Raw genomic sequence first — 56,942 nt, forward strand, 5'->3', positions numbered from 1 at the left:
CCGGTGGCACGCAAGCCGCGCCGACGGTCGACACCAAGAAGGCCGACACGGCTGACGAGGTCGTCAGCGCCCATGGATCGGCCGACTCGATCGACCGCACCGACGCACTGTTCGCCGGCGGACCGGCCGAGACCGAGCTCACCGCCACCACCGACGACGGCGGACTCGACCTGACGTGGCTGCTCCTCGGTGGTGGCGTCGTCACCGCCTCGGGCATCGCGTTCGCCGCCCGCAAGCGCGCCAACGCCTGACCCACTCGCAGCGCCTCGCACCCCACCAGGTGCGGGGCGCTTCGCTGTGTTCGAAGGGTTCGCCGGTATGCGACACGCTGAATGTCACATCATCATTGACACATACCCACGGTATGGCGCATGCTGACGGTACGACCTCTGCTGAGGAGCAGCGATGACCCAGACACTCGACAACCCCACCGAGCTCTCGACGCTCAGCCGGGAGCAGTACGCCGACGTCCTGCACGGACTCTCCGTCGCATCCACTGAGCACCATTTCGACGCCTTCGTCGACATCCCGTGGGAGCACCCTGACTTCCAGATCGACCGCACAGACCCGCGCTGGATCCTGCCCGCCAACGTCGATCCGCTGGGCGCGCACCCGTGGTACCAAGCGCAGTCAGTCGAGCGGCAGATCGAGATCGGCCTGTGGCGTCAGGCCAACATCCTGCGCGTCGGCGTGCAGTTCGAGAACATCCTGATCCGCGGCATCATGCAGTACTGCTTCGAGCTCAAGAACCAGTCGCCCGAGTTCCGTTACCTGATGCACGAGGCCACGGAGGAGTGCCACCACAACCAGATGTTCCAGGAGGCGATCAACCGCATCGGCGTCGACGCCCCCGGCATGCCGTGGCTGATGCGTCGCATCTCGTGGGCCATCCCGGGTGCCGCATCGACGTTCCCGGTGAGCTTCTTCATCGGCGTTCTCGCCGGCGAGGAGCCGATCGACCACACCCAGAAGGGCATCCTGCGCGGCGGAAAGGACCTGCCGCCGCTGATGTCACGAATCATGGAGATCCACGTCGCCGAGGAGGCACGTCACATCTCGTTCGCGCACGAGTTCATCAAGCGCCATGGTCCCAACCTCGGCCGCTTCAACAAGTTCATCGTGTCGATGCTGTTCCCGATCATCATGCGCGTCGGCGCGGACCTGATCATGATTCCGCCGCGGGCGTTCCGGAAGGAGTTCGGCATCCCGCGCAAGGTCATCAAGGAGATCTACTGGAAGGCACCGGAGTCGCGGGCGCGCCTGAGGGAGATGTTCGCCGACGCCCGGATGCTGGCTGAGCAGTCTGGCCTCATGACCCGCAGCTCCAAGCGCATGTGGCGCCTCTGCAAGATCGACGGCCGCCCGTCACGCTTCCGCAGCGAACCCCCCGTCGCGTTCATCGGGGGCTGACGTGTCCCACGTCGTCACCCAGGCGTGCTGTGCGGACGCATCCTGCGTCTTCGCCTGCCCGGTGAACGCGATCCACCCCACGCCGGACGAACCCGACTTCGGCCTCGCCGAGATGCTCTACATCGACCCGAAGTCGTGTGTCGACTGCGGTGCGTGCGTCGGTGCGTGCCCGGTCGGGGCGATCGTTCCCGACACCAAGATCAGCGCCCGGCAGCAGCCGTTCGTCGACATCAACGCCCTCTTCCACGCCGAGCCGCGTACGTACCCGATCCAGGCACCGGTCACCCCGATCATCCGCAAGGCACCCGGGCCGCTGCACGTGGCGATCGTGGGTTCGGGACCTGCCGCGTTGTATGCCGCTGACGAGCTGCTCAAGCAGTCCGACGTCGACGTGACGGTGCTCGACCGCCTGCCGACGCCGCACGGCCTCGTACGAAGCGGAGTCGCTCCCGACCACACCGAGACCAAGTCGATCGACAGGCTGTTCCGCCAGATCGAGGACCAACCGGGATTCCACTACCTGCTCAACGTCGACGTCGGTCACGACATCACCCACGACGAGCTGCTGGAGCACTGCGATGCCGTGGTCTATGCCACGGGTGCGTCGCAGGATCGCCGCCTCGGCATCCCGGGCGAAGACCTGCCGGGCAGCGAGACCGCGACCGAGTTCGTCGCCTGGTACAACGGGCATCCCGACCACGCGCAGCATGCGTTCGACCTGAGCGGACAACGTGCCGTGATCATCGGCAACGGCAATGTCGCCCTCGACGCCGCACGCATCCTGTCGGTCGATCCGGAGCTGCTGGCGGGCACCGACATCGCCGATCACGCCCTCGCGGCGCTCCGGACGAGCGCGGTTCGCGAGGTCGTGGTCGTGGGCCGGCGGGGTGTCGCACAGGCGGCGTTCACGCTTCCGGAGCTGGTCGGCTTGTTGTCGCACACAGACATCGACTTCGTCGTCGAGGGGGCCGACCTCGACGTGCAGGTCACTGATCGGATGACCGCACGCAAGATCGAGGCGTTGCGGGAGGCGGTGGCGCGGCCGCCGACGGGCGGGCGCCGGGTCGTCTTCCGCTTCGGCACGTCACCGGTCGAGATGCTGGGCGAGACCCGGGTCTCCGGTGTTCGAGTGGTGCGCAACGAGCTCGAGACGGTCAACGACGTCGTACGCGCCCGACCGACCGACGAAGGTGCCACGATCGACACCGCACTCGTGCTCCGCTCGATCGGCTACCGGGGAGCCGCGGTTCCGGGCGTGCCGTTCGACGAGCACGCACGGATCATCCCCAACGTCGAAGGGCGGGTCGGACCGCGAACGTACGCGGTGGGCTGGATCAAGCGCGGGCCGACCGGCTTCATCGGCACCAACAAGTCGTGCTCGCAGGAGACGATCGACCACCTGATCGCCGACTTCAACGCCGGCCTCTTGCGTGGATGGGCGCGCCGTGGGTCGTTGCGATCGGCGATCGAGGGTGGCGGTGTCGAGGTGGTCGACCTGCGTGGTTGGCGTGCCATCGACCGCGCCGAGCGGCAGGCCGGGGGAGCGCGTCCGCGACGCAAGATCACCGACGTCGACGAGCTGCTGGGAGTCGCCCGGCCGAAGCGTGCGCCGCGACGTGGACTCCGGAAACTGGTGCGCGTCTGACGAGTAGACTGGGTCGTGACTTTCCCGGTACTTCCCTAAGGACAACGCAGTGAGCAACGAAGCAACGGTCGGCACCTCCAGGGTCAAGCGCGGCATGGCCGAGATGCTCAAGGGCGGCGTCATCATGGACGTCGTCAACGCCGAGCAGGCCAAGATCGCCGAGGACGCCGGAGCCGTCGCGGTGATGGCGCTGGAGCGCGTACCCGCTGACATCCGCGCGCAGGGTGGCGTTGCCCGTATGAGCGACCCCGATCTGATCGACGGCATCATCGAGGCCGTCTCGATCCCGGTCATGGCCAAGGCGCGCATCGGTCACTTCGCCGAGGCGCAGATCCTTCAGTCGCTCGGCGTCGACTACATCGACGAGTCCGAGGTCCTCACGCCGTCCGACTACGCCAACCACATCGACAAGTGGCAGTTCACCGTGCCGTTCGTGTGCGGTGCGACCAACCTCGGTGAGGCACTCCGCCGTCTGACCGAGGGCGCCGCGTTCATCCGCTCGAAGGGTGAGGCCGGCACTGGTGACGTCTCCAACGCCGTCACCCACATTCGCGCCATCACCGGCGAGATCCGCAAGCTCCAGACCCTCCGCGACGACGAGCTCTTCGTTGCCGCCAAGGAGCTGCAGGCCCCGTACGAGCTCGTCAAGGAAGTCGCCGAGGCAGGCAAGCTCCCGGTCGTGCTCTTCACCGCCGGCGGCATCGCGACTCCTGCCGACGCCGCGCTCGTGATGCAGCTGGGCTCCGAGGGCGTGTTCGTCGGCTCGGGCATCTTCAAGTCGGGCAACCCGGCCGAGCGCGCCGCCGCGATCGTGAAGGCCACCACGTTCTATGACGACCCCGACGTCGTCGCCAAGGTCTCGCGCGGGCTCGGTGAAGCCATGGTCGGCATCAACGTCGACGACATCCCCGAACCTCACCGCCTGGCCGAACGCGGCTGGTAGGGCGTACGCCCTCCGCGGTGCGTGAGCCCATTCGGACCGGTCCGCGCACGATCCGACACACTGGGTCCGTGCATCTCCCAGTGCACGCCGGGTTCGTCGGAACAGGGGACTGACGTGTTGCATCGATGGATCGACCTCGGTCGCCTGCGCGACTGGCGGCCGTCTCGATCGACCCCGGTCTCGGTCGCGGCGTTCCTGGGCCTGGTCTGCACCCTCGCGATCATGGTGATCGCGATCTTCGACGTGACTCCGATCGTCGTGCGCTCCGACTCCATGTCACCGCAGATCAATCGCGGCGATCTGGTGATCGCACGCGCCTCGTCTGCCGGTGACGTCGCCGTGGGCGATGTCGTCAGCGTCAAGAATCGCGCCGGCGTACGGGTCACCCACCGGGTCGAGACCGTCGATCCGTTCGGCAGCAGCATCCAGTTCACCCTCAAGGGCGACGCCAACGACGTACCCGACTCCCAGGTCTACAACGAGACGTCCGTCGACAGGGTCGTGTCGACGATCCCGAAGCTCGGCTACCTGTTTGCGGTCGCCGTCAGCCCGATCGGGATCCTCGTCGGCGGGCTGCTCGTCGCGGCCCTCGCCTGGGTCATCACGGCCCCGTGGCGCCGGGCAAATCACGGTCTCGAGGCTTACTAGAGCGATTCCTGTGGGTTTGAACCACCAGGGGCGTATCATTGCGACGTTGCTGCTCGAGGTATGGGAGTGCCTCGCAGGGCAGCAAAGCAAGAGGGAGCACGAACCGCTGAGCCTGTGGGCTCGCGATCGGTCTCGCCTCCGCTGAACCCGATCGGGAGGGATATCCGAGAGGGAGCGGCGGTGGTGGCGTATCCCCTGGAGATTCGTCTCCCACGCCGCCACCGCCGTCAGCGGCCTGCCCTCAGGCCGGGCACGAATCATTTGTGACGATAACGTCTAGTCCCTTCGGGTCATCTTTGGGCCTCGCCAGTGTCCTTCGGGTGCACGCGTCGTTTGTCGGTCAAAGCACGCGTGACCTGTCCTGGTCGCGCTCATCCGATCGGACTCCCACATGAACAGATCCACCAAGGGCGCCGTCGCGGCTGCGGCAGCAGGCATCCTCCTGCTGGGCGGCGCGGGCTCGCTCGCCTTCTGGAACGACAGCGTCAACCTCCCCGGCGGCACATTCACCGCAGGTGAGCTCAAGCTCACCGGCCTCGAGTGCTCGGACTGGAGCCTGGACACGGCCGAAGACGATCCGGGGATCGTCGTCGACGCTGACACGCTCTTCGTCCCGGGCGACGTCATCACCCAGACGTGCACGGCGGACATCACTGCCACCGGCGACCACCTTCGCGCCACAGTCGGCGTGACCGGCGCCGAGATCGACCCCGACGCCGCACCGTACGTCACGGTCACGGCGAACGCCACGATCGATGGCGACCCCGCGCCCGCCGAAATCACCGAGGCGAACGACGGCGACGTGCTCGAGATGACCGTGACCGCCACCTTCAACGCCTCCTCGGGCAACGAGACCCAGGGTGAGTCGGTCGACCTGAGCGACTACGTCGTCGCTCTGGAGCAGATCCACGACTGAGATCAGCACCTCATCCCTGTCAGGGGTGGCCGGCTCACGTCGGCACCCCTGACAAGGACCTCGAACACATCCCAAGCAAGGACAGAAACGCATGAAGAGCACAGCCGGGTGGATCGGCCAGGTCATCTCCTGGTTCGTCATCTTCGCGATGCTTGCCGTCCTGGCGATCTGTGTGCTGATCCCGAAGCTCGGCGGCGCAACGCCGTACACGATCCTCACCGGGTCGATGAGGTCGTCCCTCCCGCCGGGGACGCTGGTCGTCGTCAAGCCCACCCCAGTGGATCAGATCGACATCGGTGACGTGATCACGTTCCAGATCAGGACCGGTGACCCAACGGTCGCGACGCACCGGGTGATTGCCAAGACCGTCGGTGACGACGGAACACCGCGTCTCCTGACCAAGGGTGACGACAACACCGCCGCTGACGCAGCACCGGTGAGGGCCGAGCAGGTGCGCGGCAAGCTGTGGTACTCCGTGCCGGTGCTCGGCCGTGCGAACGTGTTGCTCGACCGAACACAGCACCAGACCCTGGTCGTCGGAGCTGGAGCAGGACTGTTGATCTATGCGGCCTTCATGCTCGTGACGGCTGCCACCGAGACGCGCCCCCGGCGACCGTCCCGGCGAGAGTCGGAGGTGTCCGTATGATCACGCGCTTCCTGCGTGCTGCGTTGACGATCGGGATCGTCCTCGTGGCGGCGGTCCCGGCGGCAGCGGCCGACGAGATCGGCCTCAGCCGCAACGGCGTGACGTTCTCGTCCTCCCTCGGGGGTCCGCTGTTCGACAATCCCATCATCTGGGTGCCGGGTGACCTGGAGAGCGAGACCTTCTACGTACGCAACCAGGGCGACACGGCGGCAAAGCTCACCGTCGACATCCTGGGCGATCAGGCGGGCGACCTGATCGACTCCGGCGACCTCCACGTCACGGCCCTGAGCGGCGCCCAGTCGACCACCGCCTCGGACGGAGCAGAGCACCGCCTGCTGACGGTCGGCGGCGTCGAGGCCGACGAAATTGTGCCGGTGACCATCACCGTCGAGCTCGACGAGAGCTCCACCAACGAGACGCAGCTGCGCGCAAGCGAGCTGAACTTCCGCATCAACCTCCAGCAGTCCTCGGCCGTCCTCGGCGAGGACGACGAAGCACTGCCCGACACCGGTACGCAGACACCTGCGTGGCTCCTGGTTCTCGCGACGGCCTGTCTTGCCGCAGGTCTCGCTCTCATCTCACGACGACGAACTCACACAGAGAGAAGCTCTCATGTCTAAACGCCGTTCCTCGCGTACCGCCTCCGGCCTGAAGCGCATCAAGTCGACGCGTGTACGCGCGCTGCTGAGCATCGGCATGGTCTTCGGCCTCGGCGCGGTCGGGACGCTTGCGTACTGGACGGACTCCGCCACACTCGCGGGCGGCACGTTCTCGGCTGGGACGTTGGACATCAAGCTCGGCTCGCCGGCTCCGGGTGTCGACAACAACCCCACGCAGTTCGCGACGGACTTCGCCATGACCAACATGCAGCCGGGTGATTCCAGGGCAGCACTGGTCGCGGTGCGCAACTCCAGCTCGCTCGGGTTCACCTACACGGCAACGGGCGTGACCAGCGGTGGAACCCTTGCATCCCTGCTGACCTTCAAGGTCGTGCCGGGTGGATCGTTGAGCGGCTCCACGGACTGCACGGGTACCGCCACCTTCACCGGCACGATGGCGACCACCCAGAACGTCATCTCCGCCGACCGCCCGCTGGCGGGTGGCGGCGGTACGGAGTCGTTCTGCGTCGTGGCGACCCTGCCGACCGGCACGACCACGGGTCAGAACACGAGCGCGACAGCGACCTTCACGTTCAACGCCAAGCAGGTCGGGGCTCCGTAATGTCACGTCGCAAGCTGGCGAAAGCCAAGGGCAAGCGGGTGTCGGCAGCCCGTGCGGCTCAGGCCGCAAAACGCGAAGCGCTCGACGCGAAGGAGCTGCTGGCGTCGGGTGAGCCCAGGGGCCGCCTTCGCCGCGTGTTCTCGTTTCGGACGCTCCGCGAAGGTCTCCTGACCTTCGGAGCAGTGGCCGGGGTGTTCTGCATGCTGCTCGCGATCGTGTCGTTCGCGTTCGACATCAAGCCGGTCATCTTCCGCTCCGGATCGATGTCGCCCGCCATCGACACCGGTGCGTTGGCGATCTCGCACACCGTGAAGGCCAAGGACATCGCGATCGGCGATGTCGTGACGGTCAAGACCGACGCCGGCATACGAGTGACCCACCGGGTCAAGGATCTGTCGTTTGCCGACGGCAAGGCCTCATTGGTGCTCAAGGGTGACGCGAACAAGACGCCCGATGCCACGGTGTACGTCGTTGCCTCGGCCGACCGTGTGCTGTTCGACGTCCCCAAGGCGGGCTATGTCGCCAGCTGGCTCTCGGGTCCGACAGGGATCTTCGTCGGCGGCCTGCTGGCGGGCCTGCTCGTGGTGACGGCATTCGCGCCGAGCACACGTCGCCCGAAGAGGCCGGGCACCCGCAAGCTTTTCGGCATCTCGATCGCCATGGTGACGGTCGGCCTCGTCGCCGGAGGCATCGACACCCCGGCGAGCACCCAGGCGTTCTACTCCGACACGGCCGCGGGCACGAGCGGCACGTTCACGGCTGGCAACTATCAAGGTCCTCTGGTCGTCCCGCCAGCGCCGGTGATCACGAGCTGCACCCCGCAGAACGGGCAGACGGGTGACAACTTCGTGTGGACGTGGGCCAACACGACTCCTGCGACCCTCCCGGCGAACACCCAGTTCAAGATCGTCTACTCGAACTTCTCGCCGGCCCTGACCCTGCCGTCTCCCGCGACGCAGAATCTCGCGGACAACACGGCGCCGTACGCGGGCACGACGATCCCGCACAACGAAAACACCGAGACCGGTGACTTCGTGCTCGTGGTGACGACTCCGGGCGGGACGTCGGCCCAGTCGAACAAGTACCGCTTCACCGGCAAGAACAATGGCAAGACCTGCGTGCCCGTCCCGTGACCGTCGGTCGACGGACGCCGCCGCGATCGTCGCCAGACGCTCACTAGGCTGGTCCGGTGCCAGCTCCTCCATCGATCGGCGTGTTCGCCCTGCAGGGTGACGTACGCGAGCACGTACGCGTCCTGACCGAGCTCGGGATCGAGGCGTTCACGGTCCGCCGGCCCGAGGAGCTCGACCGCTGCGATGCGCTGGTGCTGCCCGGCGGCGAGTCGACCACGATGTACAAGCTGGCTCGTACGTTCGACCTGTTCGAGCCCCTGGCCGAGCGGATCCGAGGCGGTATGCCGACGTTTGGTACGTGCGCCGGCATGATCATGCTCGCCGACCGCATCACCGGCGGCATCGACGGCCAGGAGACCCTTGGCGGGCTCGACATCACGGTGCGGCGCAACGCGTTCGGACGCCAGGTCGACTCGTTCGAAGGTGACATCGAGTTCGACGGTCTTGCCGATCCGGTGCACGCGGTGTTCATCCGTGCGCCATGGGTCGAGGAGACCGGTCCGGACGTCGAGGTCCTTGCGACCGTGGCGTCGGGGGAGGCCGCCGGTAGAATCGTGGCCGTTCGGCAGGGCAACCTGATGGCGACGTCGTTCCACCCCGAAGTCGGAGGCGACGACCGCATACATCGCTACTTCGTCGAGCTCGTCAAGCAGTCTTAACCACCGTGTTGTAGAAGAAGGGCGCGTCATGTCAGGCCACTCCAAATGGGCGACCACCAAGCACAAGAAGGCGATCGTCGACGCCAAGCGCGGCAAGATGTTCGCCAAGCTGGTCAAGAACATCGAGGTCGCTGCCCGCATCGGTGGCGCCGACCCCGAGGGCAACCCGACGCTCTATGACGCGATCCAGAAGGCCAAGAAGTCATCCGTGCCCAAGGACCACATCGATCGCGCGGTCAAGCGCGGTGGCGGCATCGGCGCCGACGCGGTCGACTACACCACCATCATGTACGAGGGATATGCGCCCGGTGGCGTCGCGCTGCTCGTCGAGTGCCTGACCGACAACAAGAACCGCGCCGCGATGGAAGTCCGTACGGCGATGACTCGCAACAACGGCACGATGGCCGATCCGGGCTCGGTGTCCTACATGTTCAACCGCAAGGGCGTCATCATCGTCTCCGCGGAGCAGGAGGGTGGCGAGACTGACGAGGACACCGTGCTGATGGCGGTGCTCGATGCCGGCGCAGAGGAGGTCAATGACCTCGACGGCTCGTTCGAGGTCATCTGCGAAGCCACCGACCTGGTTGCCGTACGCACGGCACTGCAGGAGGCCGGCCTCGACTACGAATCGGCTGACGCATCGTTCGTGCCGACCATGACGGTCGACGTCGATGTCGACGCAGCCACCAAGATCCTCAGGCTCATCGACGCACTCGAGGACTGCGACGACGTGCAGAACGTGTTCTCCAACTTCGACGCGACCGACGAGGTCATGGCACAGGTCCAGTAGGTGGAGGTCGTCGATCCGGCAGGGGAGACCTGGCGGGTGAAGCGTCGCTGGCTGCCCTGGCGCCTGAAGCGCCGCAATCCCGATGACGTCGTGGACGTCAGTGATGCTGCAGGGGCGGTCGACGAACCGATTGGGCTGGTCATCGTCGTGGTCGTTCTGGCCGTGGCCGTCCTGGCCCCGGTCATCTTCGTCCTGGCGTTCTTCGTCGCCGAGTTCCTGCTGCTCCTGCTCTTGCTCCCGTTGTTCGTCGTGATACGCGGATCGTTGCTCGGGAGGTGGCCGATCGAGGCATTCAAGGGCAAGCAGCTGGTGGCGAGCGAGTCCGTACGGGGTTGGCGCGCTTCGGGGGATCGCATGCTGGAGATCGCGGACGGCATTCGTATGGGGCAGCCGCCACTACCGGCGCGTCGTCATCGGCGTGAGGGCGATGCCGACTAGGCTGTCGAACATGCGTTCGGTTGAGGGTCGCGTCTGATGAGGGTCCTGGGGATCGATCCGGGTCTGACCCGTTGCGGCTTCGGCGTCGTCGACGGTGCGGTCGGCCGCGCGCTGACGATGGTCGACGTCGGGGTCTATCGCACCTCGCCTGACCTCGACACCGCCCGGCGCCTCCATCTGCTGGAGCAGGGCATCGAGGCGAGCGTGCTGCAGCACCGTCCCGACGTGGTCGCGATCGAGCGCGTCTTCAGCCAGCACAACGTCCGCACCGTGATGGGCACCGCGCAGGCCAGTGGCATCGCGATGCTGGTCGCCGCGCGCCACGGCATCCCCGTGCAGCTCCACACGCCGAGCGAGGTCAAGGCCTCCGTCACCGGCAGCGGTCGTGCCGACAAGCCCCAGGTCGCGCAGATGGTGACCCGGCTTCTCAAGCTGACCGAGGCGCCCAAGCCCGCCGACGCCGCCGACGCCCTTGCCCTGGCGATCTGCCAGGTCTGGCGCGGGGGAGCGCAAAACAGACTCCAGGACGCCATCGACAAGGCGGCAGCTCGATGATCGCCCACGTACGCGGTCCCGTTGCCGCCGTCACGCTGACCTCCGCCGTGATCGACGTCGGGGGAGTCGGCATGCAGATCATGTGCTCGCCGGGCACGATCGCCACCCTGCGCATCGGCCAGGAGGCGCAGCTGTCGACCTCGATGGTGGTCCGCGAGGACTCCATGACGCTCTACGGCTTCGCCGACACCGATGAGCGCGACATGTTCGAGCTGGTGCAGACCGCCAGCGGAGTCGGCCCCAAGGTGGCCCAGGCGATGCTCGCGGTGCTCGATCCCGACCGGCTTCGACGTGCGATCGGCCAGGGAGACCTGGCGACATTGACGATGGTCCCGGGCATCGGCCGCAAGGGTGCCGAGCGGATCGTCGTCGAGCTAAAGGACCGCGTGGGCGTCTCCAGCAAGGCCGTCGCCGGGCAACCCCAGTGGCGTGACCAGGTCAACGAGGCGCTGCTGGGTCTCGGCTGGTCCGCACGCGATGCCGACGCCGCGCTCGAGCAGGTGGCGGCCGATCATGCCGGCGAACCGTCGCCCGACGTCTCCGTCGTCCTGCGCGAAGCCCTCCGCACCCTGGCCAAAGACCGATGAACGACACCGAGTTCGACGACGACGGGTTCGAGGCGATCGTCGCCGAAGCCGGACCCGAGGAGCGCGCCTTCGAGGCGGCGCTGCGGCCACGCACCCTCGACGAGCTGATCGGCCAGAAGCGCGTACGCGAGCAGCTCTCGCTGATGCTCGAAGCAGCCGTGGCACGCGGCCGCACTCCCGACCACGTGCTCCTCTCGGGTCCTCCGGGCCTCGGCAAGACGACGATCGCGATGATCATCGCCCACCAGCTCAGTGCGCCGTTGCGCATCACCAGCGGGCCAGCGATCCAGCACGCCGGCGACCTGGCCGCGATCCTGTCGGGCGTCAACGAGGGCGACGTCCTGTTCATCGACGAGATCCACCGCATGTCCCGACCGGCCGAAGAGCTGCTCTACATGGCGATGGAGGACTTCCGTGTCGACGTCATCGTCGGCAAGGGCCCGGGTGCGACCGCCATCCCGCTCGAGATCCCACCGTTCACGGTCGTCGGAGCCACCACGCGTGCGGGCCTGCTCCCGAGTCCGCTCCGTGACCGGTTCGGGTTCACGGCACAGCTCGACTACTACGACGCGCCCGAGCTGCACCGCATCGTCGATCGCTCCGCCGGACTGCTCGACCTCGAGGTCAACGAGGAGGGCGGGCGGGAGATCGCGTCGCGCTCCCGGGGCACACCGCGCATCGCCAATCGTTTGCTCAGGAGAGTCCGCGACTTCGCCGAGGTGCGCGCCGGTGGCGTGATCGACCACGACGTCGCGCGTGACGCGCTGTCGCTGTACGAGGTCGACGAGCTCGGCCTCGACCGGCTCGACCGGGCCGTGCTGGGCGCGCTCTGCAAGAGCTTCAACGGAGGACCGGTCGGCGTGCAGACGTTGGCGGTTGCCGTGGGCGAGGAGCGCGAGACCGTCGAAGAGCTCGCCGAGCCATTCCTCGTACGACTGGGGTTCCTGGCGCGCACTCCCCGGGGTCGTGTCGCGACTCCGGCCGCATGGCGTCACCTCGGCCTGGTGCCGCCGGCATCGGCCGAGCAGCTGCCCCTCGACGTCCAATAGCACCCGAAATCAGAGCCCGGTCGAGGTGACGCCGCTCCGGGGCTAAACTACCCGTTGGCCCTCCCGGCCCGACCGTCCTCGGCGGTTCCCACAACACTCGTACTGGAGCACTCCCGTGTCCAACTGGGTCGATTTCCTGCCCTTGCTGTTCCTGGTCCTGATCTTCTGGTTGCTGATCATCCGACCAGCCCGTGCGCGTCAGCGTGAGTTCGTCAAGACGCAGAACGAGCTCGCGGTCGGCACCAAGGTCATGATCGCGAGTGGCATCTTCGGCGAGATCGCGTCGATCGGCGACGACACGATCGAGCTGCGCATCGCGCCAGAGACTGTGGTCACCGTCAACCGACAGGCCGTCGCCCGGGTCATCCCGGCCGACACCGCCGCGGGTGCCGACGACTGATGGCCGCCCCCAAGAACCGCAACACCAACCTGCCCCGCCCCAGGCGCACCCTGGTCCTGTTCCTCGCGGCGTTGGTCGCGGCGTACGGACTCGTCGCGCTCCTCGACGCCACCAGCAAGAAGGGCGACGACAGTGCGTGGAAGCCCAAGCTCGGGCTCGACCTGCAGGGCGGCACCCGCATCACGTTCGAGGCCAAGGCCGACTCCGGCAAGGTGACCGCAGACAAGCTGAGCCAGGCGCGCGACATCATCGACCAGCGCGTCAACGGCACCGGAGTCACCGAGGCCGAGGTCACCACGCAGGGTGGCAACCAGATCATCGTCGAGATCCCCGGCCAGCAGCGCGCCGACATCGTCGACCAGGTCGGCAAGACGGCCCAGCTCCGGTTCCGCCTGCTGTGGGGCACCGGCCAGAGCGCCACTGCCGCGACCGACACCGCCGCCGATCAGAAGATCGTCGACGACCTCGACTGGTCCAAGCTCACGCTGGACCAGATGATCAAGGCCGAGACGCAGGGCGTCGCCTCACTGCCCAAGGAGTTCCAGCCGGGCATCGCTTCCTTGCAAAAGGTCCTCGCTGGATTCGTCTGCGATCCCGGCAAGATCGAGGTCGACGACGTGGCCGACAGGCCGCTCGTGACGTGTGACCCCAAGACCGGCGAGGTGCAGATCCTCAGCCCGACCGTCATCGAGGGAACCCAGGTCAAGAGCGCCAACGCGGTCATTCCGCAGCAGCAGGTGCAGTGGGTCGTCGCGCTCGCGCTCAAGGGTGAGGGCAAGAAGGCCTTCGACAAGATCACCGACCAGCTCTACGCCCAGACCCAGGCCGGCAACTCACCGGCGAGCCGTTTCGCGATCGTCCTGGACGGCGAGACGATCAGCGCGCCGACCACCAACGGGCACTTCACCGACGGCACGTCGCAGATCTCCGGAAACTTCACGGCCAAGTCCGCCAAGGACCTCGCCAATCAGCTCAAGTACGGCGCCCTGCCACTCACGTTCGGCCTCAACGGCGTGTCGGAGGAGGGTCCTTCCCTCGCCGGCAGCCAGCTCAAGGCAGGCCTCGTCGCCGGCCTCGTCGGCATGATCCTCGTGGTCGTGTTCCTGCTGCTCTACTACCGTGGACTCGGACTGGTTGCCGTCGGATCGCTGCTGGTCTCGGCTGCCATGACGTATGCCGCGGTGCTGCTGCTGGGCAAGTCCGTGGGATTCACGCTGACCTTGCCGGGTATCGCCGGACTCATCGTGGCGATCGGCATCACCGCCGACTCGTTCATCGTGTTCTTCGAACGCATCCGTGACGAGGTCCGCGAGGGCAAGTCGCTGCGGCTCGCCGTGGAGGCCGGCTGGGTGCGGGCCAGGACGACGATCCTGGCCGCTGACGGCGTGTCGATCCTGGCTGCGCTCGTGCTGTTCATCTTTGCGATCGGTGTCGTGCGCGGCTTCGCGTTCGCCCTCGGTCTCACCACGGTCATCGACATCTTCGTGGTCTTCCTGTTCACCAAGCCGCTGGTCTCGCTGCTCGCGCGCACGAAGTTCTTCGGTCAGGGCCACAAGCTCTCCGGGCTCGATGCGGCGCACCTCGGCATCTCGGGCCGCAAGGTCAGCGAGCTCGCTCGCGCCTCGACGAGCGCCACCGACGGCAGTACCCCTGGAAGGGGAGCAAACTGATGGGCCGAATCAGCACGTTCGGACAGCACCTGTACGAAGGTCGCATCTCGTTCGACTTCGTCGGGCGACGCAAGCTCTGGTACGCCATCTCGGCGATCATCGTCGTCGCTGCGGCCGCCGGACTCCTGGCTCGTGGCTTCAACTACGGCGTCGAGTTCAAGGGTGGCGTCGAGTTCACCGCCACGGTGCAGAAGGCCGACAGCAAGACGGCCGACGCGATGCGTACCGCCGTCGAGGAGGCCGCCGTCCCGCAGGCCGGTGACCCGACCGTGACGACGTCAGGTGGCGGTGGAGCCGAGCTCATCCGCATCCAGACCAAGCCGCTGACGCAGGACCAGACGACCAAGATCAAGGAGTCGCTGGTCGACGCGGGGGCCACCGAGGTCAGTCAGAACCTCATCGGCCCGACGTACGGCAAACAGGTCGCCAACAAGGCGCTCACCGGCTTGATCGTGTTTCTCGTGCTCGTGGTGATCTTCATCTGGGCCTACTTCCGTGAGTGGCGCATGTCCGTCGCGGGCATCGTGGCCCTGGCGCACGACCTCGTGATCACGGTGGGCGTGTATGCGTGGACCGGCTTCGAGGTGACGCCGGCGACGGTGACGGGTCTGCTGACGATCCTCGGCTTCTCGCTGTACGACACCGTGGTCGTGTTCGACAAGGTGCGCGAGAACACCAAGGGCATCCTGAAGTCGACGACGCGCACCTACGCGCAGCAGGCCAACCTGGCCCTCAACCAGACGCTCGTACGGTCGATCAACACCTCGATCACCGCACTGCTCCCGGTGGCAGCCCTGCTGATCGTCGGCGTCGCCGTCCTCGGCACCGGACCGCTGAAAGACCTTGCCCTGGCGCTGTTCGTCGGCATGCTCGCCGGCACCTATTCGTCGATCTTCATCGCCACGCCGCTGGCAGCTCAGCTGAAGGATCGCGAGCCGGCCATCAAGGCTCACACCGCGAAAGTTCTCGGTCGACGTGAGAAGGAAGCCGACGCACCCGTTGCGGTTGCAGCGGCTCCTGCGCCCAAGCGACCGACCACGACGTCGGCCGCGTCCAAGCGGTCGCAGCCGAGTCGCAAACCGCGATCCCAGCGTGGCAAGGGCGGTTCCTGAGCCACGAGCGCGCGTGGCATGCTGGGTTCACCAGCGACTCCCACCCCATGGCGTCGCGCGTGATGGAGGGCACCACATGAAGATCCCCCTGGCGATTGCGAGCACCGTGCTTCTCGGCGGTGTCCTCACCGCGTGCGGCGGCAGTGACGGCGGCTCAGGAGGCAGTGGCGGCAGCGGCAGTGACTACTGCAAGGACATCAAGGCCGCGGCGGCGACGTTCGGCAGCCTCGACTCCGGCGACACCGCGTCGGTCGGCGATGCCTTCACCACATTCCACAAGCTGGCCGACGAAGCACCCGGCGACGTCAAGGCCGAGTGGAAGACGCTCGACGGAGCGATCAAGACCGTCGAGGACGGCCTTGCGGACGCCGGCATCAAGATCGAGGACTTCGACAAGCTCGCCTCGGGCCAGCTCCCCGACGGCGTCGACCAGGCCAAGCTTGCCGGACTCGTCACGACCTTCCAGAAGCTCAGCAGCGCCGAGTTCGAGAAGGCCTCCAAGGCGATCGAGACCCACGCCAAGTCGGTCTGCAAGGTCGACCTCAACTCCGCGACTGGGTGAACCACACCACCGAACCACGGCCGGTCAGTGCCTTGATCGATCGCCTCGTGCGACCGATCGAGGACTGGCCGGTGCCGGGTGTGACGTTCCGCGACATCACGCCGTTGCTGGCCGAGCCTGACGCCCTGCGCACGGTCATCGACGCGCTGGTCGAGCTGGCGCGCGCCTCTGGGCCCATCGACGCGGTCCTCGGCATCGAGGCGCGCGGGTTCATCTTCGCGCCGGCGATCGCCCTGGGGCTCGACGCGGGCTTCGTCCCGGTCCGCAAGGCGGGCAAGCTCCCGTCGAGCTCGTTCACCACGACGTACGACCTCGAGTACGGCTCAGCCGAGCTCCAGATGCACCGTGACGCGCTCCATGCCGGCGACCGGGTGCTGGTCGTCGACGACGTGCTCGCCACGGGTGGCACGATGCTCGCCGCTGCCGACCTGGTCCAGCAAGCAGGAGCCCAGGTGGCAGGCAATCTCGTGCTGATCGAGCTCCTCGCCCTGGGTGGTCAGGAGCGGTTGCAGCCCGTCGGCTGCAGCGCGCTGCACACCTACTGACACAATCGGTCGGCATGAACCCCCGTCAGGTACGCATCGTGGCGATCACACTGGTCGCCGTCCTCGTCCTCGCGGCGGCCGCAACCCTCGTCGAGGGCATGCTCTCCTAGGAGTCCGGTTGGCCCTGCTGGCCTACCATGGGAAGACACCGTTCTTCCGAGGTCTGAGTGAGGAGAGTTCGTGGCTGATCGCGTCGAGACACCTCCTGCCGCGTCAAGATCTGACTCGGCACCGACGTCGGCGCGCGTCCGCAACCGGCTCTCCCGCATCGGCGGCAAGTCCGGCTCACCCGATCCGGTCCTCGACCCGCTGCTGAAGGTCTACCGCAACACCCACCCCAAGGGTGATGTCGCGTCGATCCAGAAGGCCTACGACATCGCCGAGCGGATGCACGAGGGGCAGAAGCGCAAGAGCGGCGATCCCTACATCACGCACCCGCTGGCCGTGGCCGCGATTCTCGCCGAGCTCGGCATGACCGCGCCGACCCTGTGCGCCGCACTGCTCCACGACACCGTCGAGGACACCGACTACACCCTCGAGGAGCTGCGCAAGGACTTCGGCGACGAAGTCGTACGTCTGGTCGATGGCGTGACCAAGCTCGACAAGGTCAAGTACGGCGACTCGGCCCAGTCCGAGACGATCCGCAAGATGGTCGTGGCGATGAGCCGTGACATCCGCGTGCTCGTCATCAAGCTCGCCGACCGCCTTCACAACATGCGTACGCTGCGCTACCTCCGTCAGGACAAGCAGGAGCGCATCGCCCGCGAGACGATCGAGATCTTCGCTCCGCTGGCGCACCGGCTCGGCATGAACACGATCAAGTGGGAGCTGGAAGACCTCGCATTCGCGACCCTGCACCCCAAGGTCTATGACGAGATCGTCCGGCTGGTCGCAGACCGGGCTCCGTCGCGCGAGGAGTTCCTGGAGCGCGTGGTCAAGGACGTCGAGTCCGACCTGCGGCACGTCAAGCTCAAGGCCACGGTCTCCAGCCGCCCCAAGCACTACTACTCGATCTACCAGAAGATGCTGGTCGGCGGTCGCGAGTTCGCCGACATCTTCGATCTCGTCGGCGTACGCATCCTGGTCGACACCGTGGCCGACTGCTACGGCGTGCTGGGCGTGCTGCACGCTCGCTGGAACCCGATCCCGGGACGGTTCAAGGACTACATCTCGGTGCCGAAGTTCAACATGTACCAGTCGCTGCACACCACGGTGATCGGCCCGCAGGGCAAGGCCGTCGAGCTGCAGATCCGCACCAACGCGATGCATCGGCGCGCCGAGTACGGTGTGGCGGCGCACTGGAAGTACAAGGAAGACGCCGTCGCCATGGCCAAGACCGGCGAGAAGGCGCCCGACACCAACGACATGCTGTGGCTGCGCGAGCTGCTCGACTGGCAGTCCGAGACAGAGGACTCGGTCGACTTCCTCGACTCGCTGCGATTCGAGATGAACAACGCCGGCGTCTACGCCTACACGCCGCGCGGTGACCTGATCCAGCTGCCGGCCAAGGCCACCCCGATCGACTTCGCGTACGCGGTGCACACCGAGGTCGGCCATGCCTGTATCGGCGCCCGCGTCAACGGCCGGCTGGTCTCGCTGGAGTCCGAGCTCGAGAGCGGTGACGTCGTGGAGATCTTCACCTCCAAGTCGCCGGATGCCGGACCCAGTCGTGACTGGCTCGACTTCGTCGTCAGCCCACGTGCCAAGAACAAGATCCGCCAGTGGTTCACCAAGGAGCGCCGCGAAGAGGCGATCGAGCGCGGCAAGGACCAGATTGCCAAGCAGATGCGCAAGGAGGGCCTGCCGCTGCACCGGCTGTTCAAGCACGACACCCTCGACGCCGTCGCCAAGGAGCTCAACCTCGCTGACATCTCAGGCCTCTACGCGGCGGTGGGCGAGGGCAACGCCGGCGCCCAGAACGTCGTCGAGCGGGTCATCGACCTCGCGGGTGGACGCGAGGGCGCCGAAGAAGACCTCGCCGAGGCCACCTCGATGCCGGGCATCGGCACGAAGCAGCCTCGTACGCTCACCCGCGACGCCGGCGTCGTCGTCGAAGGACTCGACGGTGACGTGATGATCAAGCTCGCCCGCTGCTGCACCCCTGTACCGGGCGATGCGATCGAGGGGTTCGTCACCCGCAGCGCCGGGGTCTCGGTGCACCGTACGGACTGCCTCAACCTCGTCGAGCTCCGTCACCAGCCCGAGCGGCTGGTCAACGTGCACTGGGCGCCCACCGGCAAGAGCACGTTCCTCGTCGCGGTGCAGGTCGAAGGACTCGATCGCCCGCGACTGCTGAGCGACATCACGCGCGTCATCTCAGACCAGCACGTCAACATCTTGTCGGCGTCGCTGTCGACGGGCCGCGACCGGGTCGCGAAGTCGAAGTTCACCTTCGAGATGGCCGACCCCAAGCACCTCGGGCACGTGCTGTCAGCCGTACGTACCGTCGAGGGCGTCTTCGACGTCTACCGCCTCACCCAGTGATCGCGGGAGGGCGGCACTCAGCTGAAGTCGGCTTGAGCCTTTTGCGCCATCTCGAGGAACTCCTCGCGTGACTTGAGGTTGTCCTGTGCCGACTTGAGCTTCTTGGCGTCACCGGCGGCCTCGGCCTTGGCGATCTCGGCCTTGGCGTCCTCGATGGCCTTCTCGAGCTTGGTGATCATGTCGTCGGCGCGGGCGGACTTCTCGGGATCGGTGCGCTTCCACTTGCTCTCGGTGGCCTCGCGTACGGCGTCCTCCACCTTGCGGATCTTGGCCTCGAACTCGCCCATCTTGGCGCGGGGCACCTTGCCGGCGGCCTCCCAGCGATCGGCGATGTCGAGCCACGCCTTGCGAGCGGCATCGGGATCCTTGATCGGGAGCAGCTTCTCGGCCTCGGCCAGGATGACGAGCTTCTTCTCGGCGTTGACCTCATACTCCGCATCGAGCAGTGCGTTGGCCTCGTCGCGGGCCGTGAAGAACGCGTCCTGGGCGGCGCGGAACCTCTTCCAGAGCTTGTCCTCGACGTTGCGGGGAGCCGATCCGGCCTTCTTCCATTCCGACATGAGGTCGCGGTACTTGCCCGCGGTGACGCCCCACTCGGTCGAGGCGGACAGGGCCTCGGCCTCCTTGATGAGCTGTTCCTTCTTGGCCTGAGCGGCGTCGCGGAGCACGGACTGCTCGCCGAAGTGCGCCTTGCGGCGGCGCGTGTAGGACGTACGAGCAGACGAGAACCGGTGCCACAGCTCGTCATCGGCGGACTTGCTGAGCCGGGGGAGGACCTTCCACTCATCGAGCAGGGCGCGGAGTCGGTCGGCGCCGGCCTTCCAGTCGTTGCCGGTCGCGATCTTCTCGGCGTCCTCGACGATGCGGGTCTTTTCGACCTGGGCTTCGGCGACCTTGGCCACCCGAGCGACCTTGCGCTCCTCGCGGAGCTTGTCGATCGCGGGCTGCAGGGCATCGAGGCGCTTGGCGAGTCCGTCGAGGTCTCCGAGCGCCTGGGCGTCGGTGACCTGTGCGCGCACCTTGGTCACCGCCTTGGCGGCGTCGTCGGGGGAGAGGGTCCCGCCCTCGAGCCGCTTCTCCAGCAGGTCGACCTCGACCTCGAGACCTTCAAAGCGGGTCACGTACAACGCCATCGCCTCGGCGGGGTCTCCGCCGGGCCACTGGCCGATCAGTCGTTCGCCGTCGGCGGTACGTACGTAGACGTTGCCTTCGTCGTCGACGCGACCCCAGGGATGCGTTGGCGCAGAACTCATGGGCGACAGTCTAGGGCGAGCCAGCGTCGCCGCGTACCAGCCGCCTCGCGTACCCTGTCGCACGTGCTTCTCACGTCCTTTCCGGCTGGTCCGCTGCAGGCCAACTGCTACGTCGCCGCGCGCGGTCCCGGCACGCGCTGTGCCGTCGTGGACCCCGGAATGGACGCGATGGACGACCTCCGCACCGTGATCAGGGAGCTCAACGTGACGCCCGGCGCCGTGCTCGTGACGCACGGTCATTTCGACCACATGTGGTGCGCGCAGGACGTTGCGCGCGAGTACGACTGCCCCGTGTGGATCCACCCCGCCGACCGCCACCTGCTGAGCGATCCGATGGCGGCCATCTCGGGGGAGTCGGCGGCGATGCTGCGCCAGCAGCTCAACATCGGCGAGCTTCCCGAGTTCAGCGAGCCTGCCGACGTACGCGATGCCGTCGACGGCGCCGAGATCGAGGTTGACGGGCTGACGTTCACGGTCGACCACGTGCCGGGTCACACGCCCGGCACGGTGTTCTACCGCGCCGACTGGGACGGGCCCGAGGCCGTGTCGCAAGTGATGTTCTCCGGTGACTTCCTGTTCGCAGGGTCGATTGGCCGTACGGACCTCGCTGGTGGATCGCACGAGGAGATGCTCGACAGCCTGCGCGACCGGGTGCTGCCTCTTGCCGACGACGTCGTCGTGCTGCCCGGACACGGACCGCAGACCTCGGTGGCGCGCGAGCGTGCGACCAATCCGTTCTTGGCGGAGTTGATCGCATGACGGGACTCAGCGGATTCCCGGAGTTCTTGCCCGCAGACCGCAATGTGGAGCTGATCGTGCTCGACCACCTCCGCGAGGTGTTCGAGCTGCACGGCTTCGCGTCGATCGAGACGCGCGCCGCCGAGCCGATGGACACGCTGCTGCGCAAGGGCGAGATCGACAAGGAGGTCTACGTCCTGCGCCGGCTCCAGGCGGGTGAAGGCGACAGCGACTCCGGTCTCGGCCTGCACTTCGACCTCACGGTGCCGTTCGCCCGCTACGTGCTGGAGAACGCCGGCAAGCTCGAGTTTCCGTTCCGCCGCTACCAGATCCAGAAGGTGTGGCGCGGCGAGCGGCCCCAGAACGGTCGCTACCGCGAGTTCACCCAGGCCGACATCGACATCGTCGCCAAGGACGAGCTGGCGTTCCACTTCGACGTGGAGATCGCGCAGGTCATGGCCGAGGCGCTGTCGGGCCTTCCCGTGCCGGCACTGACGCTGCAGGTCAGCAACCGCAAGATCCTCGAGGGCTTCTACCTCGGCCTCGGCATCGCCGAGCCCACGACCGTCATGCCGATCGTCGACAAGCTCGACAAGGTGCCTGGCGACAAGATCCTCGAGCTGCTGCAGACCGACGCCGGTCTCACCGCCGAGCAGGCCAAGCAGTGCGTTGCGCTCGCCGAGATTCGCAGCGCCGACGGCTCGTTCGTCGATGCCGTACGCGCACTCGGCGTCGCGCACCCGCTGCTGGACGAGGGACTCGACGAGCTGCTGCAGGTCGTGACCGGCGCTTCGGGCGCCGACGGCGTGGAGGTCGTCGCCGATCTCCGGATCGCCCGCGGCCTCGACTACTACACCGGCACGGTGTTCGAGACCCGGATGGCGGGCCACGAGCAGCTCGGATCGATCTGCTCCGGCGGTCGCTACGACCAGCTCGCCAGCGACGGCAAGAACACCTATCCCGGCGTCGGCATCTCGCTCGGCGTCTCGCGCCTGCTCGTGCCGCTCGTCGCCGGAGGGCTCACCGCAGACCGCGCGGTGCCCAGCGCCGTACTGGTGGCACTGGTCGACGAGGAGTCACGGCCCGCCAGCTCCGCCGTGGCCTCCGCGCTGCGGGCGCGCGGCATACCGACGGAGATCGCAGCGTCAGCGCAGAAGTTCGGCAAGCAGATCCGTTACGCCGAGCGCCGCGGCATCCCCTACGTGTGGTTCCCCGCTAACGGCGAGGACGGTGATCGCGTACGCGACATCCGTACCGGCGACCAGGTCGACGCCGACCCGACCAGCTGGTCCCCGCCCCCCGAAGACCTCAAGCCTCGAATCAAGGAGCAAGTCACGTGATCCGCACCCACGACGCCGGAAGCCTGCGCGCCGAGCACATCGGCCACCAGGTCACCCTCGCCGGATGGGTCGCACGTCGCCGCGATCACGGCGGCGTTGCGTTCATCGACCTCCGAGAGGCGTCCGGCGTCGTCCAGGTCGTCGTACGCGAGGAGGTCGCCCACCAGCTGCGCGCCGAGTTCGTGATCAAGGTCGTCGGGACGGTGCAGAAGCGCCCCGACGGCAACGAGAACGCCAACATCCCCACAGGTGCGATCGAGGTCATCGCCGACGACGTCGAGATCCTCAGCACCTCGGCGCCCTTGCCGTTCCCGATCGACGAGCACGTGGAGGTCGGCGAAGAGGTGCGCCTCAAGTACCGCTACCTCGATCTGCGCCGCGAAGGTCCTGCCGCAGCGCTCCGCCTGCGCAGCAAGGTCAACGCCGCGGCCCGCAAGGTGCTGGGTGAGCACGACTTCGTCGAGATCGAGACCCCGACGCTGACCCGGTCGACGCCCGAGGGTGCCCGCGACTTCCTCGTGCCGGCACGTCTGGCGCCGAGCAGCTGGTACGCGTTGCCGCAGAGCCCGCAGCTGTTCAAGCAGCTGCTGATGGTCGGCGGCATGGAGCGCTACTACCAGATCGCCCGCTGCTACCGCGACGAGGACTTCCGCGCCGACCGTCAGCCGGAGTTCACCCAGCTCGACATCGAGATGAGCTTCGTCGAGCAGGCAGACGTGCTCGCACTGTTCGAGAAGATCCTCGTCGAGATGTGGAAGCTCATCGGCTACGACATCCCGACGCCGATCCCGCACATGACGTACGCCGAGGCGATGCGTCGCTTCGGCTCCGACAAGCCCGACCTGCGCATGGGGCAGGAGCTCGTCGAGTGCACCGAGTTCTTCACGGACACCCCGTTCCGGGTGTTCCAGGCCGAGTACGTCGGCGCCGTCGTGATGCCCGGTGGCGCCTCGCAGCCGCGCAAGCAGCTCGACGCGTGGCAGGACTGGGCCAAGCAGCGCGGCGCCAAGGGCCTCGCGTACGTCCTGGTGCAGGAGGACGGCGAGCTCGGCGGCCCGGTGGCCAAGAACCTGTCGGACGCCGAACGTGCCGGCATCGTCGAGCACGTCGGCGCCAAGCCGGGGGACTGCGTGTTCTTCGCGGCCGGTGCGACCAAGTCGACGCGCGCCCTGCTCGGTGCGGCTCGCCTCGAGATCGGTCGCCGCGGCGGCCTGATCGACGAGTCGGCCTGGGAGTTCCTCTGGGTTGTCGACGCACCATTGTTCGAACCCGCCAGCGACGCCGTCGCCTCGGGTGACGTCGCGGTCGGCGCAGGCTCGTGGACTGCCGTGCACCACGCCTTCACGTCACCGCAGGACCTCGAGACGTTTGACACCGATCCCGGCAACGCGCTCGCGTGGGCCTACGACATCGTCTGCAACGGTGTCGAGCTCGGTGGCGGGTCGATCCGTATCCACCGCGAGGACATCCAGAAGCGCGTCTTCACGATCATGGGCATCGAGGAGGACGAGGCGCAGGAGAAGTTCGGCTTCCTGCTCGACGCGTTCACCTTCGGCGCCCCGCCGCACGGTGGCATCGCGATGGGCATGGACCGCGTCACCGCAATGCTCGCCGGCATGGAGTCGATCCGCGAGGTCATCGCGTTCCCGAAGTCGGGTGGCGGCTACGACCCACTGACCGGCGCTCCGGCCGCAATCACGGCCGAACAGCGCAAGGAGACCGGCGTCGACTTCAAACCCGAGCCGAAGAAGGCAGACGTCACCCCTGCGCCGTAGGGTCTGAGCATGGTCTCCGACGGGTTGTTCGACATACCGGATGCGCCCGTGCCGCTGCCGTCGGGCAGCCTGAGCGGCAACTCGTCTGCGAACGCGCCATTGGCCGTACGCATGCGCCCGACATCCCTCGACGAGCTCGTGGGCCAGCAGCACTTGCTCGCGCCTGGATCGCCGCTGCGGCAGATGATCGACGACAACAAGCCGCTGACGATCCTGCTCTGGGGCCCTCCCGGCACCGGCAAGACGACGATCGCGTCGTTGCTGAGCGCACACACCGAGCGCCGCTTCGTCGAGGTCTCTGCGGTGTCTGCTGGCGTCAAGGAAGTACGCGAGGTGATCGCGGGAGCACGCCGGGCGCTGGCCAACAGCGGCGTCGAGACCGTGCTGTTCGTCGACGAGGTGCACCGGTTCAGCAAGTCGCAGCAGGACGCGCTGCTGCCGGGAGTCGAGAACCGCTGGGTCTCCCTTGTCGCCGCGACGACCGAGAACCCGCATTTCAGCGTCATCTCGCCGCTGCTGTCTCGCTCGCTTCTGCTGACGCTGGAGAGCCTCACCGACGACGACATTGCCGTGCTGATCGATCGAGCCCTCACAGACGAGCGGGGCCTCAACAACGCCGTGACGCTCGACGATGACGCCAAGGACCACCTCGTACGCCTCGCCGGCGGCGACGGCCGTCGGGCGCTCACCTACCTGGAAGCCGCAGCGGGAGCAGCCACGACGCAGGGCAAGACCGCGATCAGCGTCGACGACGCGGCGCTCGCGGTCGACAAGGCAGCGGTGCGTTATGACCGTGAGGGCGATCAGCACTACGACGTCATCAGCGCGTTCATCAAGTCGATCCGCGGCTCCGATGTCGATGCGGCCCTGCACTACCTCGCGCGCATGGTCGAGGCGGGGGAAGACCCCAAGTTCATTGCGCGGCGCCTGATGATCTCTGCAAGCGAAGACATCGGGCTGGCCGACCCGACCGCCCTCCCGACGGCCGTGGCGGCTGCACAGGCCGTGGCGATGATCGGCTTCCCAGAGGCTCGCATCACGCTGGCCCACGCAGTCATTGCGCTCGCGACGGCACCCAAGTCCAACGCCGCCTACACCGCAATCGGAACCGCGATCGCCGACGTTCAAGCCGGCAAGGTCGGTCCCGTCCCTCCCGCGCTGCGTGATGCGCACTACGCCGGTGCCAAGAAGCTGGGACATGGTCACGACTACGTCTACTCGCACGACGACGCTCGTGGGGTCGTCGGCCAGCAGTATGCGCCCGACGACATCGACGGCGCGATCTACTACGAGCCCGGTGAGCACGGCGCCGAGGCGGCGATCGCCGAACGGCTGGCCCGAATCCGCGCCATTCTGCGCGAGCGCTGAGCGATCCGCCGATTGAGCGGTGCGTCAGCGTCCAAGAGCGCGCCTCTGGTGGACGCTGACACACCGCCCCCGCCTCTGGCCAGCCGGTTCACGGTGCCGGTCAGCGCGATAGGCTCGTCCTCATGTCAGCGGAGGTCTGGATGCTCGCCGCGACCGCTGTTCTCGCGGTTGTGGCGATCAGTGCTGCGGTCATCGCCGTGCGCGCTGCCCGTCGCATTGAGCGCGCCCCACGGCTCACTCCGGTTGCAGCCGCGCACACACCCTCGTCGACCGAGGTGGCACAGCCCCAACCCGTCGCTGCCCACCTCCCCGCCGCGCTCGCTCCACGCATCGTCGAGGGACGACTCGTCGTGCCTCCGACCCAGCAGCAAGTCGTCGCCACGGCGCTGGGGCGTCCGGGCGTACGTCTCTCCGTGTTCGCCCACGGCATCGCACACGCTCTCCGGCCGGAGAGTCGTGACCGGATCCTCGGCATGATGCGCCGCGAATACCGGCGCCGCCGGCGTGAGCGCCTCGCGGCCGGCCGGCGAGCTGCCAGGGCGGCGACGCCATCGGCCTCCCGAGACAGCTGGATCGGATCATGAGGAGCCGCATCGTCTGGTTCGTCGCCGGATCGGCGGCGGGGGTGTACGCCACCGCCAAGGCCAGGCGAGCCGCCTACCGGCTCTCCATGCCAGGCCTCGCCGACCAAGCCGCAGCCCTCGGGCTCGGCTGGCGGGCCTTCAGCGCCGAGCTGCGCGACGGCATGGAGACTCGTGAGCGACAAGTCGCCCACGAGCTGTCCGGCACCCCCGACCTCGACCACGTGAGTCTCGAGACTCATCACCCTGAACTTTCTGACAAGGAACACCCCTGATGTTGACCGCTGAGATCCGCCGACGATTCCTCGCACACTTCGAGAACGCCGGACACACCGCGGTGCCCTCTGCCCCTTTGCTGTTCGACGATCCCAACCTGCTGTTCGTCAACGCCGGCATGGTGCCGTTCAAGCCCTACTTCCTCGGCCAGGAGACCCCGCTGTGGGACCGCGCCGTGAGCGTCCAGAAATGCGTTCGCACCCAGGACATCGAGGAGGTCGGCAAGACCACCCGACACGGCACGTTCTTCCAGATGTGCGGCAACTTCTCGTTCGGCGACTACTTCAAGGCGGGCGCGATCGAGTTCGCCTGGACGCTGATCACCGGCTCGATCGACGACGGTGGCTTCGGCTTCGACCCCGAGAAGGTGTGGGTCACGGTCCTGCACTCCGACGACGAGGCACGCCAGCTCTGGAAGGACATCGCCGGACTGCCCGACGAGCGCATCCAGAGCCGTGGGCTGCTCGACAACTACTGGCAGATGGGCGTGCCCGGCCCGGGCGGGCCGGCGAGCGAGATCTACATCGACCGCGGGCCCGAGTTCGGCCCCGACGGTGGCCCGATCGTCGACGAGGACCGCTTCCTCGAGATCTGGAACCTCGTGTTCATGCAGGAGGAGATCACCAACGTCCTGGCCAAGGATCAGTTCGACGTGGTCGGTCCGCTGCCGCAGGAGAACATCGACACCGGCATGGGCCTGGAGCGCGTGGCCTACCTCCTGCAGGGCAAGATCAACATGTATGAGATCGACGAGGTCTTCCCGGTCATCGAGAAGGCCTCCGAGATCACCGGCCGGACGTACGGCGCCGACCCGACTGACGACGTACGGTTCCGCGTCATCGCCGACCACGTACGCAGCGGCCTGATGCTGATGGGCGACGGCGTGACGCCCGGCAACGAGGCTCGCGGCTACGTGCTGCGCCGCCTGCTGCGCCGTGCCGTGCGCTCGATGCGCCTGCTCGGCTACGAGGACCCGGCGCTGCCGCAGCTGTTGCCGGTGAGCCTCGACCGCATGAAGGCGTCATACCCCGAGCTCGAAGCCGACTTCCCGCGCATCGAGAAGATTGCCTACGCCGAGGAGGATGCCTTCCGGCAGACCCTGGACAAGGGCACGCAGATCTTCGAATCTGCCGCCGCAGCGATCAAGAAGGGCGGTTCGCTCCCCGGCGACCAGGCGTTCGCCCTGCACGACACCTATGGATTCCCGATCGACCTGACGCTGGAGATGGCCGCCGAGCAGGGGCTGAGCGTCGACGAGGACGGCTTCCGCGCGCTCATGACCGAGCAGCGTGCCCGTGCCAAGGCCGACGCGAAGTCCAAGAAGGGTGCCCACGCCGACACCACGGTCTATCGCGCCGCCCTCGACGCCGGGGGACCGACGGAGTGGTTGGCCTACACGACTCTGACGACCGAGTCGCGTGTCCTCGCGCTGCTCGCCGAAGGCGCCGACGTACCCGTGATCTCGGCCGGCACGATCGGCGAGGTCGTGCTCGACCGCACCCCGTTCTACGCCGAGTCCGGTGGTCAGAACGCCGATGCCGGCGTCATCACGTGGGACGGCGGCCGTGCCGAGGTGCTCGACGTCCAGCGTCCCGTCCGCGGTCTGGTCGTCCACCAGGTACGCGTCCTCGACGGCGAGCTCACCCGTGACCAGACCGTCGAGGCCGCTGTCGACCCGGAGTGGCGTCTCGGCGCCCGCCAGGCGCACTCCGGCACGCACGTCGTGCACGCCGCGCTGCGCGAGGTGCTCGGCCCGACGGCGTTGCAGGCGGGTTCCTACAACCGTCCCGGCTACCTCCGCCTCGACTACGGCTGGAGCGGCGCATTGTCGCCCGAGCAGCTGCACGGTGTCGAGGAGGCGTCCAACCGCGCCCTGCGTGCCGACCTGCCCGTGACGGCGCAGACCATGACGCTGCAGGAGGCGCGTGACTTCGGTGCGCTTGCGCTGTTCGGTGAGACCTACGGCGAGGACGTCCGCGTCGTCGAGATCGGTGGCCCCTGGTCGCGCGAGCTCTGTGGTGGCACCCACGTCGACCGCTCGTCACAGATCGGCACGGTCGTCATCACGTCCGACGGCTCGGTCGGCGCCGGCAACCGCCGCATCGAGGCACTCACCGGCATCGAGGGGTTCGAGTACCTCGCACGTGAGCGCGATGTCGTACGCCAGCTGACCGACATCCTCAAGGCGCAGCCGGGCGAGGTTCCAGCTCGGGTCCAGGACCTCATGGAGCGGCTCAAGACCGCCGAGAAGGCCGTCGAGCGCGCCAAGGCGGCCCAGCTCGTCGGCGCTGCCGGTGACATCGCCGCAGCAGCCAAGGATGTCAACGGCATCGCCTACGTCGGCCACCGTGCCGACGGGTCCAACGGGGGAGACGTACGCACGCTCGCCCTCGACATCCGCGGACGCCTGCCCCAGGACAAGCCGGCCGTGGTGGTCGTCATCGGCACGGCCGATGACAAGCCGTCCGCCGTCGTCGCGCTCAACGAGGCCGCGCAGGCCAAGGGCCTCAGCGCCAACACGTTGATCGGTCTGATCGGCGACAAGATCGGTGGCCGCGGTGGCGGCAAGGCCGACGTCGCTCAGGGCGGCGGCACCGATGTGTCGGGCATCCCGGCCGCGTTGGTGGCCGTGGAGGGCGCACTCTGATGCGTCGCGGGCGACGTCTCGGGATCGACGTCGGCGATGTACGCATCGGCGTCGCCGTGTGCGATCCCGATGGCATGCTCGCGACCCCGGTCGAGACCGTCGCCGCAGGTCCGGCCGCCATCGGCCGGCTTGCCGAGCTGGTGCGCGAGTACGACGTGATGGAGTGCGTCGTCGGCATGCCGATCGGGCTCTCCGGGCGTGAAGGTCCGGCAGCGCTGAAGGTACGGGCGTTCTGCGCCGAGCTGCTGGAAGCCATCGATCCGGTACTCGTTCGGCTCTTTGACGAGAGGATGTCTACCATGACTGCGGACAGTCTGCTCAGAGAACGTGGACGATCTGGAAGCGCAAGGAGGAATGTCATCGACCAGGCAGCTGCGACGGTGATACTCCAGACGGCTCTGGATTCCGAGCGGACCAGAGGGTCTGCGCCCGGCGAGACACTAGTGAGGACGCATGGCTGACGGCGGACTGGACATCATGACCGGTGGACCTTCGGGTCCCGGCCGACGCCGCGCCGCGAAGCCGCCGAGCAGGCCCATCGGCAAGCGCATCGTCACGATCGTGATCATCCTTGCCCTGCTGTTCGTCGGCTTCAAGGTCGTCAACAAGGCGATGGACTTCTTCGGCGGCCCCGCCGACTACACGGGTCAAGGCACCGGCACCGTCACGGTCGAGATCCCCAGCGGTTCCAACGGCCAGCAGATCGCCAACATCCTCAAGAAGGCCGGCGTGGTCAAGAGTGCCGAGGCGTTCTACCAGCTGAGCCTCAACGACTCCCGTTTCTCAGCCGTCCAGGCCGGTTTCTTCAAGCTGCGCAAGCAGATGTCAGCCGAGTGGGCACTACGTGAGCTCACCGACCGCAGCAACCGTGTCGAGGGCAAGGTCACGATCCCCGAGGGGTCACGCGTGACGTCGATCATCAAGATCATCGACAAGAGCACCGACATCAAGGCCAGGGACGTCGAGGCAGCGCTCGACAAGCCCGACTCGCTGGGCCTCCCGGCGGAGGCCAAGGACAACCCAGAGGGATTCCTCTACCCCGCGACGTACGAGGTGCCGCCGGGCTCCACCGCCACGTCCCTGCTCAAGCAGATGGTCAAGAAGACCAAGGACGTCGAAAAGGAGCTCGACCTCAAGAGTCGTGCCAACGCGATCGGCATGACACCCACCGAGGTCATGACGCTCGCCAGCATCCTCGAGTACGAAGCCAACCGCGACGAGGACTACCCCAAGGTCGCCCGGGTGTTCCTCAACCGTCTCGACCAGGGCATCGCCCTGCAGTCGGATGCGACCGTCGCGTACGCCAACGGCATCACCGGCGACGTGTGGACCACACCGGAGCAGCGCGACAACCCGTCGGAATACAACACGTACGAGCACCAGGGCCTGCCGCCCGGACCGATCGGCGCCGCAGGCAAGAAGACCATCGAGGCGGTGCTCAACCCGGCTGACGGCGACTGGCTCTACTTCGTGCCCGACTACGAGCACAAGACGACGGTCTTCAGCAACAACCTCGCCGACCACGAACGGGCAGCCAACCGGCTCCGTGACTGGTGCCGCAGCTCCAAAGACGTCGACGACATCTGCTGATGCAGTGCGCCGTCATCGGGTCGCCGATAGCCCACTCGCTGTCTCCGGCCATGCATCGCGCGGCCTACGCGGACCTGGGCCTCGACTGGACCTATGACGCGGTCCTCGTCGAGGAGGCGGAGCTGCAGGAGTTCCTGGGCTCGTTGGGCGATGACGTGCGCGGCTTGTCCGTGACGGCGCCCCTCAAGCGTCGACTCGCCGAGCTCGTCGAGCTGGAGAGCGGTCCGCCGCTTGGTGTGGCCAACACGGTCGTGTTCGACGACGGGGTGCCGACGACCTACAACACCGACGTGCCGGGAGCGGTGAACGCGCTGACCGAGCGCGGCATCACCCGGGTCAGGACCGTACGGATCCTCGGCGGCGGTGCCACGGCGGCGTCGATCGCCTATGCGCTCTCGACCATGGGTGCGGCTGATGTCGAGCTGGTCGTACGTGACCGCGACCGCGCACGCGAAGCCGTCGGCGTCGCCCGCTCGGCAGGCCTGGAGACCTCGGTACGGCTCCTCGACGAACCCCTGCTCGACCGTGTCGACCTGCTGGTCTCCACCGTGCCGGCAGATGTCGTCAACGGTCAGGTGCACGAGCTCGTCGAGGCATCACGTGCCGTGTTCGACGTCGTCTACAACCCGTGGCCCTCACACCTCGTCGAGGTGGCCGGCGAGCTGCCGTGCGCCACCGGACTCGATCTGTTGGCCCATCAGGCGGCATTGCAGGTGGGGCTGATGACTGGCAGCCCGGTTTCTCCACAGCTCCTGCGTGATGCAGCGCTGGCTGAGCTCGGCTCTCGCTAGTCTTCCCACCGTGACCGTCGTCCTCGCCGCACTCGCCGCCGCAGTCCTCGGCGGGCTGGGTCCGTGGGTGATGCGTCGCATGCCGGAGCCTGATGAGCCCGCGGACGACAAGATCGCCTACGCCGACCTGGCCGATGCGCCGGGTCTCGCGGCGGCGCTCGGTGTCGCTGCGGCCCTGATGGCGGCACTGGTCGCCTGGCGCATCGACACGCCCGAGCTGGTCCCGGTGTGGGTGCTGGTCGCCGGTGTGGGGGCATGGCTGACCTACATCGACTGGCGGACCAGGCTCCTCCCGCTGGTGATCGTCGCGCCGGCCTACCTCGCGACGTTCCTGCTGGTCGGCCTGGGCGCGCTCCTGTTGCAGGACTCCACGGTGTTCACCCGGGCGGTGGTCGCCAACATCGTCGTCTACGTGATCTTCCGCGTCTTCTACTGGATCGGTGGGCGATTCTTCGGTGGCGCGTTCGGATACGGCGACGTACGCCTCTCCGGCGTGCTGGCGCTGGCGCTCGGAGCACTCGGCGGCAGCGCGGTGTTCGTCGGCATGTATGCCGGGTTCATCCTCGGCGCCGTGCTGGGCGTGCTCCTGTCGGCGCTCAAGGTCATCGATTCCAAGAGCTATGCGTTCGGCCCCTACATGGTGGCCGGCGCCGTGATCGGTGCCGCGTGGGGCTCGGCGATCTACTCCTGATCAGTGCGCCAGCTTGAGGCCGACCACGCCGCCGACGATGGCGAGCAGGCACAGGACCTTGGCCACCGAGACGGGTTCGCTGCCTGAGGCGATGGCGTAGCCAGCAGTGAGAACCGCTCCGATACCGACCCACACGGCGTACGACGTTCCGATGGGCAACGTGCGCATCGCCATGGCGAGTCCGGCCATGCTGAGCGCGAGCGCAACGGCGAACACCGCGGTGGGAGCAATCCGGGTGAATCCGTCGGACTTGCCGAGGGCGGTGGCCCAGACGGCTTCGAGGACTCCTGAGGCGACGAGAATGAACCAGGCCATGACTGACTCCTGTGAGTCGTCTTTTCGCAGGCCGGGTACGACTCGCTCGTCCGGGCGCCGGGCTGCGACGCGCCTTCATGATGTCACGTCAGGCACGGTGCGTGAGGGTCGTAGACGGGCGTGGGAGAATTGTCGACATGCTCCGATGGCTCACAGCTGGTGAATCGCACGGCCCTGCGTTGGTTGCCGTGCTCGAAGGTCTGCCCGCAGGGGTGGAGGTCACCAGCAAGGACATCCAGGCTGCGCTCGCGCGCCGCCGCCTGGGCCACGGCCGCGGCGCCCGCATGGCGTTCGAGGCCGACGAGCTCGAGCTCATCGGCGGCATCCGCCACGGCGTGACGATGGGCAGCCCGATCGCGCTGCGCATCGGCAACAGTGAATGGCCCAAGTGGGACCAGGTCATGTCGGCCGACCCGGTCGATCCCGAGGTGCTCGACGGGCTCAAGCGCAATGCGCCGCTGACCCGCCCGCGTCCCGGTCACGCCGACCTCGCGGGCATGCAGAAATACGGCTTCGACGAGGCCCGCCCGATCCTCGAGCGCGCCAGTGCACGCGAGACGGCGGCCAGGGTCGCCCTCGGCGAGATCGCCGCACAGTTCATCGAGCAGACCACCGGCGCCAAGATCGTGTCCCACGTGGTCGAGCTCGGCACCGTACGCGCACCCGCCGGCGTCATCCCAAGCCCCGGCGACGTCGAGGCGCTCGACGCCGATCCGGTGCGTTGCTTCGACCCCGCGACGAGCGAGGCGATGGTCGCCGAGATCGATGCCGCGCACAAGGACGGCGACACGCTCGGTGGAGTCGTCGAGGTCATCGTCGAGGGCCTGCCGCCGGGCCTCGGCTCGCACACCCACTGGGACAAGCGCCTCGATGGGCGGCTGGCTGCTGCGCTCATGGGCATCCAGGCGATCAAGGGCGTCGAGGTCGGTGACGGCTTCGAGCTCGCTCGTACGCGTGGCTCGCTGGCACACGACGAGATCATCCCGACAGACGAGGGCATCCGCCGTGTCTCCGGTCGGGCGGGCGGCACCGAGGGCGGCATGACCACGGGTGAGATCCTCCGCGTACGCGCCGCGATGAAGCCCATCGCCACGGTGCCCAAGGCACTCCGCACGGTCGACGTCGAGACCGGCGAAGAGACCCGGGCCCACCATCAGCGTTCAGACGTCTGCGCCGTTCCGGCGGCCGGCATCGTGGCCGAGGCCATGGTCGCACTGGTCGTCGCCGACGCGATCACCGAGAAGTTCGGCGGCGACTCGGTCGAGGAGACCAAGCGCAACGTCGAGGGCTATCTCGCCAACCTGAGGCACCGTTGAGTCCCGTCGTTGTGTTCGTCGGACCGCCGGGAGCCGGCAAGAGCACGGTGGCCGAGCTGGTCGGCGATCGTCTCGGCGTTGCCGTGCGCGACACCGACCACGACATCGAGGCCAGCGAAGGCGTCAGCATCCAGGACATGTTCATCGACCAGGGTGAGGCATATTTCCGCGCGCTCGAGGAGAAGGCCGTCGCGACCGCTCTCGCCGAGCATGACGGCGTCGTCAGCCTCGGCGGCGGTGCCGTTCTCAGCCCGGCCAGCAGAGCTGCGCTCGCGGACCACCGGGTGATCTTCCTCGATGTCGGACTCGCTTCGGCCGTGCGCCGCGTTGGCATGAACTCCGGTCGCCCCCTGCTGCTGGGCAACGTGCGGACGCAGCTCAAGAACCTGTTGGACCAGCGCCGCGTGCTCTATCGCGATGTCGCTCGTTTCACCATTGAGACCGATGATCTCGACGCCGCGCAGGTCGCCGACCAGGCGATCACGCTGATCGAGGAGGACCGATGACAACCCGGCTCACCGTCCCGACCGATCGCCCGTACGACGTGGTGATCGGCAATGGGGTGCACGAGGAGCTGCGGAGCCTGATCGGGTTCGGCCTCGGCGTGCTGCGGGTCGCGATCATCCATCCGCCGGCGATGCACGAGCAGGCCGAGCGGCTGCGCAAGCCGCTGGTCGCCGACTCACTCGACGTGCACCTGATCGAGGTGCCCGACAGCGAACAGGCCAAGACCTCCGACGTGCTGGCGTTCTGCTGGAAGGTCCTCGGCGAGCTGGGCTTCACCCGCTCCGACGTGATCGTCGGCCTCGGCGGGGGAGCGACGACCGACCTTGCCGGCTTCGTCGCGGCGAGCTGGCTGCGCGGTGTGCGGTTCGTCAACGTACCGACCACGGTGCTCGGCATGGTCGATGCCGCGGTCGGCGGCAAGACCGGGATCAACACCAACGAGGGCAAGAACCTCGTCGGTGCGTTCCACGAGCCGGCCGGCGTGCTGTGCGACCTCGACACGCTCACGACCCTCCCGGGAGCCGAGCTGCGCAGCGGACTGGCCGAGATCGTCAAGTGCGGCTTCATCGCCGACCCGACGATCCTCGACCTGGTCGAGGCGGCACCCGAGACCGTCACCGACGCGACCTCGCCGATTGTCGCCGAGCTGATCGAGAAGGGCATCGCGGTCAAGGCCCGGGCCGTCGCAGGTGACCTGCGCGAGTCGGCCGACGGCGACGAGATCGGCCGCGAAGCCCTCAACTACGGCCACACGTTCGGCCACGCCATCGAACGCTTCGAGGGCTACCGCATCCGCCACGGCGAGGCCATCTCGATCGGCATGGTCTACGTCGCGGAGATCGCCCACCGTACGGGTCGCATCGATGACGAGCTGCTGGCGCGGCATCGTTCGATCCTGACGACCCTGAGCCTGCCGACGACCTACCGCCCCGGCATCTGGAACGCGCTGTCGGCGACGATGCGCCTCGACAAGAAGACCCGCGGCGACCAGCTCCGCTTCGTCGTGCTCGACGGTCTCGCCAACCCGGTGATCCTGGCGGGTCCCGACGAGTCCGTGATCACCGACGCCTACCTGGCGATCAGCGAATGAGCGCCGGCGAATGAACCATGTGACGACGGCGGCTCGCCGCGGACGGCTGGTGGCCGCGCTGGGTGATCGCGGGCTCGACGGCATCTTCGTCACGACGCTTGTCAACGTCCGCTACCTGACCGGGTTCACCGGTTCCAACGGCGCACTGCTGGTGCCGCGCGAGGGATCGCCGGTGTTCTTCACCGACGGCCGCTATCGCGACCAGGCTGCCGCCGAGCTGCCCGACGTCGAGCACGTCATCGACCGCGACCTCGCCGGAGCCGCATCACCTCGCATGGGTTCGGGTACGTGGGGCGTCGAGACGCACACGCTGAGCGTCGACGGTCACGCCAACCTGACCTCACTGGCGCCGGGAGCGACGCTTGCCCCGGCTGGCCGCGTGGTGGAGGAGCTGCGGGTCGTCAAGGACGACGAGGAGATCGAGCACCTGCGTACGGCATGCCGCATCTCCACCGAGGCCCTGGACGGACTGCTCACCGGGCCGCTGGTCGGCCGTACCGAGCGTGAGGTCGCCCGCGACCTCGAGAACCGCATGCTCAACCTCGGCGCCGAGGCGATCGCATTCGAGACGATCCTGGCGAGCGGCGAGAACTCCGCCATTCCTCACCACAGCCCGACCGATCGCGTGCTGGGTGACGGTGAGCTCATGAAGGCAGACTTCGGCGCACGCGTCGCCGGCTATCACGCCGACTGCACGCGTACCGTCGTGCTCGGCACGGCCGACGACTGGCAGCGAGAGATCTACGCCGCGGTCCAGGAGTCGCAGGCAGCCGGCCTCGATCACCTCCGCGACGGCGCGAAGGTGTCCGACTCAGATGACGCCGCGCGGGCTTCGCTGGACGCCTCCGGATGGCTCCACGCGTTCACGACAGGGCTCGGACATGGCGTCGGACTCGAGATACACGAGGACCCGTTCGTCGCCGCCCGAAACACCGCTAAACTGGTCAGTCGCACCGTCCTCACGATGGAGCCCGGCATCTACGTCCCGGGTCGTGGGGGAGTGCGAATCGAAGACACCGTCCTCGTGACCACGGGTGCCCCCGAGGTGCTCACCACGATGACCAAAGACCTCATGGAGATCGGCTGATGGCCACCACGAACGACATCAAGAACGGCATGGTCCTCGACCTCGACGGCCAGCTGTGGTCCGTCGTCTGGTTCCAGCACCACAAGCCGGGCAAGGGCGGAGCGATGGTCAAGACCACGCTCAAGAGCGTCCTCAGCGGCAAGACCGTCGACAAGACCTTCAACGCCGGCGCCAAGATCGACACGGCCAACGTCGACAAGCGCGACTTCACGTACCTCTACCACGACGGCGACTCCTACGTCTTCATGGACAAGGCCACCTACGACCAGGTCAGCATCTCCGAGCAGGTCGTCGGCGATGCCAAGGACTACATGCTCGACAACCAGGACGCGATGGTCGCGATGCACGAGGGTGTGCCGCTCTACATCGAGCTCCCGGCGTCGGTCGAGCTGCTCATCGAATACACCGAGCCGGGCCTGCAGGGCGACCGTTCCAGCGGTGGCACCAAGCCGGCACGCCTCGAGACCGGCAAGGAGATCCAGGTCCCGCTGTTCATCGTCAATGGCGAGAAGGTCAAGGTCGACACCCGCGACGGCAGCTACCTGGGTCGCGTGTCGTCCTAGTGTCAGCTCGTACGAAGTCCCGCAAGCGCGCCCTCGACATCCTGTTCGAGTCCGAGGCGCAGAGCCTGGCACCCGGTGGCACGCTCGCCGACCGTCGGGAGTCGACCGACTACCCGGTCAACGACTACGCGGTCTCGCTGGTCGAGGGTGTCGTGCTGCACCGTGACCGTCTCGACGAGATCATCGCCGAGAACGCGAAGGACTGGACGCTCGACCGCATGCCAGCGGTTGATCGCAACCTGCTGCGCATCGGCGCCTACGAGATCCTCTACGTCGAGGACGTCCCCGACGCCGTCGCCGTGAGCGAGGCGGTGGCGCTGGCCGCTGACCTGTCGACCGACGAGTCGTCCGCGTTCGTCAACGGACTGCTGAGCAAGATCATCGAGCTCAAGCCCACTCTCAGCGCCTAGACCCCGCGATGTGTGACGTTAGAGGCGCCAACGGCGCACGATGGCGCCTCCAACGTCACACATCGCGAGCCTGTCCGGGCCGTATGTTTTGGCTGCTAGGGTTGCGTACGAACAACCGACATCCTTTAACGGCCGTCCCGAGAGGCGGAGAAGGAGGTCAGACATGGTCGCGTCTGATGACGCCGCACGTGCTGACACGCCGCACGTCCCCGACCGCACCGTCCTTGATGACAAGGACATCTCGCGAGCACTGACTCGCATCACGCACGAGATCCTCGAACGCAACCGCGACTCGACCGGAATCGTCCTGCTCGGCATCCCGACCCGCGGTGTCCACCTCGCCCGGCGCATCGCCAAGCGCATGTCCGAGGTCGAGGGCCGTGACATGACGGCAGGTGCGCTCGACATCACGATGTACCGCGACGACCTGCGCCTCAAGCCCGCCCGCGCGCTCGAGCACACCGAGATCCCCGACGACATCGACGACAAGGTCGTCGTGCTGATCGACGACGTGCTGTTCTCCGGCCGTACGATCCGCGCCGCGCTCGACGCACTCAACGAGATCGGCCGCCCCCGCGCCGTACAGCTCGCCGTGCTGATCGACCGCGGACATCGCGAGCTGCCGATCCGAGCGGACTTCGTCGGCAAGAACCTCCCGACCTCGCTCAGCGAGAACGTCAAGGTGAAGCTGACCGAGACCGACGACGCCGACAGCGTCGCGATCATCGGCGGTGCGGCATGATCAAGCACCTCCTGAGCGCCGGTGACCTCAACCGCGAGGACGCCGTACGCATCCTCGACACCGCCGAGGAGCTCCTCGGTGTCGCAAGCCGGCCGATCAAGAAGCTGCCCACGCTGCGCGGACGCACCGTGGTCAACCTGTTCTTCGAGGACTCGACCCGTACCCGCATCTCGTTCGAGGCAGCTGCCAAGCGTCTGAGCGCCGATGTCATCAACTTCTCGGCGAAGGGTTCGAGCGTCTCCAAGGGCGAGAGCCTCAAGGACACGGCGCTGACCTTGCAGGCAATGGGCGCAGACGCAGTGGTCGTGCGCCACCACAACTCCGGCGCACCGCACCGCCTAGCACACGCGAAGTGGACCAAGGGCGCCGTCATCAACGCCGGCGACGGCACGCACGAGCACCCGACGCAAGCGCTGCTCGACGCGTTCACGATGCGTCGCCACCTCGGCGACCTCGAGGGCAAGAACATCACGATCGTCGGCGATGTGCTCCACAGCCGCGTTGCTCGCTCCAACGTGCTGCTGCTCGACACGCTCGGCGCCAACGTCACGATCGTCGCCCCGCCGACGCTGCTCCCGGTCGGCGTCGAGAAGTGGCCCGTCGAGACGTCGTACGACCTGGACACCTCGATCGAGAAGGCCGACGCGATCATGATGCTGCGCGTCCAGTCCGAACGCATGAAGGCGTCGTTCTTCCCCAGCGCTCGCGAGTACAGCCGACGCTACGGACTCGACACCGCTCGCATGAACCGGCTGCCCGACCACGCCATCGTGATGCACCCCGGCCCGATGAACCGCGGCATGGAGATCACTGCCGACGTCGCCGATGACGCCCGGTCGGTGATCGTCGAGCAGGTCACCAACGGCGTCGCCGTGCGCATGGCGGTGCTCTACCTGCTGCTCGGCGGCGCAGCGCAGGATGAAACCTTCGACCCGATTGAGGAAACAGAATGACGTCGTACGTGATCCGCCAGGCCAAGGTGCTGGGCGTGAAGGTCGCAGACATCGCGGTCGAGGACGGTGTCATCACCGCGATCGGCAAGGACCTCACGGTCGATGGCGCGACCGAGGTCGAGGCCAAGGGGCTCGTGGCCCTTCCCGGCCTGGTCGACCTGCACACCCACGTACGCGAGCCGGGGCGTGAGGATGCCGAGACAGTGCTCAGCGGCTCCAAGGCTGCAGCGCGAGGTGGCTTCACCTGCGTGCACGCGATGGCCAACACCGACCCGGTCGCCGACACCGCCGGCGTCGTGGAGCAGGTCTGGCGGCTCGGCCGCGAAGGCGGCTACTGCGACGTGCAGCCCGTCGGTGCCGTGACGATCGGCCTCGGGGGCGAGCAGCTCGCCGAGCTCGGCGCGATGGCCGACTCGGCTGCCACGGTCCGGGTGTTCTCCGACGACGGTAAGTGCGTCTCGGACGCCGTGATCATGCGCCGGGCGCTGGAGTACGTGAAGGCGTTCGACGGTGTGATCGCGCAGCATGCCCAGGAGCCCCGCCTCACCGAGGGTGCGCAGATGAACGAGGGGCCGCTGTCGGGCGAGCTCGGACTCACCGGCTGGCCCGCCGTCGCGGAAGAGGCGATCGTCGCCCGCGACGTGCTGCTCGCCGAGCATGTCGGCTCGCGCCTGCACGTGTGCCACCTGTCGACCCGCGGATCGGTCGAGATCGTCCGCTGGGCCAAGAGCCGCGGCATCAACGTCACCGCCGAGGTGACCCCGCACCACCTGCTGCTGACGGACGACCTCGTACGCAGCTATGACCCGATCTACAAGGTCAACCCGCCGCTGCGCTCCGACGATGACGTCCAGGCCGTGCGAGAAGGGCTGGCTGACGGCACGATTGACATCGTGGCCACGGATCACGCGCCTCACCCGATGGAGGACAAGGAGTGCGAGTGGTCCGCTGCAGCCTTCGGGATGCTCGGGCTGGAGACTGCGCTCTCGGTCGTGCAGCAGACCATGGTCGACACCGGACTGCTGACCTGGGCGCAGGTCGCCGACAAGATGTCCGTCAAGCCGGCCGAGATCGGCCGCGTCCACAACCAGGGCCGCCCGCTCGAGGTGGGGGAGCCGGCCAACCTCGTGCTGGTCGATCCTGGGGTGACCCGCCTGATCGATGCCCGCAACACCGCCTCGCTGTCGCGCAACAACCCGTACGCCGGCCTCACGCTCCCGGGCGAGGTGGTCGCGACGTTCCTGCGGGGACGACCGACGGTGAGCGATCGCGCACTCGTCGAGGCGGTGACGGTATGACCGAGGCGATTCTGGTCCTCGAGGACGGCCGCGTCTTCCGCGGCGAGTCGTACGGAGCCGTCGGCGAGACGGTCGGCGAGATCGTGTTCTCCACCGGGATGACGGGCTACCAGGAGACGCTGTCCGACCCGTCCTACCGCCGTCAGATCGTCACGATGACAGCGCCGCACATCGGCAACACCGGCGTCAACGACGAGGACGACGAGTCACAGGCGTTCTGGGTCGCCGGCTACGTCGTACGCGACCCCGCGCGGCTGTCGAGCAACTGGCGATCCAACGCGACCCTTGATGAGCGCCTTGCCGCCCAGGGAGTCGTCGGGATCAGCGGCGTGGACACCCGGGCGCTGACCCGCCATCTGCGGGAGCTCGGCGCCATGCGCGCCGGCATCAGCTCGGAGTCCACCGACGTCGAATCGCTCCTCGCCACGGTCAAGGCGTCCCCGTCGATGGCGGGCGCCGATCTGGCCGGCGAGGTCTCGACCGACCAGACGTACGTCGTACCCGCGATCGGTGACAGGAAGTTCACCGTCGCTGCGCTCGACCTCGGCATCAAGGGCATGACTCCGCGCCGCATGTCCGAGCGGGGCATCGAGGTGCACGTGCTGCCCTCGGGCGCCACGCTCGACGACGTCCTCGCCGTCAAGCCCGATGGCGTCTTCATGTCGAACGGTCCCGGCGATCCAGCGACCGCCGACTCAAGCGTCGAGCTCCTGCAGCAGCTGCTCGAGCGCAAGGTCCCGTACTTCGGCATCTGCTTCGGCAACCAGATCTTCGGCCGTGCCCTGGGCCTTGGCACCTACAAGCTCAAGTACGGCCACCGCGGCCTCAACCAGCCGGTGCAGGACCTGACCACCGGCAAGGTCGAGATCACCAGCCACAACCACGGCTTCGCGGTCGACGCGCCGATCGAGGGCACGTTCGACACCCCGTACGGAAAGGGCCGCGTGACCCACGTCGGACTCAACGACCAGGTCGTCGAAGGGCTCGCCCTGCTCGAGCAGCCGGCCTTCAGCGTGCAATACCACCCGGAGGCCGCGGCCGGCCCGCACGATGCCGACTACCTCTTCGACCGTTTCGCCGAGCTGATGGGTGGTGGTCGCTGATGCCAAAACGGACTGACATCACGTCGATCATGGTCATCGGTTCCGGTCCGATCGTCATCGGACAGGCCTGCGAGTTCGACTACTCCGGGACCCAGGCGTGCCGTGTCCTCCGCGAGGAGGGCATCCGCGTCATCCTGGTCAACTCCAACCCGGCGACGATCATGACCGACCCCGAGTTCGCCGACGCGACCTACATCGAGCCGATCACGCCGGAGTTCGTCGAGAAGGTCATCGCCAAGGAGCGCCCCGACGCACTGCTCGCGACGCTGGGCGGCCAGACCGCGCTCAACGCGGCGATCCAGATGCACGAGTCCGGGGTGCTCGAGAAGTACGGCGTCGAGCTCATCGGCGCATCGATCGAGGCGATCGAGAAGGGCGAGAACCGCGAGTCCTTCAAGGCCGTCGTCGAGTCGCTGCCCAAGGAGTGGGGAGCCGAGTCGGCCAACTCGGTCATCTGCCACACGATGGAGGAGTGCCTCGCCGGCGTGCCCGAGCTCGGCGGCTATCCCGTCGTCGTCCGTCCGTCGTTCACGATGGGCGGCTCTGGTAGCGGCCTGGCGTACGACGAGGAAGACCTCCACCGCATCGCCGGCTCGGGTCTGGCGCTGAGCCCGACCACCGAGGTGCTCCTCGAGGAGTCGATCCTCGGCTGGAAGGAGTACGAGCTCGAGGTCATGCGCGACACCGCCGACAACGTGGTGATCGTCTGCTCGATCGAGAACTTCGACCCGATGGGCGTCCACACCGGCGACTCGATCACGGTCGCTCCGGCCATGACCTTGACCGACGTCGAGTACCAGCGTCTGCGCGACATCTCGATCGGCATCATCCGCGAGGTCGGCGTGGACACCGGCGGTTGCAACATCCAGTTCGCGGTCAACCCCGACGACGGTCGCATCGTCGTGATCGAGATGAATCCCCGTGTCTCGCGCTCGTCAGCGCTGGCGTCGAAGGCGACCGGCTTCCCGATCGCCAAGATCGCCGCCAAGGTCGCGATCGGCTACACGCTCGACGAGATCCCCAACGACATCACCCAGGTCACCCCGGCATCGTTCGAGCCGACGCTCGACTACGTCGTCGTCAAGGTGCCGCGGTTCGCGTTCGAGAAGTTCCCCAACGCCGACGCCACCCTGACGACGCACATGAAGTCGGTCGGCGAGGCGATGGCGATCGGCCGCAGCTTCACCGAGGCGCTGCAGAAGGCCCTGCGCTCGCTGGAGCGGCCCGACTCGGTGTTCGACTGGCACAAGCAGTGGGTCGACCTCGACAAGGCTGCGCTGCTCGAGGAGATCGCGGTCCCGCACGACGGCCGCATCAAGAAGGTCATGGACGCGATCCGAGCAGGTGCCACACCGCAGGAGATCTTCGGCGCGACCAAGATCGACCCGTGGTTCATCGACCAGCTCGCCCTGATCAACGAGATCGCCGTGGAGATGATCGACGCCAACGAGCTCTCACCGGGGCTGCTGCGCCGGGCGAAGCGCCACGGCTTCTCCGACGCCCAGATCGGCAAGATCCGCGGTCTGCGTGAGGACGTCGTACGCGGCGTACGGCACGCGCTCGGCGTACGACCCGTCTACAAGACCGTCGACACGTGCGCGGCAGAGTTCGCCGCCAAGACGCCCTACCACTACTCGTCCTATGACGAGGAGACCGAGGTCGAGCCGCGCACCAAGGAAGCCGTGCTGATCCTGGGCAGCGGCCCCAACCGCATCGGCCAGGGCATCGAGTTCGACTACTCCTGCGTGCACGCGGCGCTGGCGCTGTCGGAGGTCGGCTACGAGACCGTGATGGTCAACTGCAACCCCGAGACCGTGTCGACCGACTACGACACCTCCGACCGGCTCTACTTCGAGCCGCTGACGCTCGAGGACGTGCTCGAGGTCGTGCATGCCGAGCAGCAGGCCGGACCGGTGGCCGGTGTCATCGTGCAGCTCGGCGGGCAGACCCCGCTCGGGCTTGCCGCCGGCCTCGAGGCAGCAGGAGTGCCGATCGTCGGCACCCAACCGGCCGCGATCGACCTGGCCGAGGAGCGCGGTGCGTTCGGCAAGGTGCTCGCCGCCGCCGACCTCCCGGCCCCGAAGCACGGCATGGCGACGACGTTCAGCAACGCCCGCAAGATCGCCGCCGAGATCGGCTATCCCGTGCTGGTGCGCCCCTCGTACGTCCTCGGCGGCCGCGGCATGGAGATCGTCTATGACGAGGGAACGCTCAAGGACTACATCGACCGCGCCACCGAGATCTCCCCGGAGCGACCCGTACTGGTCGACAGGTTCCTCGACGACGCGATCGAGATCGACGTGGACGCGCTGTACGACGGCACCGAGCTGTTCCTCGGCGGCGTCATGGAGCACATCGAGGAGGCCGGCGTGCACTCCGGCGACTCGGCCTGCGCGCTGCCACCGATCACGCTCGGCAACCTCGAGATCCAGCGCATCCGCGAGTCCACCGAGGCCATCGCCAAGGGCGTCGGCGTGCGCGGGCTGATCAACATCCAGTTCGCCCTGTCGTCCGACATCCTCTACGTCATTGAGGCCAATCCGCGTGCCTCGCGCACGGTGCCGTTCGTCTCCAAGGCCACGGCGACGCCACTGGCCAAGGCTGCGGCGCGCCTGATGCTGGGCGAGTCGATCGCCGAGCTCCGCAAGGCCGGCGTCCTTCCCGTGACGGGTGACGGGGGAGACCTCCCCGATTCGGCCCCGATCGCGGTCAAGGAAGCCGTCATGCCGTTCAACCGGTTCCGTACGTACGAGGGCAAGTACGTCGACACGCTCCTCGGCCCCGAGATGCGGTCGACCGGCGAGGTCATGGGCATGGATCACGCATTCGGCACCGCCTTCGCCAAGTCGCAGGCCGGAGCCCAGAACGGCCTGCCGACGTCGGGCAAGGTGTTCGTCTCGGTCGCCAACCGCGACAAGCGCCACATGATCTTCCCGGTCAAGCGGCTCGCGGACCTTGGCTTCGAGATCCTCGCGACCAGCGGCACCGCCGTCGTGCTCGCCCGCAATGGCGTGCACGCGACGGTCATCCGCAAGCTCAACGAAGATCCGCTGGAAGGCCAGTCACGCTCGACGATCGTCGAGAAGATCCACCAGCAGGACGTCCAGCTCATCATCAACACGCCGCACGGTGTCACCGCAGGTGGCAATGCGCGCATCGATGGCTACGAGATCCGTACGGCTGCAGTGGCCGAAGGCATACCTTGCATCACGACGGTGCAGGGTCTGGCCGCGGCGGTGCAGGGCATCGAGGCATTGATCGAAGGCAAGATCGGCGTCACCTCGCTCCAAGAATGGGGACACATCGTGGAAGCGGGCCGAGCATGACCACGAACGCGCTCAGCGGGGATGGGAGCACATCATGAGCTTTGGATCGAGGGCACGCGCGGCCATGGCGGCGTACGGTCCGGCGTGTGTCGGCATCGACCCGCACTCGGAGCTGCTCGCCGAGTGGGATCTGCCCGACTCGGTCGACGGGCTCGACCGATTCGCCTCCATCTGCGTCGAGGCATTCGCCGGACAGGTTGCCTTCGTCAAACCGCAGTCGGCGTTCTTCGAGCGCTTCGGTGCGCAGGGCGTCGTGATCCTCGAACGAACCATCCAGGACTTCCGCCACACCGGCAGCCTGGTGATCCTCGACGTGAAGCGCGGCGACATCGGCACGACCGCCGCGGCGTACGCCGACGCCTATCTCGACGAGGACGCGCCGATGGCTGCCGATGCCATCACCGTCAGCCCGTACCTCGGCTTCGGCTCGCTGCAGCCGTTCTTCGACGTTGCACACAAGAACGACGCCGGCGTCTTCGTGCTCGCACTGACCTCCAACAAGGAGGGCGCAGAGGTGCAGCACGCGATGAACGGAGACACCTCGGTGGCGGGCGGGATGTTGGCACAGCTGGCATCGCTCAATGCGGGGGAGACTCCCATGGGCTCGTTTGGCGCCGTCGTCGGTGCCACGATCGGCAGCTCCGTGGAAGACCTTGCGATCAACGGCCCGCTGCTCGCGCCCGGCTTCGGCGCACAGGGCGGAACCGCGGATGACATCAGGCGGATCTTCGGCACGGTCATCGACAACGTGATCCCCTCGACATCCCGGGGAGTTCTCGGTGAAGGGCCAGATGTGTCCTCTCTCAGAGGTTCTGTCGCCCGGGTCAACTCTGAACTTGTAGGCTCCTAGGGTCCCGGCACACCAGGACCCGTACTTTTCGCTAGAGGAGCACCTGCATGTCACGTACCGCCGCCTTCCTGGCATCGACTCTCGTGTGCGCCACGGTGCTGTCGGGATGTGGCGGTGGAAGCGCCTACTGCGACGCCGTCAAGAAGGACAAAGCCTCCCTCAACACGTTCGGTGAGAAGCGCACGGACGTGGCCTACGCCGGCTACGCCAAGGTCTTCGAGGGCGTGGCCAAGGTGGCTCCCCAGGACATCAAGAAGGACTGGCAGGCGCTGGCCGACGTGACCAAGGGCGTGATCGCCGCACAGAAGGCCGTCAAGCTCAAGCTCGAAGACATGACCGACACCGCCAAGGTCAAGAAGCTCGACGCCACACAGCTCAAGCAGCTCAACACCGCGTACGAGGCGTTCAATGGAACGACAGCACAACGTACGGCTGTCGTGAAGAATGTGAAGCAGCAGTGCAAGATCACGCTCAAATGAGCTGACCAAACCCATCGACGAGGTGACGAAGTGGCACTCCCAATCTTGACCGCCGAACAACGTCAGGCAGCTCTCGAGAAGGCTGCAGCAGCCAGGCAGGTCCGCGCAGAGATCAAGGACCGGCTCAAGCACTCCCGCGCCAGCCTCACCGAGGTGCTGCAGGAGTCCAAGGCCAACCAGTTCGTCGCCAAGCTCAAGGTCATCGACCTGCTGCAGTCCATGCCGGGTGTCGGCAAGGTCAAGGCGCAGGAGATCATGGACCGTGTGGGGATCGCAGCAAACCGCCGCCTCCGCGGCCTCGGGGACAACCAGATCAGCGCGCTGATCGCGGAGTTCAAGGATCGATCAGACCGTTCTGGCCGTGGCTGACGGCTCACCTTCACGTTCACGACTGGTCGTGCTCGCCGGGCCGACCGCGGTCGGCAAGGGCACCGTGGCAGCCTGCGTACGCGCCAACCACCCCGAGATCTGGATCTCCGTCTCCGTGACGACCCGCGCTCCCCGCCCGGGGGAGGTCGACGGAGTGCACTACCACTTCATCAGCGACGTCGAGTTCGACGAGATGATCGCCAACGACGGCCTGCTCGAGTGGGCCGTCGTGCACAGCGCAGCCCGTTACGGCACGCCGAGAGCCCCCGTCGAGGAGCGTCTCGCTGCCGGCACGCCCGCCCTGCTCGAGATCGACCTGCAGGGCGCGCGGCAGGTGCGCGAGCGCATGCCCGACGCGCTGATGTGCTTCCTGGCACCGCCCAGCTGGGACGAGCTCGTACGTCGTCTGGTCGGCCGCGGCACCGAGGGGCCCGAGGAGCGGGAGCGACGCCTGGCGACGGCCCGTGTCGAGCTGGAGGCCGAGGACGAGTTCGATGTGACGATCGTCAACACCGATGTCGAGAGTGCTTGCGAAGAATTGGTAGACTTGTTCTGATCCGGCAGCAGCCGGACCCATTTCCTAGAACTTTTCTGTGAGGCTCTCTGTGTCCACGACACGCTCGACTGCCATCGGCATCACCAACCCGCCGCTGGACGATCTGCTGGAGAAGGCGGACAGCAAGTACAAGCTCGTCCTCTACAGCGCCAAGCGTGCGCGCCAGATCAACGCCTACTACTCGCAGCTCGGCGAGGGACTGCTCGAGTACGTCGGTCCGCTGCTCGAGACCGGCGTGCAGGAGAAGCCGCTGTCGATCGCGCTCCGTGAGATCAACGCAGACCTCCTCACGGTCGAGGACATCGATCCCGAGGCAGAAGCAGCAGCAGCCGCAGCAAAGGCTTGACCCACTCCAGCAGGGAGGCAGGCATGGCCGAGGTCGTTCTTGGTGTGTCCGGTGGCATCGCGGCCTACAAGTCCGCTGAGCTGCTGCGCCTGTTCACCGAGTCGGGACACAGCGTCCGCGTGGTCCCGACTGCCTCGTCGCTCAACTTCGTCGGTGCTGCCACCTGGGAGGCCCTGTCGGGCAAGCCCGTGCAGACCGAGGTGTTCGAGCATGTCGACGAGGTCGCCCACGTACGCATCGGTCAGGGCGCCGACCTCGTCGTGGTCGCTCCGGCGACGGCCAACACCCTCGCCAAGGCCGCGCACGGCATCGCCGATGACCTGCTGACCAACACGCTCCTCACGGCGCGGTGTCCGGTCATGTTCGTCCCGGCGATGCACACCGAGATGTGGGAGAACCGCGCGACCCAGGCCAATGTCGCGACGCTGCGAGCGCGTGGCCACGTCGTGGTCGAGCCTGCGGTGGGCCGGCTGACCGGCGTCGACACCGGCAAGGGTCGTCTTCCAGATCCCCAGCAGATCTTCCACGTCGCCCTCCAGCTCCTCGAGCCCCGTGCGCAGGACCTCGCCGGCAAGCACGTCGTCGTCTCTGCCGGTGGTACGCGTGAGTTCCTCGACCCCGTCCGCTATCTCGGCAACCGTTCGTCGGGGCGCCAGGGCTACGCCCTGGCCGAGGCCGCCGTCGCACGCGGTGCGCGTGTCACGGTCGTCGCCGCCAACGTCTCGCTGCCCGATCCGGCCGGAGCCGATGTCGTACGCGTCGTCAGCACCGAGGAGCTGCGCCAGCAGGTGCACCAGGCCGCGATCGACGCCGACGCCGTGATCATGGCCGCTGCACCCGCCGACTTCCGCCCCGCCGAGTTCGTCGATGCCAAGATCAAGAAGGCCGCCGACGGTGTCGCCCCCGAGATCAAGCTGGTCGAAAATCCCGACATCCTCGCCGAGCTGGTCGCAGCCCGTACCAGCAAGCGACCCGTCATCGTGGGCTTCGCCGCGGAGACCGGCGACGCCAACGCGTCCGTCATCGAGCACGCCCGCGCCAAGCTCGCCCGCAAGGGCTGCGACCTCCTCGTGGTCAACGACGTCGGTGCCGGCAAGGTGTTCGGCGCCGACGACAACGAGGCGGTGCTGCTCGGCTCCGACGGCACCGTCCACGAGGTGCCGCTCGGCCCCAAGATCCACCTTGCCCACGCAGTGCTCGACGCCGTCGTCCAGCGCATGGACTGATGGAAACCCCAGCCCGTTTCACTCGTTAGACTCTCTGCCAGACCTCAACCCAGGAGAAATGCCTTGAGCCGCTTGTTCACGTCCGAGTCCGTCACCGAGGGACACCCGGACAAGATTGCCGACCAGATCAGCGACAGCGTCCTCGACGCGCTGCTGGCCCAAGACCCCAAGAGCCGCGTTGCCGCGGAGACCTTCGTGACCACCGGCATGGTGCTGGTCGGCGGCGAGGTCACCACGGAGGCCTACGTCGACATCGCGCGCATCGCCCGCGATCGCGTGCTCGAGATCGGCTACGACTCGTCCACCAAGGGCTTCGACGGTGAGTCCTGCGCGGTGCAGGTCACCCTCGACGCACAGAGCCCCGACATCGCGCAGGGCGTCGACCGTGCCGAGGAGGCCCGCCTCGGCGGCGCCACCGACCCGCTCGACCTGCAGGGTGCTGGTGACCAGGGACTCATGTTCGGCTACGCGTGCGACGAGACCCCCGAGCTCATGCCGCTGCCGATCACGATCGCGCACCGCCTCGCCGAGCAGCTGACCGCCGTACGCAAGGACGGCACGCTGCCCTACCTTCGCCCGGACGGCAAGACCCAGGTCACCATCGAGTACGACGATGACGACAAGCCCGCACGCGTCGAGGCCATCGTGATCTCCTCGCAGCACGAGGACGGCATCGATCTCGAGGGCCAGCTCGCCGTCGACATCCAGAAGCACGTCATCGACGCAGTCCTCGGCCAGTACGACATCGACTCGTCCGACTACAAGGTCCACATCAACCCGACCGGCAAGTTCGTCATCGGCGGTCCGATGGGCGATGCCGGCCTGACCGGCCGCAAGATCATCGTCGACACCTACGGCGGCTACGCCCGTCACGGGGGTGGCGCGTTCTCTGGCAAGGACCCGAGCAAGGTCGACCGCTCGGCCGCCTACGCAATGCGCTGGGTCGCCAAGAACATCGTGGCTGCCGGTCTCGCCACCAAGGCCGAGGTACAGGTCGCCTACGCGATCGGCGTCTCGACCCCGGTCGGCTTCTACGTCGACACTTACGGCACCGAGACGGTTCCGGTCGACAAGATCCGCGAGGCAGTCCTCGAGGTGTTCGACCTGCGTCCCGGCGCGATCGTCCGCGACCTCGATCTGCTGCGTCCGATCTACGCGCAGACCGCGGCATACGGTCACTTCGGCCGTCCGGGTCTGCCGTGGGAGGACACCGGCCGCGCCGACGCGCTCAAGGCCGCTGCCGGAGCCTGACACTCACACGTTCCACCAGGAAGGCCCTCGCTACGGTGAGGGCCTTTCTGCATGCTGTGCGCCGAGTCCGGTGATCTCGTTGCCGTCGAGGCCGATCGTCAGCATCCCGTCCTCGGCCTGGAGGAACACCGCGTCGTCCTGCTCGGCGAACCCGATACGCCGGGTCGCGGCGTACTGGTGCAAGGCCCGGCGGATGTCGCGCGGACGGCCCGGCCCCGCCAGGACCGTCTCGATCGTCTGGCGAAGATCGCCTACGGTCGCGGGTGGCATCTCGAATCCTTCGATCAGGAAGTAGCCCGTGTCGCCGTCGTCGGTCTGGAAGACGACGGGTGTGTAGACACGGGAGATGGCAGCCGATGCCTGCAGGACACGCTGCATGAGGCGTGGTTCGCTCGCGAAGTCGGCCTCGGCCAGCTCGGGGATGCCGAGCTTCGCACCCTGCGTGCGGATCTCGTGGACGATCGTCGGGCCGGTCTCCTCGCCGGGCAGGTAGCCCCACGCCCAGGTGAACCGGCCCGTGGTCGAGCTCGTCGTGCCGATCATGTGGGCGATGTACTTGTCGGTGCCGTTGACCGTGTAGAGGTCGGTGTTGCCGGTGCCCTTGCTGAGCTTGGTGAACCCGCTCTCGCCACGGCTGGCGTACAGCTGGGCCTCGGCCTCCGCCACGATGAGTGCGCCGGCGTCGGCGATGCGGTCGAGGTACTGGTTCTCGGTCATGACGTCCTCTGCTGCGCGCGGCTGATCCCGTCCAATTGTCCACGACGGCCCGACGTCGGCGCCTGCTGGTAGAACTGCAGCGTGAACGGCGACGGGAGCGACCAGGACGGGCCGCAGCAGCTTGCCCTCGTCCCGGCAGCCGCCCCGGCACGCAAGCGCACCCCGAAGGCCAAGCCGGCGGTCGAGGCCGCGACCAGTCGGCCGGTGGCGCGAGTTGCGGTCGACACGGGTCTGTCGCACCTCGACCGCCTGTTCGACTACCTCATACCCGCCAAGCTCGATGAGCTGGTCGTGGTGGGTTGCCGGGTCAAGGTCAGGTTCGCGGGTCGACTCGTCGACGGGTTCGTCACGGCTCGGGTCGACGAGACCGATCACGAGGGCACGCTGGCCTTCATCGCCAAGGTCGTCTCGCCGGAGCCCGTGCTGCTGCCGGACGTCCTCGAGCTGGCGACCGCCGTGGCCGATCGCTATGCCGGCACCCTCGGCGACGTGCTGCGGCTGGCGATCCCGCCGCGGCATGCCCGCGCCGAGTCAGCCCAGCGCACGGTGGCGGAGGGGGAGCTGCCCCAGGTCGACGCCACTGTGTGGCAGACGCACACGCACGGCGCCAGCTTCCTCGCAGCGCTGGGCAAGGGGGAGCGTCCCCGTGCCTGGTGGGGCGCGCTGCCGAGCCAGAACCCCGCCCGGGCCGTGGCCCAGGCGGTGCTGGCGGTTCTGCACAGCGGGCGAGGCTCGGTGGTGTGCGTGCCCGACGTACGTGATGTCGCCCGCTGGGACGCTGCGTTCACCGCGGTGCTCGGCGCGGACAGACACGTCGTCCTGACGGCCGGCTCGAGCCCGGCCGACCGCTATGCGGCGTTCCTCGCGGTCTCCCGCGGACAGGTGCAGGTCGTGCTCGGCACCCGCGCCGCCGCCTTCGCGCCCGTGCGCGATCTCGGCCTCGTGGCGATGTGGGACGACGGCGACGACCTCTACGCCGAGCCCCGCGCGCCCTACCCGCATGCGCGCGAGGTCCTCCTGCTGCGTGCCACAGCCCAGGACACGGCGCTGCTCATCGGCGGTTTCGCACGTACGGCCGAGGGGCAGTCGCTCGTGGAGAGTGGCTGGTGCAACGAGCTGGTTGCCGATCAGGCCGCCCGTCGTACGGCGTGGCCCCGACTCGAGGTCACCGACGGATCGACCGCCGGCTCGGCTCCCGCGCGACTGCCTCGCGAGGTGTTCACGGCCGTCCGTGCCGCCGACGGTGCCGTGCTGGTGCAGGTGCCACGACGTGGCTATCGCGAGTCTCTCTCCTGCCAGAGTTGTCGGCACCCGGCCCGGTGCCAGGCCTGTCAGGGCCCCTTGGTCCAGACCTCGGCATCGGCGCCCATCGTGTGCCGGTGGTGTGCGACGGCAGTCCCGAGCTGGACGTGCGCCCACTGTGACGGCACGACGCTCCGGGCCCCGGTGGTGGGGCAGCTGCGCACTGCGGAGGAGTTCGGCCAGGCATTCCCCGAGCTCTCCGTCATTACGTCTGGCGGCGACACGATCCTCGATGAGATCCAACCCGGGCGGTCACTCGTGCTGGCGACGCCGGGCGCCGAGCCCCATGTCGCCGGGGGCTACGACGTCGTCGTGCTCCTCGACACCTGGCTCATGACAGGACGTGATGACGTGCGCGTCGAGGAGGAGGCGCACCGTCGGTGGTTCAACGCCCTGGCACTCGCCGGGCCCGGAGCACAGGCGATCGCCGTCGGCGACGCTGCGATGTTGCAGGCGCTCGTACGCGCCGATCCCGCCGGATTTGCCGCCCGCGAGCTCGCCAGCCGTGCGGAGACGCACCTGCCCCCGACGGCACGGCTTGCGACGGTCGACGCCGCCGATGACGTCCTCGATCAGCTCGCCGCTCGTTCGTGGACGCCGCACACCGAGGTGCTCGGACCGGTGCCGGTCGATCCGCGCGACGAGTCCGCCGGGTTGCGGCTGATCCTGCGATCGCCGCGACGCGAGGGAGCGCAGCTGGCGGCGGAGCTCAAGGCCGCGGCGGCTGAGCGGAGTGCCGCAAAGCTTCCCGCGATGCGCATCCGGGTCGACCCGCAGTCGCTCTGACCCTCGGTGAGCGGTGGATTCTCCACCAAATGGACGTGAGCGGCGCGGGTGCCACCGTGAGGCGCCATGAAGTCGCTTTCGCGGTGGCGTACGCACCGCTCACCGCCGGGAGGTCGGCGCCTAGACTCTGCGGCGTGAGAGTTGTCTTCGCCGGTACGCCGGATGCCGCCGTGCCGAGCCTCGAGGCCCTCGTCGCGAGCCGTCACGACGTCGCCGCCGTGATCACCCGACCCGATGCACCGGCGGGCCGCGGACGTACGCTCACGCCGTCCCCCGTGGCGGTGGCCGCCGAGGCGCACGGCATCGAGGTGCTCAAGCCGGCGAAGCCGTCAGACCCCGAGTTCATGGCGAGGCTCCGCGAGATCGACCCGCAGGTCGTGACGATCGTCGCGTACGGCGCGCTGATCCGCCGCGAGGCGCTCGACATCCCCGAGTTCGGCTGGGTCAACCTGCACTTCTCGGTCCTCCCGGCCTGGCGCGGCGCCGCCCCCGTGCAGCGCGCCATCATGGCCGGCGACGAGGTGACCGGCGCAACGGTGTTCAGCCTGGTCGAGGAGCTCGACGCCGGACCCACGCTCGGCACGATCACCGAGCTGATTCGCGACGACGACACCGCCGAGACGCTGCTGGAGCGACTTGCCGACTGGGGGAGCAAGCTGCTCGTCGACGTCATCGACCACATCGAGGACGGTGACATCTCGGCGATCCCACAGCCCGACGACAACGTCTCCTACGCTCACAAGCTGACGACCGACGACGCGCGCATCGACTGGAACCGTCCCGCGTTCGCGATCAACCGCCACATACGTGGGTGCACGCCGGCACCGGGCGCGTGGACGACGCTGGGGGATCAGCGCGTCAAGATCGGACCGCCCAGGATCGCCGCCGAGAGCACCCTCGACGCAGGCAGGATCCACGTGTCCAAGAAGGAGATCCGCGTCGGCACCGCGACCACCGACCTGGTGCTCGGCGACGTGCAGGCGGTCGGCAAGAAGTCGATGGCGGCGGCCGACTGGGCTCGTGGCACCACGTTCGACGACGATCCGGCCTTTGCATGACCGATCCGGTACGGATGGTCGCGTTCCACGTGCTGCGAGCCGTGGCGGAGCGCGACTCCTACGTCAACCTCGTGCTGCCCGGCATGCTCAAGGAACACTCGATCGAAGGACGTGACGCGGCGTTCGCCACCGAGCTGGTGCACGGCACCGTACGCCGCCAGGGCACGTACGACGCGATCATCGGGTCGGTGGCGAGCAAGGGACTCGCCGGAATCGACCCCCCAGTGCTGGACGCTCTCCGTCTCGGAACGCACCAGCTGCTGAGCATGCGGGTGCCGCCGCACGCCGCCGTCTCGACCACGGTCGACGTCGTCCGCCGCGAGATCGGCCACAAGCCGGTGCACTTCGCGAACGCCCTGCTGCGCAAGATCGGCCAGAAGGACCTCGCCGAGTGGCTCGACACCGTCACCGAGGGTCTCGACGGTGACGAGGAACGCGCGATCCGTACCTCACACCCGGTGTGGATCGTGCAGGCGCTGACGGCCGCGTTGGGCGGACACGCCACGCAGATCGACAAGCTCCTCGCAGCCGACAACGCCTCGCCGCGCGTGACCCTGGTGGCCCGCCCGGGGCTCTGCAGTCCCGATGACCTGCCGGGTACGCCGGGCGAGCTCTCGCCGTACGCCCGCATCCTCGACGGCGGTGCACCCGGCGACGTGCCGCAGGTCCGCGATGGCCGAGCCGGCGTGCAGGACGAGGGGTCACAGGTCGTCGCGATCACCGTCGCCGAGGCGAAGGTCGACGGCAATGACACGCAGTGGCTCGACCTGTGCGCCGGGCCCGGTGGCAAGGCCGCCCTCCTCGGCGCACTCGCCGGCCAGCGCGGTGCGTCACTGGTCGCCAACGAGGTGCTCGAACACCGCGCCGAGCTCGTACGACAAGGTGTGCACCTGCTCGACAACGTCGAGGTCACGACCTACGACGGGCGTCACGGGCCGTGGCAGTCCGCATCGTTCGATCGGGTGCTGGTCGATGCCCCGTGCACCGGACTCGGTGCTCTTCGGCGGCGTCCCGAGTCACGCTGGCGCCGCCAGCCTGCCGACCTCGAGGCCCTCGTACCGCTGCAGAACGCGCTGCTGACCCGGGCGCTCGAGCTCGTACGTCCCGGAGGAGTCGTCGTGTACGCGACCTGTTCACCGCACCTGGCCGAGACGACGGGTGTCGTCGATGCGGTGACCGCAGGACGCGGCGACGTCGACGTGGAGTCCACCCAACAGCTGTGGCCCCACATCGACGGCACCGATGCGATGTTCTTCGCGGTCCTACGCCGGCACTGACACCTGAGCCGTCGCCCGCCGCGGCGCCCGCATCACGACCATCGCGATCGTGAACGCGACGATCGCGAAGACCATCGACGTCAGGAACGCCGCCTCGGCTCCCGGCACGACCTGGCCGGGCACGGCACCAGATGCGTAGATCGAGACGATCACGGCCAGGCCTATTGCTCCGCCGAGCTGTTGCATCGTCTGCAGGAGACCCGAGGCCGCGCCGGCGTGTTCCGGCTCCACGTCGGCCAGGATCGCGACCGTGGTCGGCATGAACGCCAGTCCGGCCGCGGCGCCGCTGAGGAGCATCGGGCCGAGGATCGCGGTGACGTAGTCGCTACTCGTGCTGATCTGGCTGAGCCACAGGAAGCTGACCGCCATGCCGACCGTGCCGACCGCGATGAGGCGTTGCGGTCCGAACCGCTCCACCAGGCGGGCCGAGACCCGCGACACGGCGAAGATCGCGAGCGTCAGCGGCAGGAACGCGAAGCCGGACGTGAGCGGTCCGAATCCCAGGACGCGCTGGTCGTACTGCACGAGCAGGAAGAACATCGGGAACTGCGACCCGACGAGCAACGACATCACCACGAGGGCGCCCGCGCGACGGCGGTTGTGCAGCAGCCCGAGACGGAGCAGTGGGTGTGGTGCGACGCGCTCGGTGCGAATGAATAGTGCGAGCAGTGCAGCGGCCAGGACGAACCCGCCGATCGTGCCGATCGAGTCCCACCCGTGGTCGGGCGCGTTGATGAACGCGTACGCGAGGGCGACCGAGCCGAGCGTCGCCGTGGCAGCACCGACGACGTCGAAGCGACCGGGACGACGATCGGTCTCCACGACGTAGCGGCGAGCGAAGGCCAGCACCGCGATGCCGATCGGCACGTTGATGACGAGGGTCCACCGCCAGGACCCGAGGTCCGTGAGCACGCCGCCAAGGATCAGCCCGAGTGATCCACCTGCCGAGGACACCGCGGTGAACAGCGCCAAGGCGCGGTTGCGTGAGGCGGTGTCCGGGGTCGAGGTCGTGAGAAGTGCCAGCACACTGGGTGCTGCGATGGCGGCTCCCACGCCCTGGAGCACCCTGGCGACCACGAGGAGGTCGGGGTTGGGGGCGAGCCCGCCGGCGAGGGAGGCGACGGTGAAGAGCCCCAGACCGAGCTCGAACACCCGCAGGCGTCCGAAGACGTCGCCGAGCCGGCCGCCGAGGAGCAGGAGGCCGCCGAAGGCGAGCGTGTAGCCGTTGAGCACCCATGAGAGACCTGCAGGGGAGAAGTCGAGATCGGTCTGGATGCGGGGGAGTGCGACGTTCACGACCGTGACGTCGAGCACCAGCATGAGCTGGGCGACGAGGACGATCGCCACGCCGTACGAGGTGCGTCGGTTGGTGTCCGGCGGCGACGTGAGGGTGGACATGGTCGGTTCCCTTCCAGGAATGCGGTGGTGGAGTAGACTTAACGGAGAAGGACTCCGGTTCTCGAAATGACTATACGGAGACTATCTCCGGTTAACAAGGGAGGTGTAGTTGTGGCGTCCGTCACCACAGACACCGACGTCGCCGACGACGACA

At 67.6% G+C, this 56,942-nt stretch carries 59 protein-coding genes and 1 riboswitch (1 of these 60 running past the window's edge); of the genes, 55 read left to right on the top strand and 4 right to left on the bottom strand.

The window, feature by feature from the left end; all coding sequences use genetic code 11:
- The 22 genes from ABD683_RS15595 to ABD683_RS15700 form a co-directional block, all read left to right on the top strand.
- Window positions 1–251, top strand: a 251-nt coding sequence (locus ABD683_RS15595) for a hypothetical protein (protein ID WP_344770989.1), incomplete at its 5' end; no start/stop codon positions are given.
- Window positions 252–405: 154 nt separating this feature from the next.
- Window positions 406–1,410 carry an AurF N-oxygenase family protein gene (locus tag ABD683_RS15600; RefSeq protein WP_344770990.1) on the top strand — a complete coding sequence of 335 codons (1,005 nt, stop codon included), beginning with the start codon at window positions 406–408 and terminating at the stop codon, window positions 1,408–1,410.
- A gap of 1 nt (window position 1,411) precedes the next feature.
- The gene (locus ABD683_RS15605; protein WP_344770991.1) at window positions 1,412–3,055 is read left to right on the top strand and encodes an FAD-dependent oxidoreductase; all 1,644 of its coding nucleotides are present in this window, start codon (window positions 1,412–1,414) and stop codon (window positions 3,053–3,055) included.
- A 49-nt stretch (window positions 3,056–3,104) separates the two neighbouring features.
- Window positions 3,105–3,998 (top strand): pyridoxal 5'-phosphate synthase lyase subunit PdxS, encoded by an 894-nt coding sequence (pdxS, locus tag ABD683_RS15610; protein ID WP_344770992.1) that lies wholly within the window; start codon window positions 3,105–3,107, stop codon window positions 3,996–3,998.
- A 114-nt stretch (window positions 3,999–4,112) separates the two neighbouring features.
- A complete protein-coding gene (locus tag ABD683_RS15615; RefSeq protein WP_344770993.1) occupies window positions 4,113–4,646 on the top strand; it encodes a signal peptidase I in 534 nt (177 codons plus the stop codon).
- A gap of 391 nt (window positions 4,647–5,037) precedes the next feature.
- Window positions 5,038–5,562 carry an alternate-type signal peptide domain-containing protein gene (locus ABD683_RS15620; RefSeq protein WP_344770994.1) on the top strand — a complete coding sequence of 175 codons (525 nt, stop codon included), beginning with the start codon at window positions 5,038–5,040 and terminating at the stop codon, window positions 5,560–5,562.
- Between the two features lie 91 nt (window positions 5,563–5,653).
- Window positions 5,654–6,208 carry a signal peptidase I gene (locus tag ABD683_RS15625; protein WP_344770995.1) on the top strand — a complete coding sequence of 185 codons (555 nt, stop codon included), beginning with the start codon at window positions 5,654–5,656 and terminating at the stop codon, window positions 6,206–6,208.
- The gene (locus tag ABD683_RS15630) at window positions 6,205–6,828 is read left to right on the top strand and encodes an LPXTG cell wall anchor domain-containing protein (protein ID WP_344770996.1); all 624 of its coding nucleotides are present in this window, start codon (window positions 6,205–6,207) and stop codon (window positions 6,826–6,828) included. The genes ABD683_RS15625 and ABD683_RS15630 overlap by 4 nt, the downstream gene beginning before the upstream one ends.
- On the top strand, window positions 6,821–7,429 hold the full coding sequence (locus tag ABD683_RS15635) for a SipW-dependent-type signal peptide-containing protein (RefSeq protein WP_344770997.1): 609 nt from the start codon (window positions 6,821–6,823) through the stop codon (window positions 7,427–7,429). The genes ABD683_RS15630 and ABD683_RS15635 overlap by 8 nt, the downstream gene beginning before the upstream one ends.
- Window positions 7,429–8,562 carry a signal peptidase I gene (locus ABD683_RS15640; RefSeq protein ID WP_344770998.1) on the top strand — a complete coding sequence of 378 codons (1,134 nt, stop codon included), beginning with the start codon at window positions 7,429–7,431 and terminating at the stop codon, window positions 8,560–8,562. Before ABD683_RS15635 ends, ABD683_RS15640 begins: the two co-directional genes overlap by 1 nt.
- Window positions 8,563–8,618: 56 nt before the next feature.
- Entirely contained in the window at window positions 8,619–9,221 is a 603-nt protein-coding gene (gene pdxT, locus ABD683_RS15645) for a pyridoxal 5'-phosphate synthase glutaminase subunit PdxT (RefSeq protein WP_344770999.1), read from the top strand.
- 28 nt (window positions 9,222–9,249) lie between these two features.
- Window positions 9,250–10,011, top strand: coding sequence for a YebC/PmpR family DNA-binding transcriptional regulator (locus tag ABD683_RS15650; RefSeq protein ID WP_344771000.1), 762 nt, complete (start codon window positions 9,250–9,252; stop codon window positions 10,009–10,011).
- Window positions 10,012–10,449 (top strand): hypothetical protein, encoded by a 438-nt coding sequence (locus ABD683_RS15655; protein WP_344771001.1) that lies wholly within the window; start codon window positions 10,012–10,014, stop codon window positions 10,447–10,449.
- A gap of 36 nt (window positions 10,450–10,485) precedes the next feature.
- Entirely contained in the window at window positions 10,486–11,004 is a 519-nt protein-coding gene (ruvC, locus tag ABD683_RS15660) for a crossover junction endodeoxyribonuclease RuvC (RefSeq protein ID WP_344771002.1), read from the top strand.
- Entirely contained in the window at window positions 11,001–11,591 is a 591-nt protein-coding gene (ruvA, locus tag ABD683_RS15665; protein WP_344771003.1) for a Holliday junction branch migration protein RuvA, read from the top strand. Before ruvC ends, ruvA begins: the two co-directional genes overlap by 4 nt.
- On the top strand, window positions 11,588–12,640 hold the full coding sequence (ruvB, locus tag ABD683_RS15670) for a Holliday junction branch migration DNA helicase RuvB (RefSeq protein WP_344771004.1): 1,053 nt from the start codon (window positions 11,588–11,590) through the stop codon (window positions 12,638–12,640). The genes ruvA and ruvB overlap by 4 nt, the downstream gene beginning before the upstream one ends.
- Window positions 12,641–12,755: 115 nt before the next feature.
- Window positions 12,756–13,040, top strand: coding sequence for a preprotein translocase subunit YajC (yajC, locus tag ABD683_RS15675; RefSeq protein ID WP_344771005.1), 285 nt, complete (start codon window positions 12,756–12,758; stop codon window positions 13,038–13,040).
- On the top strand, window positions 13,040–14,710 hold the full coding sequence (secD, locus tag ABD683_RS15680; RefSeq protein ID WP_344771006.1) for a protein translocase subunit SecD: 1,671 nt from the start codon (window positions 13,040–13,042) through the stop codon (window positions 14,708–14,710). The genes yajC and secD overlap by 1 nt, the downstream gene beginning before the upstream one ends.
- Complete coding sequence (gene secF, locus ABD683_RS15685) at window positions 14,710–15,822, top strand: protein translocase subunit SecF (RefSeq protein ID WP_344771007.1); 1,113 nt, start codon at window positions 14,710–14,712, stop codon at window positions 15,820–15,822. Before secD ends, secF begins: the two co-directional genes overlap by 1 nt.
- A gap of 76 nt (window positions 15,823–15,898) precedes the next feature.
- Window positions 15,899–16,384 (top strand): hypothetical protein, encoded by a 486-nt coding sequence (locus ABD683_RS15690; RefSeq protein ID WP_344771008.1) that lies wholly within the window; start codon window positions 15,899–15,901, stop codon window positions 16,382–16,384.
- A gap of 32 nt (window positions 16,385–16,416) precedes the next feature.
- Window positions 16,417–16,929, top strand: coding sequence for an adenine phosphoribosyltransferase (locus ABD683_RS15695; protein ID WP_344771009.1), 513 nt, complete (start codon window positions 16,417–16,419; stop codon window positions 16,927–16,929).
- A 180-nt stretch (window positions 16,930–17,109) separates the two neighbouring features.
- Complete coding sequence (locus tag ABD683_RS15700) at window positions 17,110–19,413, top strand: RelA/SpoT family protein (protein WP_344771010.1); 2,304 nt, start codon at window positions 17,110–17,112, stop codon at window positions 19,411–19,413.
- 17 nt (window positions 19,414–19,430) lie between these two features.
- Here ABD683_RS15700 and ABD683_RS15705 read toward each other — a convergent pair whose 3' ends face one another.
- On the bottom strand, window positions 19,431–20,666 hold the full coding sequence (locus tag ABD683_RS15705) for a DUF349 domain-containing protein (RefSeq protein ID WP_344771011.1): 1,236 nt from the start codon (window positions 20,664–20,666) through the stop codon (window positions 19,431–19,433).
- Between the two features lie 63 nt (window positions 20,667–20,729).
- Between ABD683_RS15705 and ABD683_RS15710 the strand changes: the two genes are divergently transcribed.
- The 11 genes from ABD683_RS15710 to ABD683_RS15760 all read left to right on the top strand — a co-directional run bounded on the left by ABD683_RS15710 (window position 20,730) and on the right by ABD683_RS15760 (window position 32,463).
- Window positions 20,730–21,425, top strand: a complete 696-nt coding sequence (locus ABD683_RS15710) for an MBL fold metallo-hydrolase (RefSeq protein ID WP_344771012.1) — start codon at window positions 20,730–20,732, stop codon at window positions 21,423–21,425.
- The gene (gene hisS / locus ABD683_RS15715) at window positions 21,422–22,744 is read left to right on the top strand and encodes a histidine--tRNA ligase (RefSeq protein WP_344771013.1); all 1,323 of its coding nucleotides are present in this window, start codon (window positions 21,422–21,424) and stop codon (window positions 22,742–22,744) included. The genes ABD683_RS15710 and hisS overlap by 4 nt, the downstream gene beginning before the upstream one ends.
- The gene (gene aspS / locus ABD683_RS15720) at window positions 22,741–24,519 is read left to right on the top strand and encodes an aspartate--tRNA ligase (protein WP_344771014.1); all 1,779 of its coding nucleotides are present in this window, start codon (window positions 22,741–22,743) and stop codon (window positions 24,517–24,519) included. The genes hisS and aspS overlap by 4 nt, the downstream gene beginning before the upstream one ends.
- Before the next feature lie 9 nt (window positions 24,520–24,528).
- Window positions 24,529–25,887: a replication-associated recombination protein A gene (locus ABD683_RS15725; protein WP_344771015.1), complete on the top strand. Its 1,359-nt coding sequence runs from the start codon at window positions 24,529–24,531 to the stop codon at window positions 25,885–25,887.
- A gap of 122 nt (window positions 25,888–26,009) precedes the next feature.
- The gene (locus ABD683_RS15730; RefSeq protein ID WP_344771016.1) at window positions 26,010–26,471 is read left to right on the top strand and encodes a hypothetical protein; all 462 of its coding nucleotides are present in this window, start codon (window positions 26,010–26,012) and stop codon (window positions 26,469–26,471) included.
- A complete protein-coding gene (locus tag ABD683_RS15735) occupies window positions 26,468–26,743 on the top strand; it encodes a DUF6167 family protein (protein ID WP_344771017.1) in 276 nt (91 codons plus the stop codon). The genes ABD683_RS15730 and ABD683_RS15735 overlap by 4 nt, the downstream gene beginning before the upstream one ends.
- Complete coding sequence (gene alaS, locus ABD683_RS15740; RefSeq protein ID WP_344771018.1) at window positions 26,743–29,391, top strand: alanine--tRNA ligase; 2,649 nt, start codon at window positions 26,743–26,745, stop codon at window positions 29,389–29,391. The genes ABD683_RS15735 and alaS overlap by 1 nt, the downstream gene beginning before the upstream one ends.
- A complete protein-coding gene (ruvX, locus tag ABD683_RS15745; RefSeq protein WP_344771019.1) occupies window positions 29,391–29,852 on the top strand; it encodes a Holliday junction resolvase RuvX in 462 nt (153 codons plus the stop codon). Before alaS ends, ruvX begins: the two co-directional genes overlap by 1 nt.
- On the top strand, window positions 29,845–30,981 hold the full coding sequence (gene mltG, locus ABD683_RS15750; RefSeq protein WP_344771020.1) for an endolytic transglycosylase MltG: 1,137 nt from the start codon (window positions 29,845–29,847) through the stop codon (window positions 30,979–30,981). Before ruvX ends, mltG begins: the two co-directional genes overlap by 8 nt.
- Complete coding sequence (locus ABD683_RS15755) at window positions 30,981–31,772, top strand: shikimate dehydrogenase (RefSeq protein ID WP_344771021.1); 792 nt, start codon at window positions 30,981–30,983, stop codon at window positions 31,770–31,772. The genes mltG and ABD683_RS15755 overlap by 1 nt, the downstream gene beginning before the upstream one ends.
- Before the next feature lie 10 nt (window positions 31,773–31,782).
- Complete coding sequence (locus ABD683_RS15760) at window positions 31,783–32,463, top strand: prepilin peptidase (RefSeq protein ID WP_344771022.1); 681 nt, start codon at window positions 31,783–31,785, stop codon at window positions 32,461–32,463.
- Here ABD683_RS15760 and ABD683_RS15765 read toward each other — a convergent pair whose 3' ends face one another.
- The gene (locus ABD683_RS15765; protein WP_344771023.1) at window positions 32,464–32,778 is read right to left on the bottom strand and encodes a DMT family transporter; all 315 of its coding nucleotides are present in this window, start codon (window positions 32,776–32,778) and stop codon (window positions 32,464–32,466) included. It abuts the gene before it with no gap.
- Window positions 32,779–32,788: 10 nt separating this feature from the next.
- Window positions 32,789–32,853: riboswitch (guanidine-III (ykkC-III) riboswitch) on the bottom strand.
- Window positions 32,854–32,915: 62 nt separating this feature from the next.
- Between ABD683_RS15765 and aroC the strand changes: the two genes are divergently transcribed.
- The 18 genes from aroC (at window position 32,916) to metK (ending at window position 50,250) form a co-directional block, all read left to right on the top strand.
- Complete coding sequence (gene aroC, locus ABD683_RS15770; RefSeq protein ID WP_344771024.1) at window positions 32,916–34,094, top strand: chorismate synthase; 1,179 nt, start codon at window positions 32,916–32,918, stop codon at window positions 34,092–34,094.
- Window positions 34,091–34,600, top strand: coding sequence for a shikimate kinase (locus ABD683_RS15775; protein WP_344771025.1), 510 nt, complete (start codon window positions 34,091–34,093; stop codon window positions 34,598–34,600). The genes aroC and ABD683_RS15775 overlap by 4 nt, the downstream gene beginning before the upstream one ends.
- Window positions 34,597–35,691 (top strand): 3-dehydroquinate synthase, encoded by a 1,095-nt coding sequence (aroB, locus tag ABD683_RS15780; RefSeq protein ID WP_344771026.1) that lies wholly within the window; start codon window positions 34,597–34,599, stop codon window positions 35,689–35,691. Before ABD683_RS15775 ends, aroB begins: the two co-directional genes overlap by 4 nt.
- A 10-nt stretch (window positions 35,692–35,701) precedes the next feature.
- Window positions 35,702–36,778 carry a M24 family metallopeptidase gene (locus tag ABD683_RS15785; protein WP_344771027.1) on the top strand — a complete coding sequence of 359 codons (1,077 nt, stop codon included), beginning with the start codon at window positions 35,702–35,704 and terminating at the stop codon, window positions 36,776–36,778.
- The gene (efp, locus tag ABD683_RS15790) at window positions 36,775–37,341 is read left to right on the top strand and encodes an elongation factor P (RefSeq protein WP_344771614.1); all 567 of its coding nucleotides are present in this window, start codon (window positions 36,775–36,777) and stop codon (window positions 37,339–37,341) included. The genes ABD683_RS15785 and efp overlap by 4 nt, the downstream gene beginning before the upstream one ends.
- Window positions 37,341–37,751, top strand: a complete 411-nt coding sequence (gene nusB / locus ABD683_RS15795) for a transcription antitermination factor NusB (RefSeq protein ID WP_344771028.1) — start codon at window positions 37,341–37,343, stop codon at window positions 37,749–37,751. The genes efp and nusB overlap by 1 nt, the downstream gene beginning before the upstream one ends.
- Window positions 37,752–37,914: 163 nt before the next feature.
- On the top strand, window positions 37,915–38,493 hold the full coding sequence (pyrR, locus tag ABD683_RS15800) for a bifunctional pyr operon transcriptional regulator/uracil phosphoribosyltransferase PyrR (protein ID WP_344771029.1): 579 nt from the start codon (window positions 37,915–37,917) through the stop codon (window positions 38,491–38,493).
- Entirely contained in the window at window positions 38,490–39,446 is a 957-nt protein-coding gene (locus ABD683_RS15805) for an aspartate carbamoyltransferase catalytic subunit (protein WP_425548516.1), read from the top strand. The genes pyrR and ABD683_RS15805 overlap by 4 nt, the downstream gene beginning before the upstream one ends.
- On the top strand, window positions 39,443–40,744 hold the full coding sequence (locus ABD683_RS15810; RefSeq protein WP_344771030.1) for a dihydroorotase: 1,302 nt from the start codon (window positions 39,443–39,445) through the stop codon (window positions 40,742–40,744). The genes ABD683_RS15805 and ABD683_RS15810 overlap by 4 nt, the downstream gene beginning before the upstream one ends.
- On the top strand, window positions 40,741–41,847 hold the full coding sequence (carA, locus tag ABD683_RS15815; protein ID WP_344771031.1) for a glutamine-hydrolyzing carbamoyl-phosphate synthase small subunit: 1,107 nt from the start codon (window positions 40,741–40,743) through the stop codon (window positions 41,845–41,847). Before ABD683_RS15810 ends, carA begins: the two co-directional genes overlap by 4 nt.
- Window positions 41,847–45,173 carry a carbamoyl-phosphate synthase large subunit gene (gene carB / locus ABD683_RS15820; RefSeq protein WP_344771032.1) on the top strand — a complete coding sequence of 1,109 codons (3,327 nt, stop codon included), beginning with the start codon at window positions 41,847–41,849 and terminating at the stop codon, window positions 45,171–45,173. The genes carA and carB overlap by 1 nt, the downstream gene beginning before the upstream one ends.
- Window positions 45,174–45,207: 34 nt before the next feature.
- Window positions 45,208–46,023 carry an orotidine-5'-phosphate decarboxylase gene (gene pyrF / locus ABD683_RS15825; RefSeq protein WP_344771033.1) on the top strand — a complete coding sequence of 272 codons (816 nt, stop codon included), beginning with the start codon at window positions 45,208–45,210 and terminating at the stop codon, window positions 46,021–46,023.
- Between the two features lie 47 nt (window positions 46,024–46,070).
- A complete protein-coding gene (locus ABD683_RS15830) occupies window positions 46,071–46,502 on the top strand; it encodes a hypothetical protein (RefSeq protein ID WP_344771034.1) in 432 nt (143 codons plus the stop codon).
- Between the two features lie 30 nt (window positions 46,503–46,532).
- Window positions 46,533–46,871, top strand: coding sequence for an integration host factor, actinobacterial type (gene mihF / locus ABD683_RS15835; RefSeq protein ID WP_344771035.1), 339 nt, complete (start codon window positions 46,533–46,535; stop codon window positions 46,869–46,871).
- On the top strand, window positions 46,864–47,427 hold the full coding sequence (gmk, locus tag ABD683_RS15840) for a guanylate kinase (RefSeq protein ID WP_344771036.1): 564 nt from the start codon (window positions 46,864–46,866) through the stop codon (window positions 47,425–47,427). Before mihF ends, gmk begins: the two co-directional genes overlap by 8 nt.
- A gap of 49 nt (window positions 47,428–47,476) precedes the next feature.
- Window positions 47,477–47,773, top strand: a complete 297-nt coding sequence (rpoZ, locus tag ABD683_RS15845; protein ID WP_344771037.1) for a DNA-directed RNA polymerase subunit omega — start codon at window positions 47,477–47,479, stop codon at window positions 47,771–47,773.
- A 23-nt stretch (window positions 47,774–47,796) separates the two neighbouring features.
- Window positions 47,797–48,999, top strand: a complete 1,203-nt coding sequence (coaBC, locus tag ABD683_RS15850; RefSeq protein ID WP_344771038.1) for a bifunctional phosphopantothenoylcysteine decarboxylase/phosphopantothenate--cysteine ligase CoaBC — start codon at window positions 47,797–47,799, stop codon at window positions 48,997–48,999.
- A gap of 63 nt (window positions 49,000–49,062) precedes the next feature.
- Window positions 49,063–50,250: a methionine adenosyltransferase gene (gene metK, locus ABD683_RS15855; RefSeq protein ID WP_344771039.1), complete on the top strand. Its 1,188-nt coding sequence runs from the start codon at window positions 49,063–49,065 to the stop codon at window positions 50,248–50,250.
- Window positions 50,251–50,280: 30 nt separating this feature from the next.
- Here metK and ABD683_RS15860 read toward each other — a convergent pair whose 3' ends face one another.
- On the bottom strand, window positions 50,281–50,967 hold the full coding sequence (locus ABD683_RS15860) for a DUF6882 domain-containing protein (RefSeq protein ID WP_344771040.1): 687 nt from the start codon (window positions 50,965–50,967) through the stop codon (window positions 50,281–50,283).
- Between the two features lie 81 nt (window positions 50,968–51,048).
- Between ABD683_RS15860 and ABD683_RS15865 the strand changes: the two genes are divergently transcribed.
- The 3 genes from ABD683_RS15865 (at window position 51,049) to ABD683_RS15875 (ending at window position 55,390) form a co-directional block, all read left to right on the top strand.
- Window positions 51,049–53,055, top strand: a complete 2,007-nt coding sequence (locus ABD683_RS15865) for a primosomal protein N' (protein WP_344771041.1) — start codon at window positions 51,049–51,051, stop codon at window positions 53,053–53,055.
- A 134-nt stretch (window positions 53,056–53,189) separates the two neighbouring features.
- Window positions 53,190–54,113, top strand: coding sequence for a methionyl-tRNA formyltransferase (gene fmt / locus ABD683_RS15870; protein WP_344771042.1), 924 nt, complete (start codon window positions 53,190–53,192; stop codon window positions 54,111–54,113).
- Window positions 54,110–55,390: an RsmB/NOP family class I SAM-dependent RNA methyltransferase gene (locus ABD683_RS15875; protein ID WP_344771043.1), complete on the top strand. Its 1,281-nt coding sequence runs from the start codon at window positions 54,110–54,112 to the stop codon at window positions 55,388–55,390. Before fmt ends, ABD683_RS15875 begins: the two co-directional genes overlap by 4 nt.
- Here the strand turns inward: ABD683_RS15875 and ABD683_RS15880 are convergent.
- Complete coding sequence (locus tag ABD683_RS15880; RefSeq protein ID WP_344771044.1) at window positions 55,376–56,788, bottom strand: MFS transporter; 1,413 nt, start codon at window positions 56,786–56,788, stop codon at window positions 55,376–55,378. The genes ABD683_RS15875 and ABD683_RS15880 overlap by 15 nt on opposite strands.
- Before the next feature lie 111 nt (window positions 56,789–56,899).
- Between ABD683_RS15880 and ABD683_RS15885 the strand changes: the two genes are divergently transcribed.
- On the top strand, window positions 56,900–56,942 hold the 5' portion of the coding sequence (locus tag ABD683_RS15885) for a TetR/AcrR family transcriptional regulator (protein WP_344771045.1). 557 nt of this gene lie beyond the right edge of the window; the window shows 43 of its 600 coding nt (coding positions 1–43); the start codon lies at window positions 56,900–56,902; the stop codon falls past the right edge of the window.

The sequence above is a fragment of the Aeromicrobium panaciterrae genome (genome assembly GCF_039537165.1).
GTDB lineage: Bacteria > Actinomycetota > Actinomycetes > Propionibacteriales > Nocardioidaceae > Aeromicrobium > Aeromicrobium panaciterrae.

What these genes read in the sequence shown, in the direction of transcription:
- ABD683_RS15600 (WP_344770990.1), top strand. Translation starts at nt 406, where the DNA reads ATGACCCAGACACTCGACAACCCCACCGAGCTCTCGACGCTCAGCCGG.
- ABD683_RS15620 (WP_344770994.1), top strand. Translation starts at nt 5,038, where the DNA reads ATGAACAGATCCACCAAGGGCGCCGTCGCGGCTGCGGCAGCAGGCATC.
- ABD683_RS15625 (WP_344770995.1), top strand. Translation starts at nt 5,654, where the DNA reads ATGAAGAGCACAGCCGGGTGGATCGGCCAGGTCATCTCCTGGTTCGTC.
- ABD683_RS15630 (WP_344770996.1), top strand. Translation starts at nt 6,205, where the DNA reads ATGATCACGCGCTTCCTGCGTGCTGCGTTGACGATCGGGATCGTCCTC.
- ABD683_RS15635 (WP_344770997.1), top strand. Translation starts at nt 6,821, where the DNA reads ATGTCTAAACGCCGTTCCTCGCGTACCGCCTCCGGCCTGAAGCGCATC.
- ABD683_RS15640 (WP_344770998.1), top strand. Translation starts at nt 7,429, where the DNA reads ATGTCACGTCGCAAGCTGGCGAAAGCCAAGGGCAAGCGGGTGTCGGCA.
- ABD683_RS15650 (WP_344771000.1), top strand. Translation starts at nt 9,250, where the DNA reads ATGTCAGGCCACTCCAAATGGGCGACCACCAAGCACAAGAAGGCGATC.
- ruvC (WP_344771002.1), top strand. Translation starts at nt 10,486, where the DNA reads ATGAGGGTCCTGGGGATCGATCCGGGTCTGACCCGTTGCGGCTTCGGC.
- ruvA (WP_344771003.1), top strand. Translation starts at nt 11,001, where the DNA reads ATGATCGCCCACGTACGCGGTCCCGTTGCCGCCGTCACGCTGACCTCC.
- ruvB (WP_344771004.1), top strand. Translation starts at nt 11,588, where the DNA reads ATGAACGACACCGAGTTCGACGACGACGGGTTCGAGGCGATCGTCGCC.
- secD (WP_344771006.1), top strand. Translation starts at nt 13,040, where the DNA reads ATGGCCGCCCCCAAGAACCGCAACACCAACCTGCCCCGCCCCAGGCGC.
- secF (WP_344771007.1), top strand. Translation starts at nt 14,710, where the DNA reads ATGGGCCGAATCAGCACGTTCGGACAGCACCTGTACGAAGGTCGCATC.
- ABD683_RS15690 (WP_344771008.1), top strand. Translation starts at nt 15,899, where the DNA reads ATGAAGATCCCCCTGGCGATTGCGAGCACCGTGCTTCTCGGCGGTGTC.
- ABD683_RS15705 (WP_344771011.1), bottom strand. Translation starts at nt 20,666, where the DNA reads ATGAGTTCTGCGCCAACGCATCCCTGGGGTCGCGTCGACGACGAAGGC.
- hisS (WP_344771013.1), top strand. Translation starts at nt 21,422, where the DNA reads ATGACGGGACTCAGCGGATTCCCGGAGTTCTTGCCCGCAGACCGCAAT.
- ABD683_RS15725 (WP_344771015.1), top strand. Translation starts at nt 24,529, where the DNA reads ATGGTCTCCGACGGGTTGTTCGACATACCGGATGCGCCCGTGCCGCTG.
- ABD683_RS15730 (WP_344771016.1), top strand. Translation starts at nt 26,010, where the DNA reads ATGTCAGCGGAGGTCTGGATGCTCGCCGCGACCGCTGTTCTCGCGGTT.
- ABD683_RS15735 (WP_344771017.1), top strand. Translation starts at nt 26,468, where the DNA reads ATGAGGAGCCGCATCGTCTGGTTCGTCGCCGGATCGGCGGCGGGGGTG.
- alaS (WP_344771018.1), top strand. Translation starts at nt 26,743, where the DNA reads ATGTTGACCGCTGAGATCCGCCGACGATTCCTCGCACACTTCGAGAAC.
- ruvX (WP_344771019.1), top strand. Translation starts at nt 29,391, where the DNA reads ATGCGTCGCGGGCGACGTCTCGGGATCGACGTCGGCGATGTACGCATC.
- mltG (WP_344771020.1), top strand. Translation starts at nt 29,845, where the DNA reads ATGGCTGACGGCGGACTGGACATCATGACCGGTGGACCTTCGGGTCCC.
- ABD683_RS15755 (WP_344771021.1), top strand. Translation starts at nt 30,981, where the DNA reads ATGCAGTGCGCCGTCATCGGGTCGCCGATAGCCCACTCGCTGTCTCCG.
- ABD683_RS15765 (WP_344771023.1), bottom strand. Translation starts at nt 32,778, where the DNA reads ATGGCCTGGTTCATTCTCGTCGCCTCAGGAGTCCTCGAAGCCGTCTGG.
- aroC (WP_344771024.1), top strand. Translation starts at nt 32,916, where the DNA reads ATGCTCCGATGGCTCACAGCTGGTGAATCGCACGGCCCTGCGTTGGTT.
- aroB (WP_344771026.1), top strand. Translation starts at nt 34,597, where the DNA reads ATGACAACCCGGCTCACCGTCCCGACCGATCGCCCGTACGACGTGGTG.
- ABD683_RS15785 (WP_344771027.1), top strand. Translation starts at nt 35,702, where the DNA reads ATGAACCATGTGACGACGGCGGCTCGCCGCGGACGGCTGGTGGCCGCG.
- pyrR (WP_344771029.1), top strand. Translation starts at nt 37,915, where the DNA reads ATGGTCGCGTCTGATGACGCCGCACGTGCTGACACGCCGCACGTCCCC.
- ABD683_RS15805 (WP_425548516.1), top strand. Translation starts at nt 38,490, where the DNA reads ATGATCAAGCACCTCCTGAGCGCCGGTGACCTCAACCGCGAGGACGCC.
- ABD683_RS15810 (WP_344771030.1), top strand. Translation starts at nt 39,443, where the DNA reads ATGACGTCGTACGTGATCCGCCAGGCCAAGGTGCTGGGCGTGAAGGTC.
- carA (WP_344771031.1), top strand. Translation starts at nt 40,741, where the DNA reads ATGACCGAGGCGATTCTGGTCCTCGAGGACGGCCGCGTCTTCCGCGGC.
- carB (WP_344771032.1), top strand. Translation starts at nt 41,847, where the DNA reads ATGCCAAAACGGACTGACATCACGTCGATCATGGTCATCGGTTCCGGT.
- pyrF (WP_344771033.1), top strand. Translation starts at nt 45,208, where the DNA reads ATGAGCTTTGGATCGAGGGCACGCGCGGCCATGGCGGCGTACGGTCCG.
- ABD683_RS15830 (WP_344771034.1), top strand. Translation starts at nt 46,071, where the DNA reads ATGTCACGTACCGCCGCCTTCCTGGCATCGACTCTCGTGTGCGCCACG.
- coaBC (WP_344771038.1), top strand. Translation starts at nt 47,797, where the DNA reads ATGGCCGAGGTCGTTCTTGGTGTGTCCGGTGGCATCGCGGCCTACAAG.
- ABD683_RS15860 (WP_344771040.1), bottom strand. Translation starts at nt 50,967, where the DNA reads ATGACCGAGAACCAGTACCTCGACCGCATCGCCGACGCCGGCGCACTC.
- ABD683_RS15875 (WP_344771043.1), top strand. Translation starts at nt 54,110, where the DNA reads ATGACCGATCCGGTACGGATGGTCGCGTTCCACGTGCTGCGAGCCGTG.
- ABD683_RS15880 (WP_344771044.1), bottom strand. Translation starts at nt 56,788, where the DNA reads ATGTCCACCCTCACGTCGCCGCCGGACACCAACCGACGCACCTCGTAC.